Annotated in this window: 86 protein-coding genes and 1 tRNA gene (2 of these 87 running past the window's edge); 19 read left to right on the top strand and 68 right to left on the bottom strand. The window is 32.2% G+C overall.

The genetic code is table 11. The features are described 5' to 3' along the window. The 25 genes from FXV78_RS15160 to FXV78_RS15045 all read right to left on the bottom strand — a co-directional run. Positions 1–1219, bottom strand: the start of a protein-coding gene (locus FXV78_RS15160) for a glycoside hydrolase family 2 TIM barrel-domain containing protein (RefSeq protein ID WP_039959057.1). It extends 1892 nt beyond the left edge of the window; 1219 of the gene's 3111 nt are visible here — the first part of the coding sequence; it begins with the start codon at positions 1217–1219; its stop codon lies off the left edge, out of view. Between the two features lie 2 nt (positions 1220–1221). Next, positions 1222–1794, bottom strand: a complete 573-nt coding sequence (locus tag FXV78_RS15155; RefSeq protein WP_009244575.1) for a thymidine kinase — start codon at positions 1792–1794, stop codon at positions 1222–1224. 355 nt (positions 1795–2149) lie between these two features. Beyond that, a complete protein-coding gene (locus FXV78_RS15150) occupies positions 2150–2473 on the bottom strand; it encodes a hypothetical protein (protein WP_004839982.1) in 324 nt (107 codons plus the stop codon). Positions 2474–2562: 89 nt separating this feature from the next. After that, the gene (locus FXV78_RS15145; RefSeq protein ID WP_004839984.1) at positions 2563–2979 is read right to left on the bottom strand and encodes a hypothetical protein; all 417 of its coding nucleotides are present in this window, start codon (positions 2977–2979) and stop codon (positions 2563–2565) included. Next, positions 2976–3188 (bottom strand): hypothetical protein, encoded by a 213-nt coding sequence (locus FXV78_RS15140; protein WP_004839985.1) that lies wholly within the window; start codon positions 3186–3188, stop codon positions 2976–2978. The genes FXV78_RS15145 and FXV78_RS15140 overlap by 4 nt, the downstream gene beginning before the upstream one ends. Positions 3189–3787: 599 nt before the next feature. Beyond that, positions 3788–3970, bottom strand: a complete 183-nt coding sequence (locus tag FXV78_RS15135) for a helix-turn-helix domain-containing protein (RefSeq protein ID WP_004839986.1) — start codon at positions 3968–3970, stop codon at positions 3788–3790. A 219-nt stretch (positions 3971–4189) separates the two neighbouring features. Then, positions 4190–4708, bottom strand: coding sequence for a dCTP deaminase domain-containing protein (locus FXV78_RS15130; RefSeq protein WP_004839988.1), 519 nt, complete (start codon positions 4706–4708; stop codon positions 4190–4192). A 3-nt stretch (positions 4709–4711) separates the two neighbouring features. After that, positions 4712–5044: a hypothetical protein gene (locus tag FXV78_RS15125; protein ID WP_004839989.1), complete on the bottom strand. Its 333-nt coding sequence runs from the start codon at positions 5042–5044 to the stop codon at positions 4712–4714. A 6-nt stretch (positions 5045–5050) separates the two neighbouring features. Beyond that, on the bottom strand, positions 5051–5212 hold the full coding sequence (locus FXV78_RS15120; RefSeq protein ID WP_114149240.1) for a DUF3789 domain-containing protein: 162 nt from the start codon (positions 5210–5212) through the stop codon (positions 5051–5053). A gap of 1 nt (position 5213) precedes the next feature. Next, positions 5214–5489 (bottom strand): hypothetical protein, encoded by a 276-nt coding sequence (locus FXV78_RS15115; RefSeq protein WP_004839990.1) that lies wholly within the window; start codon positions 5487–5489, stop codon positions 5214–5216. Next, entirely contained in the window at positions 5474–6022 is a 549-nt protein-coding gene (gene nrdG, locus FXV78_RS15110; RefSeq protein WP_004839992.1) for an anaerobic ribonucleoside-triphosphate reductase activating protein, read from the bottom strand. The genes FXV78_RS15115 and nrdG overlap by 16 nt, the downstream gene beginning before the upstream one ends. Positions 6023–6036: 14 nt before the next feature. Continuing rightward, positions 6037–8196, bottom strand: a complete 2160-nt coding sequence (gene nrdD / locus FXV78_RS15105; protein WP_004839993.1) for an anaerobic ribonucleoside-triphosphate reductase — start codon at positions 8194–8196, stop codon at positions 6037–6039. 18 nt (positions 8197–8214) lie between these two features. Then, complete coding sequence (locus FXV78_RS15100; protein ID WP_105084823.1) at positions 8215–8490, bottom strand: hypothetical protein; 276 nt, start codon at positions 8488–8490, stop codon at positions 8215–8217. Between the two features lie 7 nt (positions 8491–8497). Continuing rightward, positions 8498–8689, bottom strand: a complete 192-nt coding sequence (locus FXV78_RS15095) for a hypothetical protein (RefSeq protein WP_105084782.1) — start codon at positions 8687–8689, stop codon at positions 8498–8500. A gap of 5 nt (positions 8690–8694) precedes the next feature. Then, positions 8695–9249 carry a guanylate kinase gene (locus FXV78_RS15090; protein ID WP_004839996.1) on the bottom strand — a complete coding sequence of 185 codons (555 nt, stop codon included), beginning with the start codon at positions 9247–9249 and terminating at the stop codon, positions 8695–8697. Beyond that, positions 9249–9449, bottom strand: coding sequence for a hypothetical protein (locus FXV78_RS15085; protein WP_004839997.1), 201 nt, complete (start codon positions 9447–9449; stop codon positions 9249–9251). The genes FXV78_RS15090 and FXV78_RS15085 overlap by 1 nt, the downstream gene beginning before the upstream one ends. Next, positions 9449–10096, bottom strand: coding sequence for a hypothetical protein (locus tag FXV78_RS15080; protein ID WP_004839999.1), 648 nt, complete (start codon positions 10094–10096; stop codon positions 9449–9451). The genes FXV78_RS15085 and FXV78_RS15080 overlap by 1 nt, the downstream gene beginning before the upstream one ends. A 3-nt stretch (positions 10097–10099) precedes the next feature. Then, positions 10100–10339 carry an HPr family phosphocarrier protein gene (locus FXV78_RS15075; protein WP_004840001.1) on the bottom strand — a complete coding sequence of 80 codons (240 nt, stop codon included), beginning with the start codon at positions 10337–10339 and terminating at the stop codon, positions 10100–10102. Positions 10340–10386: 47 nt separating this feature from the next. After that, the gene (ligA, locus tag FXV78_RS15070; RefSeq protein ID WP_050785318.1) at positions 10387–12339 is read right to left on the bottom strand and encodes an NAD-dependent DNA ligase LigA; all 1953 of its coding nucleotides are present in this window, start codon (positions 12337–12339) and stop codon (positions 10387–10389) included. A 4-nt stretch (positions 12340–12343) separates the two neighbouring features. Then, on the bottom strand, positions 12344–12622 hold the full coding sequence (locus tag FXV78_RS15065) for a hypothetical protein (protein WP_004840004.1): 279 nt from the start codon (positions 12620–12622) through the stop codon (positions 12344–12346). A 4-nt stretch (positions 12623–12626) separates the two neighbouring features. Next, positions 12627–13457, bottom strand: coding sequence for a bifunctional 5,10-methylenetetrahydrofolate dehydrogenase/5,10-methenyltetrahydrofolate cyclohydrolase (locus FXV78_RS15060; RefSeq protein ID WP_004840005.1), 831 nt, complete (start codon positions 13455–13457; stop codon positions 12627–12629). Between the two features lie 4 nt (positions 13458–13461). Further along, positions 13462–14304 carry an ATP-binding domain-containing protein gene (locus FXV78_RS15055; RefSeq protein WP_004840007.1) on the bottom strand — a complete coding sequence of 281 codons (843 nt, stop codon included), beginning with the start codon at positions 14302–14304 and terminating at the stop codon, positions 13462–13464. Positions 14305–14313: 9 nt separating this feature from the next. Beyond that, the gene (locus FXV78_RS18010) at positions 14314–14478 is read right to left on the bottom strand and encodes a hypothetical protein (protein WP_004840008.1); all 165 of its coding nucleotides are present in this window, start codon (positions 14476–14478) and stop codon (positions 14314–14316) included. Positions 14479–14495: 17 nt separating this feature from the next. After that, on the bottom strand, positions 14496–15959 hold the full coding sequence (locus FXV78_RS15050; protein ID WP_004840009.1) for a DUF262 domain-containing protein: 1464 nt from the start codon (positions 15957–15959) through the stop codon (positions 14496–14498). A gap of 20 nt (positions 15960–15979) precedes the next feature. Next, complete coding sequence (locus FXV78_RS15045) at positions 15980–16606, bottom strand: hypothetical protein (protein WP_004840011.1); 627 nt, start codon at positions 16604–16606, stop codon at positions 15980–15982. A 172-nt stretch (positions 16607–16778) separates the two neighbouring features. Here FXV78_RS15045 and FXV78_RS15040 point away from each other — a divergent pair, with 172 nt between their 5' ends. Then, the gene (locus tag FXV78_RS15040) at positions 16779–16985 is read left to right on the top strand and encodes a helix-turn-helix domain-containing protein (RefSeq protein WP_004840012.1); all 207 of its coding nucleotides are present in this window, start codon (positions 16779–16781) and stop codon (positions 16983–16985) included. A gap of 26 nt (positions 16986–17011) precedes the next feature. Here FXV78_RS15040 and FXV78_RS15035 read toward each other — a convergent pair whose 3' ends face one another. The 3 genes from FXV78_RS15035 to FXV78_RS15025 all read right to left on the bottom strand — a co-directional run bounded on the left by FXV78_RS15035 (position 17012) and on the right by FXV78_RS15025 (position 18727). Beyond that, positions 17012–17704, bottom strand: a complete 693-nt coding sequence (locus tag FXV78_RS15035) for a hypothetical protein (RefSeq protein WP_009245533.1) — start codon at positions 17702–17704, stop codon at positions 17012–17014. A 298-nt stretch (positions 17705–18002) separates the two neighbouring features. After that, positions 18003–18359 (bottom strand): hypothetical protein, encoded by a 357-nt coding sequence (locus FXV78_RS15030; protein ID WP_004840015.1) that lies wholly within the window; start codon positions 18357–18359, stop codon positions 18003–18005. Then, on the bottom strand, positions 18356–18727 hold the full coding sequence (locus FXV78_RS15025) for a type II toxin-antitoxin system PemK/MazF family toxin (RefSeq protein ID WP_004840016.1): 372 nt from the start codon (positions 18725–18727) through the stop codon (positions 18356–18358). Before FXV78_RS15025 ends, FXV78_RS15030 begins: the two co-directional genes overlap by 4 nt. Positions 18728–18900: 173 nt before the next feature. Between FXV78_RS15025 and FXV78_RS15020 the strand changes: the two genes are divergently transcribed. After that, complete coding sequence (locus tag FXV78_RS15020; RefSeq protein WP_004840017.1) at positions 18901–19167, top strand: helix-turn-helix domain-containing protein; 267 nt, start codon at positions 18901–18903, stop codon at positions 19165–19167. Positions 19168–19188: 21 nt separating this feature from the next. Here the strand turns inward: FXV78_RS15020 and FXV78_RS18005 are convergent, their stop codons facing one another. The 37 genes from FXV78_RS18005 to FXV78_RS14860 all read right to left on the bottom strand — a co-directional run bounded on the left by FXV78_RS18005 (position 19189) and on the right by FXV78_RS14860 (position 36060). Continuing rightward, on the bottom strand, positions 19189–19353 hold the full coding sequence (locus FXV78_RS18005; RefSeq protein ID WP_004840018.1) for a hypothetical protein: 165 nt from the start codon (positions 19351–19353) through the stop codon (positions 19189–19191). 239 nt (positions 19354–19592) lie between these two features. Then, positions 19593–19928, bottom strand: a complete 336-nt coding sequence (locus FXV78_RS15015; RefSeq protein WP_004840019.1) for a hypothetical protein — start codon at positions 19926–19928, stop codon at positions 19593–19595. Positions 19929–19948: 20 nt separating this feature from the next. Continuing rightward, a complete protein-coding gene (locus tag FXV78_RS15010) occupies positions 19949–20362 on the bottom strand; it encodes a hypothetical protein (protein ID WP_009245536.1) in 414 nt (137 codons plus the stop codon). A 35-nt stretch (positions 20363–20397) separates the two neighbouring features. Next, positions 20398–20646 (bottom strand): hypothetical protein, encoded by a 249-nt coding sequence (locus FXV78_RS15005; RefSeq protein WP_004840021.1) that lies wholly within the window; start codon positions 20644–20646, stop codon positions 20398–20400. A gap of 4 nt (positions 20647–20650) precedes the next feature. After that, entirely contained in the window at positions 20651–20899 is a 249-nt protein-coding gene (locus FXV78_RS15000; protein WP_004840022.1) for a hypothetical protein, read from the bottom strand. Positions 20900–20922: 23 nt separating this feature from the next. Next, on the bottom strand, positions 20923–21174 hold the full coding sequence (locus tag FXV78_RS14995; protein WP_009245537.1) for a hypothetical protein: 252 nt from the start codon (positions 21172–21174) through the stop codon (positions 20923–20925). Between the two features lie 218 nt (positions 21175–21392). Beyond that, positions 21393–21779 carry a hypothetical protein gene (locus tag FXV78_RS14990; RefSeq protein ID WP_004840025.1) on the bottom strand — a complete coding sequence of 129 codons (387 nt, stop codon included), beginning with the start codon at positions 21777–21779 and terminating at the stop codon, positions 21393–21395. A gap of 31 nt (positions 21780–21810) precedes the next feature. Then, positions 21811–22005 (bottom strand): hypothetical protein, encoded by a 195-nt coding sequence (locus tag FXV78_RS14985; RefSeq protein ID WP_004840026.1) that lies wholly within the window; start codon positions 22003–22005, stop codon positions 21811–21813. An 18-nt stretch (positions 22006–22023) separates the two neighbouring features. Further along, positions 22024–23109: a hypothetical protein gene (locus tag FXV78_RS14980; RefSeq protein ID WP_039959067.1), complete on the bottom strand. Its 1086-nt coding sequence runs from the start codon at positions 23107–23109 to the stop codon at positions 22024–22026. A 1-nt stretch (position 23110) separates the two neighbouring features. Further along, complete coding sequence (locus tag FXV78_RS14975; protein WP_004840028.1) at positions 23111–23308, bottom strand: hypothetical protein; 198 nt, start codon at positions 23306–23308, stop codon at positions 23111–23113. Positions 23309–23342: 34 nt separating this feature from the next. Next, on the bottom strand, positions 23343–24452 hold the full coding sequence (gene tnpB / locus FXV78_RS14970) for an IS200/IS605 family element RNA-guided endonuclease TnpB (protein ID WP_004840029.1): 1110 nt from the start codon (positions 24450–24452) through the stop codon (positions 23343–23345). 50 nt (positions 24453–24502) lie between these two features. Continuing rightward, the gene (locus FXV78_RS14965) at positions 24503–24739 is read right to left on the bottom strand and encodes a hypothetical protein (protein ID WP_004840030.1); all 237 of its coding nucleotides are present in this window, start codon (positions 24737–24739) and stop codon (positions 24503–24505) included. 67 nt (positions 24740–24806) lie between these two features. Beyond that, entirely contained in the window at positions 24807–25802 is a 996-nt protein-coding gene (locus FXV78_RS14960; RefSeq protein ID WP_004840031.1) for a tyrosine-type recombinase/integrase, read from the bottom strand. Positions 25803–25813: 11 nt separating this feature from the next. Beyond that, positions 25814–26059 carry a hypothetical protein gene (locus FXV78_RS14955; protein WP_004840032.1) on the bottom strand — a complete coding sequence of 82 codons (246 nt, stop codon included), beginning with the start codon at positions 26057–26059 and terminating at the stop codon, positions 25814–25816. An 18-nt stretch (positions 26060–26077) separates the two neighbouring features. Further along, positions 26078–26254: a hypothetical protein gene (locus tag FXV78_RS18000; protein ID WP_004840033.1), complete on the bottom strand. Its 177-nt coding sequence runs from the start codon at positions 26252–26254 to the stop codon at positions 26078–26080. Between the two features lie 125 nt (positions 26255–26379). Next, positions 26380–26517 (bottom strand): hypothetical protein, encoded by a 138-nt coding sequence (locus tag FXV78_RS17995; protein WP_004840034.1) that lies wholly within the window; start codon positions 26515–26517, stop codon positions 26380–26382. A gap of 141 nt (positions 26518–26658) precedes the next feature. Then, positions 26659–27042 carry a hypothetical protein gene (locus FXV78_RS14950; protein WP_233447383.1) on the bottom strand — a complete coding sequence of 128 codons (384 nt, stop codon included), beginning with the start codon at positions 27040–27042 and terminating at the stop codon, positions 26659–26661. Between the two features lie 33 nt (positions 27043–27075). Next, a complete protein-coding gene (locus tag FXV78_RS14945) occupies positions 27076–27270 on the bottom strand; it encodes a hypothetical protein (RefSeq protein ID WP_004840036.1) in 195 nt (64 codons plus the stop codon). Positions 27271–27286: 16 nt separating this feature from the next. Further along, positions 27287–27517: a hypothetical protein gene (locus FXV78_RS14940; protein WP_009245549.1), complete on the bottom strand. Its 231-nt coding sequence runs from the start codon at positions 27515–27517 to the stop codon at positions 27287–27289. 106 nt (positions 27518–27623) lie between these two features. Next, positions 27624–27914, bottom strand: coding sequence for a hypothetical protein (locus tag FXV78_RS14935; RefSeq protein WP_004840039.1), 291 nt, complete (start codon positions 27912–27914; stop codon positions 27624–27626). Positions 27915–27949: 35 nt separating this feature from the next. Further along, positions 27950–28231 (bottom strand): hypothetical protein, encoded by a 282-nt coding sequence (locus tag FXV78_RS14930; protein WP_105084781.1) that lies wholly within the window; start codon positions 28229–28231, stop codon positions 27950–27952. 12 nt (positions 28232–28243) lie between these two features. Next, positions 28244–28603 (bottom strand): hypothetical protein, encoded by a 360-nt coding sequence (locus FXV78_RS14925; RefSeq protein ID WP_004840041.1) that lies wholly within the window; start codon positions 28601–28603, stop codon positions 28244–28246. A gap of 1 nt (position 28604) precedes the next feature. Then, a complete protein-coding gene (locus tag FXV78_RS14920; protein WP_039959074.1) occupies positions 28605–28814 on the bottom strand; it encodes a hypothetical protein in 210 nt (69 codons plus the stop codon). Positions 28815–29129: 315 nt separating this feature from the next. Continuing rightward, positions 29130–29363, bottom strand: coding sequence for a hypothetical protein (locus FXV78_RS14910; RefSeq protein WP_004840044.1), 234 nt, complete (start codon positions 29361–29363; stop codon positions 29130–29132). A gap of 229 nt (positions 29364–29592) precedes the next feature. Beyond that, a complete protein-coding gene (locus FXV78_RS14905; RefSeq protein WP_039959077.1) occupies positions 29593–29820 on the bottom strand; it encodes a hypothetical protein in 228 nt (75 codons plus the stop codon). 34 nt (positions 29821–29854) lie between these two features. Beyond that, positions 29855–30082 (bottom strand): hypothetical protein, encoded by a 228-nt coding sequence (locus FXV78_RS14900; protein WP_105084780.1) that lies wholly within the window; start codon positions 30080–30082, stop codon positions 29855–29857. 11 nt (positions 30083–30093) lie between these two features. Beyond that, a complete protein-coding gene (locus FXV78_RS17990; RefSeq protein ID WP_004840047.1) occupies positions 30094–30267 on the bottom strand; it encodes a hypothetical protein in 174 nt (57 codons plus the stop codon). A gap of 20 nt (positions 30268–30287) precedes the next feature. Beyond that, positions 30288–30767 (bottom strand): hypothetical protein, encoded by a 480-nt coding sequence (locus FXV78_RS14895; protein WP_039959079.1) that lies wholly within the window; start codon positions 30765–30767, stop codon positions 30288–30290. A gap of 87 nt (positions 30768–30854) precedes the next feature. Beyond that, positions 30855–31508, bottom strand: coding sequence for a hypothetical protein (locus tag FXV78_RS14890; RefSeq protein WP_004840049.1), 654 nt, complete (start codon positions 31506–31508; stop codon positions 30855–30857). Positions 31509–31540: 32 nt separating this feature from the next. Beyond that, a complete protein-coding gene (locus FXV78_RS14885; protein WP_004840050.1) occupies positions 31541–31789 on the bottom strand; it encodes a hypothetical protein in 249 nt (82 codons plus the stop codon). Beyond that, entirely contained in the window at positions 31786–31926 is a 141-nt protein-coding gene (locus FXV78_RS17985) for a hypothetical protein (protein ID WP_004840051.1), read from the bottom strand. The genes FXV78_RS14885 and FXV78_RS17985 overlap by 4 nt, the downstream gene beginning before the upstream one ends. A 105-nt stretch (positions 31927–32031) precedes the next feature. After that, entirely contained in the window at positions 32032–32976 is a 945-nt protein-coding gene (locus FXV78_RS14880; RefSeq protein ID WP_004840052.1) for a DUF6551 family protein, read from the bottom strand. A gap of 68 nt (positions 32977–33044) precedes the next feature. Beyond that, entirely contained in the window at positions 33045–33269 is a 225-nt protein-coding gene (locus tag FXV78_RS14875) for a hypothetical protein (protein ID WP_009245563.1), read from the bottom strand. A 126-nt stretch (positions 33270–33395) separates the two neighbouring features. Then, entirely contained in the window at positions 33396–33773 is a 378-nt protein-coding gene (locus FXV78_RS14870; RefSeq protein ID WP_004840054.1) for a hypothetical protein, read from the bottom strand. A 12-nt stretch (positions 33774–33785) separates the two neighbouring features. Then, positions 33786–33959 carry a hypothetical protein gene (locus tag FXV78_RS17980; RefSeq protein ID WP_004840055.1) on the bottom strand — a complete coding sequence of 58 codons (174 nt, stop codon included), beginning with the start codon at positions 33957–33959 and terminating at the stop codon, positions 33786–33788. Positions 33960–33974: 15 nt separating this feature from the next. Continuing rightward, a complete protein-coding gene (locus tag FXV78_RS14865; protein WP_004840056.1) occupies positions 33975–34340 on the bottom strand; it encodes a hypothetical protein in 366 nt (121 codons plus the stop codon). A gap of 1507 nt (positions 34341–35847) precedes the next feature. After that, positions 35848–36060, bottom strand: coding sequence for a hypothetical protein (locus FXV78_RS14860; protein WP_004840059.1), 213 nt, complete (start codon positions 36058–36060; stop codon positions 35848–35850). 113 nt (positions 36061–36173) lie between these two features. On the opposite strand from FXV78_RS14860, the gene FXV78_RS14855 reads away from it, so the two are divergent. The 5 genes from FXV78_RS14855 (at position 36174) to FXV78_RS14835 (ending at position 38310) form a co-directional block, all read left to right on the top strand. Further along, complete coding sequence (locus FXV78_RS14855) at positions 36174–36728, top strand: hypothetical protein (RefSeq protein WP_009245574.1); 555 nt, start codon at positions 36174–36176, stop codon at positions 36726–36728. Positions 36729–37109: 381 nt separating this feature from the next. Beyond that, entirely contained in the window at positions 37110–37295 is a 186-nt protein-coding gene (locus tag FXV78_RS14850; protein WP_004840061.1) for a hypothetical protein, read from the top strand. Between the two features lie 141 nt (positions 37296–37436). Beyond that, positions 37437–37664, top strand: a complete 228-nt coding sequence (locus FXV78_RS18895) for a helix-turn-helix domain-containing protein (protein ID WP_004840062.1) — start codon at positions 37437–37439, stop codon at positions 37662–37664. 91 nt (positions 37665–37755) lie between these two features. Further along, complete coding sequence (locus tag FXV78_RS14840; RefSeq protein ID WP_004840063.1) at positions 37756–38067, top strand: DUF4258 domain-containing protein; 312 nt, start codon at positions 37756–37758, stop codon at positions 38065–38067. A 6-nt stretch (positions 38068–38073) separates the two neighbouring features. Next, positions 38074–38310, top strand: a complete 237-nt coding sequence (locus FXV78_RS14835) for a YgiT-type zinc finger protein (protein ID WP_004840064.1) — start codon at positions 38074–38076, stop codon at positions 38308–38310. 1347 nt (positions 38311–39657) lie between these two features. On the opposite strand, the gene FXV78_RS14830 is transcribed toward FXV78_RS14835, so the two are convergent. The 3 genes from FXV78_RS14830 to FXV78_RS14820 all read right to left on the bottom strand — a co-directional run bounded on the left by FXV78_RS14830 (position 39658) and on the right by FXV78_RS14820 (position 42435). Then, positions 39658–40086, bottom strand: a complete 429-nt coding sequence (locus tag FXV78_RS14830) for a hypothetical protein (protein ID WP_004840067.1) — start codon at positions 40084–40086, stop codon at positions 39658–39660. Between the two features lie 9 nt (positions 40087–40095). Continuing rightward, positions 40096–41610 carry a Y-family DNA polymerase gene (locus FXV78_RS14825; protein WP_004840068.1) on the bottom strand — a complete coding sequence of 505 codons (1515 nt, stop codon included), beginning with the start codon at positions 41608–41610 and terminating at the stop codon, positions 40096–40098. Between the two features lie 489 nt (positions 41611–42099). Then, complete coding sequence (locus tag FXV78_RS14820; protein WP_004840070.1) at positions 42100–42435, bottom strand: hypothetical protein; 336 nt, start codon at positions 42433–42435, stop codon at positions 42100–42102. A gap of 747 nt (positions 42436–43182) precedes the next feature. On the opposite strand from FXV78_RS14820, the gene FXV78_RS14815 reads away from it, so the two are divergent. The 12 genes from FXV78_RS14815 to FXV78_RS14755 all read left to right on the top strand — a co-directional run. Further along, on the top strand, positions 43183–44286 hold the full coding sequence (locus FXV78_RS14815; RefSeq protein ID WP_004840072.1) for a hypothetical protein: 1104 nt from the start codon (positions 43183–43185) through the stop codon (positions 44284–44286). A 4-nt stretch (positions 44287–44290) separates the two neighbouring features. Then, positions 44291–46168 (top strand): ATP-dependent helicase, encoded by a 1878-nt coding sequence (locus FXV78_RS14810; protein WP_004840073.1) that lies wholly within the window; start codon positions 44291–44293, stop codon positions 46166–46168. A gap of 427 nt (positions 46169–46595) precedes the next feature. Continuing rightward, positions 46596–46823 (top strand): hypothetical protein, encoded by a 228-nt coding sequence (locus FXV78_RS14805; protein WP_004840074.1) that lies wholly within the window; start codon positions 46596–46598, stop codon positions 46821–46823. 21 nt (positions 46824–46844) lie between these two features. Continuing rightward, positions 46845–49616, top strand: a complete 2772-nt coding sequence (locus tag FXV78_RS14800) for a hypothetical protein (protein ID WP_004840075.1) — start codon at positions 46845–46847, stop codon at positions 49614–49616. A gap of 943 nt (positions 49617–50559) precedes the next feature. After that, a tRNA-Gln gene (locus tag FXV78_RS14795) sits at positions 50560–50631 on the top strand. A gap of 631 nt (positions 50632–51262) precedes the next feature. Next, positions 51263–52510, top strand: a complete 1248-nt coding sequence (locus FXV78_RS14790) for a PhoH family protein (protein WP_004840076.1) — start codon at positions 51263–51265, stop codon at positions 52508–52510. 5 nt (positions 52511–52515) lie between these two features. Continuing rightward, positions 52516–52707 (top strand): hypothetical protein, encoded by a 192-nt coding sequence (locus FXV78_RS14785; protein WP_004840077.1) that lies wholly within the window; start codon positions 52516–52518, stop codon positions 52705–52707. 75 nt (positions 52708–52782) lie between these two features. Then, entirely contained in the window at positions 52783–53043 is a 261-nt protein-coding gene (locus FXV78_RS14780; protein WP_004840078.1) for a hypothetical protein, read from the top strand. Positions 53044–53088: 45 nt separating this feature from the next. Further along, on the top strand, positions 53089–53292 hold the full coding sequence (locus FXV78_RS14775; RefSeq protein ID WP_004840079.1) for a hypothetical protein: 204 nt from the start codon (positions 53089–53091) through the stop codon (positions 53290–53292). Positions 53293–53299: 7 nt separating this feature from the next. Continuing rightward, a complete protein-coding gene (locus FXV78_RS14770; protein ID WP_004840080.1) occupies positions 53300–54499 on the top strand; it encodes a hypothetical protein in 1200 nt (399 codons plus the stop codon). 495 nt (positions 54500–54994) lie between these two features. After that, positions 54995–55273: an HU family DNA-binding protein gene (locus tag FXV78_RS14760; protein WP_004840082.1), complete on the top strand. Its 279-nt coding sequence runs from the start codon at positions 54995–54997 to the stop codon at positions 55271–55273. Between the two features lie 18 nt (positions 55274–55291). Then, positions 55292–55499 carry the 5' portion of a hypothetical protein gene (locus tag FXV78_RS14755; protein WP_105084778.1) on the top strand. 428 nt of this gene lie beyond the right edge of the window, so only the first 208 of its 636 coding nucleotides appear in the window; the start codon lies at positions 55292–55294; its stop codon lies off the right edge, out of view.

The following is a 55499-nucleotide window of genomic DNA, read 5'->3' as shown; positions in this document are numbered from 1 at the left end:
AACTGGAATCTTCCAGATATTGTGACTGTGTTCCATGACTTTCATTGTCTGCTTCTGCGATCACGTAAAATCCATATTCATCACACAACTGATAAAAATAAGGTGCATTCGGATAATGGCTGGTTCGAATCGCATTGAAGTTATGCTCTTTCATCATCTGCAGATCTTTTTTCATCTGTTCCATTCCGATTACAAATCCGGTTACCGGATCGGAATCATGACGATTTACCCCTTTGAATTTGACCGGAACCTCATTTGCATAAACTACTGCATCTCTGATAGAGATTTCCCGTATTCCAATTCGGTCAACAATCACTTCTCCTGTGTTTTCCAGGACCATTGTATACAAGTATGGCTGCTCCGGATTCCATAATTTAGGGGCTTCTATTTTCAATACCACCTGATGCGTATATTCCCCATCCGATATTTCCTGCAGTCTCCCGGATACGCACAACACTCCTTCTTTGTCATAAATTGCAATCTTCACAGGCGCTGCTTCTTTTAAGTACTTTGCCCGCACAGTAATTTCTGCGTTTCCATCCACAATCCTGGTTGTTGTGAAATAGTCATATATGGCATTATCAGGCCGCTGCAGCAGATACACATCCCGAAAAATCCCACTCATCCGAAATTTATCCTGGTCTTCCAGGTAGGTGCCATCACACCATTTTAAGACCAGTACTGCCAGCGTATTGCTTCCGTTTTTCACCAGATCTGTAATGTCAAACTCTCTGGAAGCATGGGACACCTGACTGTATCCTACATATGTTCCATTCACCCAGACATAAAGACAGGAATCCACCCCTTCGAAATTTAAATATACATTTGGTGCATCTTCCTTCTTCTGATACTCAAATGTCCGCACATATGCCCCGCACGGATTTTCCTGTGGAACATACGGAGGATCCAACGGAATCGGATATCTCACGTTGGTATACTGATACGTATCATACCCATAATTCTGCCACATTCCGGGGACATTCACTTCTTCAAACCCGTCAAGTGAATATCCTTCCTCGTAAAACGCATCCTGCAGATCGTAAATACTGTCAAAATAACAAAATTTCCATTTTCCATTAAGCAAAGTCATCCGATCTGATTTTTCTCTGTTCTCCACCAACGGTCCCATGTTGCAAGAGGCCGGAATATAATAGGACCGATATGGCATTGTATTTTCATACATTATATTCAAATTTTCATAATGTCTCTGAATAATCATACTCATTTCTCCTCTACCGTCTGATATGGTTTAATCTCTCCACTCATAAAATGTCTCCTGCAGAGCGGTACATACATATCATTGGCTCCAAGCGCGATCTGCGCTCCGTCCCTTACCATTTTTCCATCAATAACTCTGGCATTGAAATGTGCTTTCTTTCCGCACCAGCAAATGATCGGAAGCTCCTCGATCGCATCAGCCAGCTCCATCAGCCGTTTTGATCCTTCAAATAAGACACCTCTGAAATCTGTCTTCAGCCCATAGCATAAGACCGGAATATCATACTGATCACAGATCTCGGCCAGCCATTCCACCTGTTCAGATGATAGGAAATTTGCTTCATCCACCAGGATTGCATCATACGTGTCCGGCTTCATCGTAAACTCTTCAATCAATTCGCACTTCGCCTGTAAGCCAATGCGTGACTTCACAATATATTCTCCGTCTCTTGTATCCAGTTTTGGCTTCAAAATAACCGGACGTCTCCCCCTCTCCAGAAAATTGTAGTGAACCATCAGCAAATTTGCCGTCTTGCTGCTGCCCATAGCTCCGTACCGAAAATATAGTTTCCCCATTTTAGTTTTCCCTTCACTTTTTTGATTTATAATAACATAAGCTTTAGTGCTTGCTCCTTCTCGACTGTGTCCAATTTCGGTTGGATCCCCCCTTTTTTTCTTTATTTTATCATGAAAAAGGGAATAAAAACACATGTTTTGTGCAAATTTTATTTTTCAAACACACTCTAGTCAAAAAAGTTGAGTACTAAACCTTTTTACCTTTATAATGATGAGCCTATTATCTCATATATGATGATTTTGAAAAGATACTTTCTATTTTGCGGTTACGATTGAACGGTGCCGCTTTTTTTCTGTAATACAATTTTTCCTGTTCCAATGTCCCCTTTATGGCAGTTTCATAAAGGACGACATCTTACCCCTTCAAGTCTATAGATCCCCCCTCTTTTGCGGCAAACCATCCCCGCACAGGTATTAGTAATTTTAATGCCTTTTTACCAAGAATATAATTGGATATTACATACTGTACCAGATAAAAAATGTACGCTGCCACAACGCTATAGGAAATATTTTTTAGAAATTCACTATGATGAATAAACCATTCAAATCCTGGCAATGCCGGTATATCACAGCAATAGCTCTCTGCAAAAATACTGAGCAATGTAAGAAATATAAATATACATCTATCTTTTGATACATTTCCTAAACCTTTTCTTAAATTATCATATATACTACACATCTTCACCTCTATAACATTTCATAAAACTCATATTATGCCGAATTTCGGCACAATAAAAATAGGAGATACCTTTTGATATCTCCCATACACTACAGTGTCTCTTTTATTTTCAAAATCTCTTCTTCTGTTTTCTCTGTAATCTCACAAATTTCAGAAATCGGATAATTTTTCTTCAGCATAGAAATGACTGTTTTTTCTACCCCTTTTTCCATGCCCTGCTCGATACCCTGTTCGATACCCTGTTCAACACCTTCTGCTTTCAAACGTTCCAATGCGGTACACATATTCGTCACCTCCATCGATTTTCCCATCTCAATCAGTTCTGTGGAACCTGCCATCTGACCAATCAAAGACAGAGCTTCTGAACTAATTCTCTTATCACTGTATTTTTCCCGGATCCCAGCAAAATTTCCTGCAAATACTTCTCGTGTGATCTCAAATGCGCTCTGCACATCTTCATTCCGAAAGGCATATCCTGCAGAATCTCTTACCTCCAGCAAATTCATTTTATAATCTGAAAAAACGGCTGCATCCTGTCTTCTTTTCGCATTTTCGATAAAAATTCATCAGGATCTGACGATTTCACATCTAATCTTTTATAATTGCGTGTATCTTTCAAGTAGCCCATGGCATCATATATCATGTGTCTCAGCGGCATTGCATAATGGATATGCTGCTGATTTTCAATCCCTAACACGACAAATTCTACCCCCATAAGCAGTCTTCTTGATCACGTCTCTTGTTCTTGATAATGTTTCCTTATAATCTTTCATCTCGATCACATCGGAAACATCTGTCCCCTTCTCTAAATCTCTGATTTTAGTATAACACCGAAAAGAACCATTTTGTAAAATTTGATTTTCATGCACATCTCATGCTCTGAATTTTCGTACAAAAATGGAGAGCTATCTTATTGATAAACTCTCCATCTGTCAGTTTAGAACTGTGTGCAAATAGGTGTGTTCAAGTAATGTGCAAATAGTCTGCAAATTACCACTTATCTATACACTCTTACACGTCCTTATACTCTTCAAAACCTGCGATTTTCCGCTGTTTCTTAGAATTTACCTTCTTTCGCTGCTTCCTCGATCGCTACTGCAACAGCAACAGTCATTCCAACCATCGGATTGTTACCAAATACAAAAACGCAGCTTTTATTGTACTTATTTGTATCTATTCGTACTCAAATTCCATGAAAATAGAGACTTAACACAGATTGTGCGTATTTATTTGTATCTATTTGTATCCATAAATATTTATCGTATTTATATTTTGGTACACAAAATGTACACAACCTGTATACCATTTATAACGCTAATCATTGCTCTGATATGATTCGTATTTTTCAAGGAACTTTTCGAGAGAAGATTTTCTAATTCTGAACGATTTAAATTTTAATACAGGAATCATTCCTTTGTCAATAAGTTCATATACATAATTTTTATTAACGTGAAGTATACTTGCAACTTGAGCAACTGTATATACCATTTCTTCCATTATATTACACCATCCTAAATTATTTATTAAATCATATTTCCAATAAAAATATCATAAAACTGTATTACCAAACAATAAATCATAATTACACTGATTATAAAATATGGAATATCATATCGATCTATTGTGTCGCCAGTCGCTTTAAAAAGAATAAAAGTAATACTAATTGATATGAATAATATGATTAGGTTTACAAGTATGTAACTTAACATATATCACCTACTTTCCGGTTGATCCAATACCGCCAGTGCGTTCAGTTGTGATTTCTTCTTCATCTGCAACACCGAATGGAACAAATACAGCCTGGACAATTTTGTCGCCTTCTTCCAATTCAAGCATGTCCTCTCCATTGTTCTTAATACAGATAAAAATATGTCCTTCGTTATCCGCATAGGTATAATCGGCATCTACAACTGGAACAGTATTGGCGATCGTCATTCCTTTCTTAATCCCAAGACTACTACGCGGGAAAATCAGCATTACGTAATCTCTATCCATTTCACACCTAAGACCAGTTGGAATTGTAATACTTTGATGCGGAGTCATTTTAATATTGAAAGGCGTACTAATATCATGACCGGCACTACATGCTGTGCTTCTCTTTGGAATATTAATATTCTTATATTTTTCTGATAAGTATTCCATTTTGTTTTCAATGTAGACATCTCCTAAAATACCTTTGCAATCTTCTACAAACTGTTCAAAACTCACTTTGCTAAACTTCGCTACTTTTCTCATAAATTAAATCACTCTCTTTCTAATAATTTTTGCTTTTACCATGTCATCCATAATGTCAGACAGTCTTGTATATACTGTTTTATAGATATCGTTCTTCTCTTCGTTTGTATATTCTCTGTCGTAAAATGCTGTATACAATGTATCGTTACACACATCCATGACATCATATCCAATATAGTTATCTAAAGATGAGACAAGAAATTCTGCAGCAATTACTGTCTTTGACTTGTTCTCATATAGAGGAAGAAACAGCTTATAATTTAAGCCGTACTTCCTGAATCCAAAATTGGTTAATTTACTATGCGTACATTGTCTATGTAATTTAAGCTGTTTCATAATTTATTACTCCTCTGACTTGTCTTTATTTTTGAAATCATCGTATTGTTTGTCAAATCTGCTATAAAATTCGTCTGACCGTTTTGACGTTACACACAACGACATTATTACAACAGAAAAAATTGACCCTAAAAAGAATCCTGCTACAATACCAATTAATGCATCCATATCAATACTCCTCGTAAAATGTCTCTTTACTTATTTTCATTTTATTATTCGCCTCTGCAGCAAGAACTTTATTTAATGCTTGTTTACGATCGTGAAACACGACTTCTCCTAAATCAGAATAATTAAATAGATAAGCATGTTTGTCTACTTTGTCGCATCCAACAAAATAATCTTTTCTTACTGTTCTGATTATAAGTTGGCATACATCAAATATGCCAACCGTAGGAATGATTCTTGCATAATACAGAATATCTTTTACTTTTACTGATTCTCCCATAGAATCACACTTCCTTGCTCTAATGTTTTCTTGACATCAATCACTCTCTGGTTTGTACTGCCTGCCCAGTGATATGTAACGTCTCTCTTGTCTTCTTCATAGCGCCCATCTACAAGTACATCACACTGTTTTACAATTTCTCGGCGCATTTTCAGGAACTTGTCTCTTTCTGGATTAAAATCATTAGTAACAACTGGATACATGATTTGTTCCCATGTGTATCCGGAATACAGCCAGATTGTTTTTTCTGGATATGAAAGACGAATTTCATTAACCAAATCCAGAACGGATTCAAGATTTTTTTGATGAAGTGGATCGCCACCAGTAAATGTAATGCCGGCAATATAGTCTTTTGATAACTCATCAAATATTTCCTTTTTTGCCGATTCATCAAATTGGATTCCGCTTTTGCAATCCCAGGTTTGGGGATTTTGACATCCCCTACACCTATGACTACAACCTGAAATCCACAATACAACCCGTAATCCTTCTCCATTTAACATATCGTCTTTTGTTATATTGTGATAATTCATAGATTTTCTCCCAACTACATAGATTTTCTATCTGCGATTTCAGCATTTTTCGCTTCATTATATCTGGTTTCTCCATGCACTCTTGTAAAGCCAAGATATCCATTCATTCTATCAATTTTTGTAATCATTGAACTTCCGCATTTTGGACAAACATCCATTTCCACTTGTTGATAACCGCAATCTTCACAATAGCACAATGCAAGATTTACGCCTTCATAAAATCCTTTATCCATCGCTCTTAATACTAATGTTTTAATAGCCTCTGTATTGTATCCTAAATTATATCTACAATACTGAATTTTCCCTCCATTAAAATAATTCCAAAATCTTTGTTCTTTATCTTGTTTTTCAATCGGAGATATATCCTCTGAAACATGGCAATGGAAACTATTGCTAACATATGGTTTATCTGATACATTTTCAACGATTCCATACATTTTTCTAAACTGTTCCACTTGTAATCCGCAAAGACTTTCTGCAGGAGTTCCGTAAATTGCATATAGAATACTGTCTTCTTTTTTGATTCTATCAACATATTCTTGAATATATTTCATGACTTCTAATGCAAAATTTCCATCTTCTCTAATAGATTTCCCGTTATATAGTCTTTGTAATTCATTTAATGCAGTTATACCATAACTCATTGTCATTGGTGGCAAGATTGATTTAATCTTTTGTTCTGGTTTTAAATTTCCACCGTATAAACCGCCCTCACAAAATGCCACTGGGTTTACACTTGCCTTAAGTTCTCCGATATAATCATATGTACGTTTATGTAAACCACGGATGAGATCCAAATACTGATTTAACACTTCATAAAAATCTTTTGACTCATGTCTTGCTTTCGCAAAAATCATTGGCAGATTTAAAGATACAACGCCAAGATTACATCTACCTTCGAAAATAGGCTTGTCGCCTTCATCGGCAGGATACATGCCGCCCTTTTCATACCATGGGGACAAGAATGCGCGACAACCCATTGGACTGACAACTCTTTTATATTTTTTATACATTTCTGGAACGTATCCTTCTCCAGTCAATGATAACCAATCTGGATACATTGTTTTACTACTACAATTAATTCCGGCATTGAATACATCTGCATTTTGATACTTTTCGCTTCCATCTCCATGAAGTTCTTTATCATATAAAAATACAATTTTAGGGAATAATACAGGACGTTTAAAACCGTTTTTACCTTGTCCTTCAGAATGAACATTCAATAATGTAATAGCAGCCATTTTACCAAATCTATCTGTTGCTAAACCTAAAGTCATCGTGACAAATGGATAATCCCCCCGGCTTGACCCGACACTATTAAGCTTCATTTCAATTCCTTGCCAACCTTGTTCGTAATCTCTTTTCACTTTATTAACAGCAAATTTCTCTGCGTCGTTATATAAATCCGTAAACCCTGATGCTTCGACCTCGTTTGCGATGTCAATAAATTCTTTGTAATATTTTTTATATGATTTTTCTGCATATGGAGACAAAATTTTATCAACCTCTGGGACTGTAAACCCCCCGTATTGTTGAGCTGCCGTACTCAAAACAATATCACCCATAACATCAAATGCTGTATCAAGATAATTAGGTTCGTTATACCAAATATTTCCCATTTCAAACCCATTTTTCATAATTTCTCCAACACGCATAAGATCACAGTTAAATGTATCCAATCTAGCACTTCTATCATGAATATAAATAAAACCATCCTTCATTGCTTGTTTTTCATCTAAGGTTAAAAAGAATTTTTTATATAATTCACTACTTAATTCGTTATAAATAAGACTCCTTTTTGTAGCAACCAATGCAGAATCCGTATTGGCATTACTTTTGTCTCCAATATATCTAATAGATTGACTTTTTTCGTATACCGTATCCATCATATGTACAAAATCAAGTTTATAATTACGATATTGCTGATATTGATATCCTACTTTTGGAAACAAATCAAGAAGTGTTTTTTCTACAATATTATGAATAAAACCTACAGGAACTTCATCATTCTCAAAGTCTTCTTCATCAACCTCGTTAAGAACTCTGTTGCAGATCATTCCATATTCATCTTGTGAAAATGTAAAATTTTCTCTCTGTGCAGATTTATCAATAGCATTAATAATTTTCTGTTCGTTATACTCTTCTAGTGTTCCATCCTTCTTAATTACTTTCATCAATCACATCATCCTTTCTTACTTCTGAGAACTATCTTTTGCTGTCTTCGTTGTAGTTCTAGTTCTTTTGGTTTTCTGTTCCGTTGCATTATTCGCTTCTTTCGGTTCGTTTTCTTCCAAATCTTCATCATCAAAATCAGACCATTCATGATTTTTGTTATTTCTAAACATTGTCACATCTGTACCTTTGAATGCACGAATACATTTTGCAACACCTTCAAACAGCGCCCAGATTGGGATCCACATTGTTGTACCGATTGCGAAAATCACTGTACCCAGTTGATTAAAATCCATGTTCATCTCACCTCCTAACAAAACCACTACCACCATCTCTCACGTTTAAACATAAATGAGAGGTATCATCAATATTTCCATGTGTTTTCGTGTGTCCAATACTATCAATTACATATTCTTCTTCTCCTAATCTAACTGTGATGAAATCGTCAGGATACATTCCCAACTCTCTCACCAACATCCCACTTGTTCTAATCAATTTATTTATTCTCCCTCTCTCGTTTTTAAATATTCAAATATTTCATCTACTAAATCATCGATATTTTTACCGTCGTTGTTATAAAAGATTCTATCTGCTAATTCTTCCGCACCTTTAAAATCTTTATTGTCATGTAAAATCCTACGATCAGCTTCTTCTTTTTTATCTCCACGTTTGGATAATCTGTTTCGAATTGTCTTATTATTTGCGTATATATAAATAGAAATGTGTTCATCTAACTCATCTTTGATATCTCTATAACCATCCGGAGTTAGAATCACGATTGATTTGTTATCAGATCTGGATATTTCATCGAGAGGAGAACCATAATACCACGTTCCGTCTACTGTGTCATATTTCTTCCACTCTGCAAAATATCTTGTATTAATAAGCTCTTTAAATTCATCATCGGTAATAAAGTTGTAATCAATTCCGTCAACTTCACCTTTTCTTGCTGGTCTTGTTGTAGTCGTTACAATCTTTTTATATCCTCTTTTCACAAGCTCATTCACAATTCTGCTTTTCCCGCTTGCTGTTTTCCCAAAAATAATAATCGCCATTATTCAGATTTCACCTCTGATTCTTCTGCAATAATTGGTGCTTTATTAATAAATAATACTCGTCCATTATCGTCTACACACATTGCTTTATATAATGTAACTTTGCATTGGTGCTGTTCTGCATCCACATATCTTTCACATGTATCTTTTACAGGACAATCATTTTCTTCATGTTTACAATAATAAATTGCATCTGACATTATTCGTCCATCCCTTTTCTAATATTAGTTTTATCGCAGATTTGGTTTTCAAATCCTTTAATATATTCCTTTAGTTCCTCTTCAAATGCTTTCGTTTTATTATATTTGCACGTAAACATTTCCGGACACAGACCATTTCTATACACACATTCTTTAACCATTCTGCTTGCTGCTTCTGGCTCAAATTTAACAATTTCGTCTCTAATCATTCCAAACGCCTTCCTTGTCTCATAGCTTGCACAATTGCACAATCTCCTTCGTGATACATTAATCAATGCCTGAAAATTAAAGTAATATGTAGCACTCTGCAATGTATTTCTGTTTGGCACTTCATCATAATCATTTCTGTCACTTCTGAGCGATGATACAAACGGAACGATTCCACTAGGATCAAATGGGATGGCACCATTGGAATGACGTACTAAATGTCCATGCACAAATTGAGGTGCATCGTAAATTTTTACGATAACAGAACCAAGTCTAATTGGAGAATGCTCAGCCATTAAAAGTTTCAACTTCCAATCATGATCAGGATAAGAACCTTTGTCTTTCCCAATCGTAGTCATTGTTGCATCTTTAATCTGCTGCCACATATCTTCAGCCCATTTGATTTCTACGCGCATTTTTGATAAATCAGGTTTATTCATAAATTATTCCTCCACAATCCATAGTTTCATATCTTCTTTAAATTTATTTTTTACATACTCATCTTCTGAATGGAACACAACTGTGCATTCTCTTTCGAGTCCAATTCCCATAATCCCAAGAATTGATTTAGCATCAATCTGATATCTCCCACAAATATAATCAATGTCTTCTTCATAATTGTCACAAACCGTTGCAAATAGCATTGCATTTTTTACAGTATTTAATTTAATTCTAATTTCCATAATCAAAACTCCTTCCTATTATAATGTTGTTTCGGTATGCAGAATAACTACATGCCCAACATCTCAATTAACTGTTCTTCGTTAATAATCTGAACACCAAGTTCTTTTGCTTTTTTATTTTTACTGCTATTGGATTCTATATCGTTATTGATTAAAGCAAATGTGGATTTTGTTACAGAACCTGTTACTTTCCCACCGAATTTTTCAATAGCTTCTTTTACTTCATCACGATTTTTGAATTTATATACTTTTCCGGTAACAACAAATGATTTGCCATTCAAAGAATTGTTTGTTTTAGAATTGTCTTCTGATTCAAACGTCATAAGAGAAGCAAGATAATCTGCAATATTACTCATATCTTCAAACCAAGAATGAATATTGTTATTTAATACATCTCCAAAACCGTCAAGCTGCGTAAAGTCATAATAACCAACGCTTGCATCTCTAAACTTGTCCCATGTACCAAAAGCTTTAACCAACTCTTTTGACTGTGATGTTCCAATCCCAGGAACACTTAATGATGCAATAAATTTATCCAATCTTACGGTTTTACTATTTTCAATTGATGTTCTTAACTTGTCTACTGATTTCTTTCCAAATCCAGACATTGTAGATAACCTATCATAATACTGGTCAAGATTGTAGATGTCTGTAATCTCTGTAATCCATCCAAGTTCAATGAGTTTCTTAATTGTTTCTTCTGACAAACCTGAGATATCCATACCTTTCTTGGAAACAAAATGAGAAACTCTTCCTAGTAGCTTGCCTTTACAATGAGGATTAACACACATTAAAACTTCTGAATCGTTTTCTTTTACAATCCGAGTCTCTCCGCCACATACAGGACATGTTGTAGGAATATCTGCATCCATAGCATTTGCATCGCAGGAAATAATCTGTGGAATAATTTCATTCTTCTTTACAACTGTTACTGTTGATCCGATAGAAATATTCAATTCTTTCATAATACTAATGTTGTGCAATGAAGCTCTACTCACTGATGTTCCTGCCAAATCAACTGAATCAAAAATTGCTACTGGTGTAAGAGTTCCTGTCTTGCCAATACTCCATTCAATTTCTCTCAATACAGTTTCTTCTGAATCCTCTGCGAATTTAAATGCAATAGAATGTTTAGGATGATGACCTGTCATTCCAAGTGACTCTCCGTATGTAATATCATTGTACGTTGCCACTAAGCCATCAATCGGGAAGCTCTTTTCCTTTGCACGTTTTCGTAATTGTTCTACCACAATATTAATAAATTCAGCATTGCAATTTCCACGAATAGGTAAAAATGGAACAGTGTCAAATCCTATATCTAAAGCATACTGCAATCTATTGATAAAACTACTTGACGCAATATCTGTTGGCACTTTCCACGCGATAAATTTAATATGGCGTTGTGCTGCAATTTTACTGTCTAATTGTCGTACAGATCCAGAAGCTAAATTTCTCGGATTCTTATATTTTTTATCGTCTGGCAATGACTTATTGATTTTGTCAAAGTCTTCATATGTAATAATCGCCTCTCCTTCGATTTCAAAATGACCTTTATAATCAATCGATAACGGAATATTTTCAAACACTTTTGCATTATGTGTAATCAATTCGCCGATCTCACCGTCACCACGAGTTTCTGCCTGAACCAACTCTCCATTTTCATATGTAAGAAGACATGTCAATCCATCCATTTTCAGACTTAAAATACAGTCTTTATCTCCAGCAAATTTTACTAAATCATCTACAGATTTTGTTTTATCCAGTGATAGCATTGGATGGGAATGTTTAACCTTTTCTAGTTCAGATTTCACCTCATACCCAACGGACTGTGTTGGCGAATTCGTATACACAACACCAGTTTCATTTTCAAGCTCCGATAATTCATCGAATAATCTATCGTATTCTGCATCAGAAACATCAGATCTTGCTTCATTATAGTAAGCATCTCTATATTCGTTTAGCTGCTCTACAAGCTCTTTAATTCTTTTGACCTTATCCATCAAATCACTCCTTTGCATTTTTTCTTCGTTCATAATCATCCAACATGAAGTTTAATTTTGGACAAAACCCTCTATCTTCTAATGTTTGAATCACATCATCAACTTCGTATTCTGAATTTGAAGAAATAGTTTCTTCATATACAACATCAGATTTTCGTTCTCCACAAACTGTACATTCGGATACAGAAACAGCCATAATATGTTTACACTCATAATCCATTACGATTGTGTAATATTTGCCGACTTCTTTATATTCGTGATTACATTTAAAAAATTTAAACATTAAATCATCCCTTCATTTTCTGAACTTTATATGCATCTACAACGTTTTGCATTAATGTCAATCTTGTGAGTAATCCTACCCCGCCGGGTACCGGCGTAACATATGTATCATTTAAACTACTCTCAAAACCAGCATTGTTTACATCACCACATAATTTTCCATTCTCATCTCGATTAATTCCAATATCTACAACAAGTTCACAGAAATCTTGGAAGTCTGAAAAATCAAAATAGTTTGGAACTCCAACTGCAGAAAAAGCATAATCTGCATTTCTAGTGTAGTACCATGTACTCGGAGTCGTACTATTACAGCATGTAACTGTTGCTCCTTTTTCGATCAGCATATTAGTCAATGGAAGCCCAACAATTTTACTTCTGCCTAATACACAGCAATCTTTGCCTTCAAACTCGAAGTTGTTATATTCCATCCAATCGATAATTCCTTTTGGCGTACATGGTTTGAAACAACTGTCTTTTCTAAATCCATCTACATCTTTTTCTGGAGGAATCAAGTGTTGTAATCGTTCTAAATTATATTTATCAGGAATTGGAAGTTGAATAATAATTCCATCTGCATCAGATTTTGCAATATCTGTGATAACACATTCAACCTCCTTTTGTTCTGTTGTATTAGAATAAATATTTACATGACGCATTTCTATTCCAATCTCATCACAATCTTTTTGTTTCCCTTTGATGTAAGAGTTTGATGCCTGATCATCATCAATCTGAATTACAGCGAGGACTGGTTTTTTATCAAGATGTTTGATCTCTTCTTTTAGTTCCTTCTTTTTAATTTCTACATAGTCTTTGCATGATACAATATCAGTTCTCATAACTTCAATCTCCTTTTACTCTCCTTTTTAATAATTTCTGCATAGATGTATTTCTCGCTAAATTAGCTTTTTTCTTAATAGCTCTGTTCACAGTTGTTACATCTCCAAAATGAAAACACCGTTCTTTCATTCGTGTGAGTCCTACATAAATCAAATTAGAATTTAACATATATGTATGCGCTGATGGAGTAAGCAAAATAACTACTTTTATACTACTTCCTTGAGATTTATGAATAGTAATACAGTATCCCAATCCACACATTTGCATTGCACTTCTATCGTACTCAACCAGAACATCGTCAAATTCAATAACAACCTTGTTTTGAGTTATCTCTCTAATTTTTCCGGTTTCACCATTTGCAATAAAAGTTTCTTTCGGAGCATCTTCTGAAACAAAATCATCTTCGTAATAAATCATTGCGTGATAATTATTTACATTTTGAATAATTATGTCATCTTTATAGTAGACTACATCACCTATTTTCATATAAGATTGGCTTCCATAATTTTTATTCGCTATTTTCTGTAGCTGATTATTAATTTCTACCTGACCAAAATCGCCTTTTTTATGAGAAGTCAACACTTGAATATCATCCACTGTGTAATTTGTAGACAATAGTTTCTTATATAAAGCTATTACATTTTTTACAAGTACGCTTGAGCCAACATTAATAAAAGCATAGTCTTTGTTTTCTCCAAAATATGTACACTGCTGTTTTACATCTTCAAGATATGTCTTACATTGTCTTACATCTGTTGCAATTTTCATCAAACCACCTTCGCCATATCTAAACACTTTAGTAATCTTATTGTCTTTATTTTTAAATTCGTCCCAGTTAAATCTCATCTTTTTACCTCATTCTTCCTCTCCCATATATTTTGCAGCGAACATCAATGCTCCGACACCGAGAATAAAACCATAGAAAAATGAATCTTCTCCAATTTCATATAATCTAGCACCGGCTAAACACGATGTAATTAATCCACCGATTGACATTATGTTCCAAAATGTTTTATCCATATATTATTCACCTCCATTTATCCAGCAAGTTCATATTTATGTCTCAAGAATTCACCAATATCATTTACCATGTATGTATAATTTTCTTTTTGATCTTTAATATATGTAGAATTTCTGTTAAAGAAACTTACCATCCACTCCGGAATTTCTAAATCTATGTTTGTTTCAAAGCTGTACGCAACAACAGCAAGTAAAGAATTCATGTTTTCAGGTTCAAGAAGTTTCGATGAGTTATCAACCTCTACTGTCCAGTCATCTAACTGAATTTTATATAATTCGATGTCTTCATCAATCACATCTTCTTTAACATTTTCTTTGATAAATTCAAGAGCGTTCTGGTCTGAAGAAGCATTATCTATTACATTATTCTCTCCCACTTCGACAAGACATTCTTCATCTTCTTTAATATGTAAATACTCTTTCATGAGAGCAGTTAAGATGTTAATTTTCTCTTTTAAAATAGCCTTACCTTTTGTATGACGATCCTCATTTAATTTGTCAAATGTTACTCCATTTACATCTTTTTTATATAAAGACTTTTCAAATTCTTCTACAAAATCCTTAAACTTAATATCATCTAATCCAAATTTAGCAAACTCTTTAAACACAGGGATCCAAACAATAACATTTTTTGGCACAAACACTTCTGTGAAATTATCTTTGCACACAGATTCAATCCTGCTAAAATATTCATTTACAGTATCAAAGTGTTCTTCCGTTGCGTTCTCATTTAGATATTTGCTCATGTTCTTTATTGCACTTTTCCAGTTATCAAAGAAAAACGTTGTCATGACAGATTCACATACAAGTCTTTCTCTAATACCTTTCGATTGCTGCTTACCGGAACAAGACATACAATTTTTAAAGAATTTATTTTTCTCAGATATTGTCCTTATTTTTCTTGCATGTAAATCAATATAAGTAAATGCTTTCTGAGATGTATTCATTCCCAAATGATTGTTGTATCTTCTCACCAATTTACTAATCTGTGACATCGTACAATGCTGATGTATTGTAATGTCAATCTGATAATCATCAAACATTTTTTTCAATTCTGGCGGTAACATTTCATATGTTTTTCTTCTCAAATCATATTCAACAGATTCCCAAATAACTTTTCCGTATTCATCTTTACAGATTTTATTATTTTCATCTTTCTTTTTTCTCTGATATTGGATAATCGGATCTTCTAAAGTAGCTGTAATTTTATAGTTTTCATGCTTAAATTTAACCAACGCAGAACTTCTTTGCATTCCATCAACAATGTATTGCTGCACAACGTCTTCGTCCAAATCTTCTTCTCCTAAGATAATTGGTGGAATATAATCATCAGTTAATACAGTTTTGATTAACTCATTCACCATTCCATTTTCCCAACAAAACAGTCTTTGAACGTCCTGATTATCACTAATATCTTCTTCCACAATCTTCTCTAAATAAGAATCTAGCGATAATGTCTTTTTTCTAATTTTCTTTGCCATGATTATATTCCTCCAATTTTTTATTCGCACAATAACACTTTTACATTTTCATAAAGACGCATAGTCCCAAGTATATTGTCTTTATATTCTCTTTCTGTTATGTTTAATTCTTCAATAATTTCATCTTGAGTGTATCCATCGCATATGAGATCGACCGCCTTTTGTTGCTTATAAGATAAATTGCTCTTATACATTTCAATTTTATCTGTTGTGGGGTGAAGTCTATTTATAATTTCCCCTTCTAAATTAAATCCAGAAGAAATGCCTTCTTCCAACGTGTAATCTTCATCTGGATCAACTTTCATATGTATGGATATATCTGGAATAACTATAGGATTTCCGTCCTTATCTCTCATAATTTTTCCTTTACTATCTATTACAAGATTACATCTTTTAAACCTTATACAATCTCTTTTCCACGTTTCTTTTCTTCTTACAAGGTTTCCATAGAAATATGTACTAAATTTACAATTTTTCGACTCATCATATGTATCCATACTCTTCAGAAGAATATCGACAGCTTTATCATAATAATCATCCCAATACATTTTCGGGATATTTGTTTTGGAAATGATTTTGTCGCATATTTTACGAATTTTTTTCATATCATTTCCGATATAGTCTTCGAGAATTTTATTCTTGTCCATCTTTATGACCTCTCATACAAAATATTTAGATATCTAATTTTTATATTCGCTTTTATGAATACAACATACACCACATCTGAATATTTGTCAATAAATATATTCACATATCTGAATATTCCTCCATTGACATATGAATATATAATGTTATAATCTAAATATTAGGAGGTGTAATATGTTTTCATACAAACCTTTGCTGAAGCTGCTTATTGATAACGACTTAAGCAAAACTCAATTTCGTTTAGAAACCGGAATAAGTATGGCTACATTAGCCAAGATTGGTAAAGATGAATATATTTCTATGTCCACTCTTGACACCATTTGCAAATATTTCGATTGTAAAATTGAGGATGTAGTCAAATTTATCAATGATGATAAGTAGTTTCATACAACCTGATTCTATTATTACTATGAATCAGGTTGTAATTCATCAAAGAAATCATCGTCTTCAATGATTCTTATCTCAAATCTTCTAGTACCAAGACGATTAAAAGTCTTTTCAATATTCTTAATCCCAATCGTACATTTTGTATTGTCCAGGACAGATTGAATAATTACCAACTCATCTTTAATCTGTCTTCGTTTTTCAAGAATTTCTTTTTCCAACTTATATAATTTGTATCCATCACAACCTGACTTCCATTTTTCTAATTCAATCTGATGCATACAGTTTGACAATTCACGATCAACATTTGCCAATTTTTTATGTAATACTGCTCTTCTTCTCGTAGCGTCTTCCACAAATTCGCTACACTGTCTTGATTTTTCGATCCACTGTACAACCTCGTCGCACGGTATGTACGAATCTTTTCTTATGTATTTCTTCTCTTCTGATTGCACATTATCTGTTTTTGTTTTGTTCTGAGGAACTTCCTGTTCAGATTGTGGAACAGGTTTTACTTTAAAACGAAAGTTCTTCAATACTTTTGGAAGATTCTTTAGAATATTATCCGCCTTGTCCTTTTCAAATACTTGAGCGTTGCGTTTAGAACAAGTTACAGGAGAACCATCAGAACTTAACCTAATGTACAATTTGTCGTTCGTCACGACATAATTCATTTCAACCACCCTTTCTTTTTTACTTTTCATTGCGTTATTCACTGTTTATTTCACTCCTATTTAAAAAATTGCATCAGAAATAAACGTTTAGAAACTTGTCCACACGAATAAAAAGTAAATTTCAATATTCAGTTTTCCAATATTTGGAATTTTTAGCTGATACGCTTGACTACTTTGAAAAAAATATGTATTATACTAGTAGGGATAGCGCAAGCTGTTCTTAGCACTCCCATTTTTGGGAAATGCGTTTTTTGGTTTTAGAAGAGCCGGAACCGGAGGTGTTGGCGCACCTGTGATGGATTTCCGTCTCTTCTTTTTTATTATGTTTACAAAAAGTATATTAACACGAACACTTGTTCTTGTCAATAGTTGACAGAACGTTTGTTCGATTTTTTGTTCTTTTCTGTTCTTCTGTATCCGGGAAAGGATCATGAACTAATATTGTACTCATAGTTCCGATAGGTTTTATGTTCATCAAATCTAATTGTTTTTCAGAAAACACTCTTAGCTGGTTTAAAAAGTCATCACAAATTTTTGCTATTGTTTCAGATCGCTCGATAATATCCTTGCATTCCTGAAAAGTTTTTCTTTCAAAACCTACCACCTCATTATTTTCAAGGTCTTGTTCTGCAACTAAAACTTTTTTCCCTTTACAGTGCTTAACAGCTTCTTCAATGTCCATCAATACATATCTCATGCCACATCATCTCCCCACATAAAATTTGCGTCACATGCAATCTTTATTGCACGTTTATCGTCCATAGATGTTATCTTTCCAAGGTATTTTTCTATTCTTAATTCTGAAATATTTCTTATGCATTCGCACAAAACAATAGAATCTTTTACCAACCCTGTACCTCTTCCCTTTTTGATAAGAGTATGCGTAGGTTGGTTTATCTTTTTTAATTTTGTACTAAATGGTATAACGATGGTTGTTGCAGCGAAATGATTTCCTATATCATTCTGTACAATAATTGCTGGTCTTTTCCCGCCTTGTTCACTTCCTATAGTGTTATCTCCAAAGTCAACCATTACAATATCAAATTTTTCAAATTTAATTTTCATAATTACGCATCCTCCTTTCTCCTAATCTATGTACTTCTCTCTTTCGATATCATAAGTATATACTCTTTACAGTATATTGTCAAGAGTATATTCAATAAAATATATTTATTTTTTAAAGAATATATGCTAAACTATATACTGTAAACAATATATAACGAACAGGTGGTGAATACATGCGCTTAGATATTAAAGATCTGGTAGATAAAAAATTTCAGAATAAAAATCAATTTGCAAAAGCGATCGGGGTCGGGTATCCTGCGGCATGTAAACTTTACGATGGAGATACAAGCAAAATAAATTTTGACACACTAGAAAGAATATGTATCGCACTAGAATGTACTCCAACTGATTTATTCAAATCTGAGGATCCAGCGTTAAATAGACTTCTTTTATATTATTGCAAGTTACATGAATCCAATGAAAAAGACGATACAGAATAAGTATCGTCTTACATATATTTATTACATCTTTATTATTTCTTTAGCTTTTCTAGCTGCTATATCCCAGTTTACTTCTATCCCGGAACCAATGCTATACCATGTATCTTGGCTTTCACTGTACTGCAACACATTCCAACACCATAAGTTTGACTTTTCTTTGTGCGGTTCTAAAACTACTTTTCTCATAACATTTACACCTCCCAGATGAAAGTTAAATTCTATTTATATTTATATGTTGATAATTTCGACATCCTCCTTTGGAACGGTATGCCAATCGTCATAGAAGTAAATATATAATAAATCTGGATTAGGATGTACTCTATACGCAACATATTTATTTACTTCTAAAATCCCAAATCTTTTAAGTAAACATTTCTTTACCATACAAAATCACCAACCTTTTTATATTTTTAAATAATTTTTATCTAACATTCTTCCATATATGGATTATCTTTTAACCTATAATCACATCCTTTTGCTAACAAAAATTGTTCCCATTTCAATTTATCTTCGCTTGTTAAAGAAAAATCCACTTCCAAACCACAATCATAAACTGTTGGCATCTTTAAAGTGATTATATCCTCTATCTCAAATTCTCCACCTTCGCCATCATCCCAACCACCAGTTGTCATTTCTACTGTGATTTTATTCCATTCTTTGTCTCTTTCAATGTTTACAATCTTAGTAGGATTGAACATTTCAGTAAGAATAAATTTAATTTCTTCATCTGTTAAACTAAGAAATTCTCTGTATTGTAACATATAATTACACCTCACGGATTTTAATCTTTTGAATAATATGGTTTATTTATAACATAAGAACCACATGGAACATATGTATTTTTGCAAACTTTACATACATTAACAGAGCATTTACCGTTTTCGTCCATATAAGCACACTCATGACTAACTACTTCTTGTACAGCTCTTATAATATCTTTATCTTCTTCTTTTTCTCCCAAAGAATACCAATCAATGCCGGAAATAGATTTTTTATCCAATTTCCATTCATTACCAATAAGTTCTACTGTCGCAGTATAAAAACCACAACCACAATCATTGTCTTCATACTGTTCATTATCATAAAATCCAAACAATATAATTCTCTTTATGCTTGTATTCGGATATTTTAATACATCGTTGATATAATACCATTTACCATTCACTTTAAATCCTGAACCATTAACCGATAACAATATATTACCTCCTCATTTGATATAAAACTTAGAATCTATCTAGAAAAATCTATTAAACTTCCACGATCTTTAATAGGTTCTCCATTAGCTGCTAAAACAGGCTCTATGCTATCTGCTAAATCAAGCCAACTGACGCTTACATGTTTCTGTTCTACATATCCATCTTCTTCCTCAAATTCAACATCACACTCATCATCAGATTCCCACGCATAACCAATAAATTTCCCATACTGTTTTAAATTTCTATGATAAACTCTATCTCCTGTTTTAAATTTCTTTTCCATAATATCACATCATATCATCTATTAAAACGCCTAATCTATCATATGCTTTAAAATATCTATGTGCAATTTCATTAAACATATCAGACTGACATATTGCAATAGCAGCCTTTTCTCCAACTTCTGTTTCATATTCTATTGCTAACTCAGAAAATAGTTCCTTTTTCTCTTCTCGTTTGCATTGCACTCTTTTATAACTTTCATAGCATTCCTTCAATTTATCGTTAGGAATGCCAATAAATAAATTTCTTCTCATAAAACGCTCCAATCTGACCAACTTTAGTCATTTAATTTGTCCCAATATTTATCAGAAGTTATGTCTTCATCAATCAATAACATATTTCCATTGTTATCAAAATGATTACACATTAATATATCATTTAATATATGAAGCACACTAATTTCCCAATTTTTCCCGTTATCAAATTTATCAAGTTCTAATTTATGTGCGTATTGTTCAAATACTTCTTTTATATCTTTATCGGACATTTGTGACAATTGATTTCCAATATGTTTATTTGTAGTATCCAATTATAACACCTCTCAATCCAAATAAAACCTATATTTCTTCAGCATATTCACATTGATTTAATATTTCTTTCTTATCAAAATCAATATCTTCTGCGGTGTCGCAACAGATTGTTTCAACTTGACTATCTATACCGTCCATATCTATTGCGCATTTTCGTAATATTCGAAAATACTATTACCATTTAACCATAATTATTATCAACATTTCTTATATAAGATCACCAGCATATTTGTCCTGAATTATATTTTCTAATTATTTCCTTAAATTTCTGTTGATGTTCTTCAAAATATTTTCTTTGTTCTTCTATTTTTAAATTACCATAACCCAATTTAGATTTGCAATGGTTATATCCATTCAATATTTCCTCCGCACTACGTTCTTCAAATTCAGACCATCGAACATCATTTGTATAACTGTCAGACTCTACATAATCATTATATAAATCAATTTCCAATTCAGAAACAGCTTCTACAATAGCCTCCTTATCTGACATAAATTTAAATTTTTCTGGATTATTCTTTATATAGTCTTTTATTCTTTGTTCGTCTTCATCAGAAATGGTACAAGTACACACATTCACACAATCAACTTCTATTTTAAACATATATTTCTCCTTGTATATCCTAGATTGTATATTACTCAAACATCTTTTTCGGAAGTATTTTATCACAGTTTATGCACCTTCGCCTTTTACTACAAAATTCTGTAACATCCTCAGTGGCTCCACATGGCTCATTATTGTAATTAAAAAACAAATCTCTAATTACTCTTTCTGTTACATAGTATCCCTTTTCTGAACCACAAAACGGGCATATTTTTTGTTCCTTCATAATTCCCCTCGCTTGAAATCAATCATTTATTCTCTTCAAAATTCCATACCGTTTCTTGAACATCCCAACATATTCTGGAAAATATTCAAACCAATCATAATTCACTTCTTTGATTTGATTCAATCCAATTTTTCTTACAGCTTCTAATGCAGCGTCTTTCTGGTTGATTCTTTTCCCAAAGCAAGTCTGGCAATTAGAACCTTCTATTGTTTCATACGAGTTAAATGTCTTATTGAAATCCATCAATGGATGAAGAGATACTGGTTTATTATTCACATTATTTACCAGAACTCCCCAGTTTCCCCAGTGACGATCAGTGTTTCCCACAAGGTAATCAATAATGTTCATCATGTAGTAATCATGCTTATCAAGTGCTAAAATATATTTTCGGATATTTCGGTCATGATTTTGCGAATACACTTCAAATGCTTCCATAGACACAATGGAAAAGTCCTTTGATGTGATATTTTCACTTATAGTTACCGGTTCTTCAGCAAATACACTTCTGTTGTATATGACCTGCTTTACATCAAAACACTGACAAATTTTACTTGATAGAAGTTCCTTCTCAACAACTTCTATTCCTCCGTCTTTCAACAGAGAAAATCCTTTTTCTGTCCGTTTCCAGGCTTTTGGGAAAACACCATTTGTAGACAAATCTTTTGCCAGATCTTCATTATTGACTGTATATTGTTTTCCACGTAGGGCAATATCAATAAATATGTTTTCCAAGTGGTTGTCATACAAATTCACTTCAGAAAATGTTATCTTTTCACCTTTATTTCTTACCCAGAAAACATCTGTCAATGATGTACACCTATATGATAACGCCACTTTTGCTCTATCCTTGTCCGTTACAGCCTGATTCATTCCTATACTGTTCAAAATTTCTTTAGCGTATTTTCTATCCAATGTGAGAACTCTTGTTGCACACCAATAATTGAAATTTGTAATATTATTAACAAGAGTATCAACATCTTCTTCTTCTTCAAGATATAGGTTATACGGCATAAAACTTTTGTAATACACCTTACATCTTCCAGAAGAATCAATTCTTGCAACTCTTCTATCTTTATGCATAATTTCAAAAATATCGCTGTTCATATTATACATTCCTTTTCAAAATTTCCGTTACCTGCTGCGTAGTAATTCCATATATTTTTGCAACTTTTTTCTTGTCTTTGTATTTTTCATATTCTTCTATAATGTCATTCTCTGTCCAGTTCTGGTGAACTACCCACGAGCTAAAGCTCGGTGGGCTTCCTGCTTCTACGACTTCGTAACCTACTATCTCCACAGGCATAAATTCCGGCAGTTCCTTCCGTACTAAAATATATCTAAGCTACACTTAGCAATCTCAAACCTTCATTAAGAATATTAATTGCAGCATTAATATCTCTGTCATGAATTGTCCCACATTCTGGACATGTCCATTCTCTAACAGATAAATCTTTTGTATTTATATTAATATATCCGCATACATTACAAGGCTGGCTTGACTTTGTAAATCTTCCAATTTTAATATACTGCCGATTATTCCAATCAGATTTATACTGTAATTGTCGTGTTAATTCGTACCACCCACAATCTTGAATTGCTTTCGAAAGATGATGATTCTTAACCATATTACTTACTGCCAAATCCTCAGTTACTATTACTTGGTTTTCGCTAATTAGTTTATGAGAGACTTTATGTAAGTTGTCAATTCTGGTATTATGAATTTTCTCGTGGATTCTTGCTACTTTAATTCTTTGCTTATTCCAATTCTTACTTCCTTTTATTTTATGGGATAATTTTCTCTGTTCTTTTGCTAATCTATTTTCATATTTTTTAGTAGTACGAATATTATCAAATTTTTCTCCATCAGAAGTGATAAGTAAATCTTTAATTCCTAAATCAATACCAATCATACATCCAGTAGATTCCAATGGAGTATGTCCTGTTTCCACAAGAATAGATACAAAATATTTTCCACTTGGAACTTGTGAAATCGTAGCAGATTTAATTCTTCCTTCAAAATTACGATGTATTTTTGCTTTTATCCATTTCAATTTTGGAAGTTTAATTTTGTTATTATCAAAAGAAACTTCTATATTCTTTCCTGTAATATTGGTTGTATATGATTTCTTATGATTTTTCTTGCTCTTAAACTTCGGATATCCAGCATGTTCCTTGTAAAATTTCTGATATGCAAAATCCATGTTATATATCGCATTTGTTAGTGCAAACTTATCTACTTCTTTTAGCCATTCATATTTTTTCTTAAGAATTTGATTAACATAATTATTACAAGATGTTTTATTCATGCTTTCTTTTTCAGTTTCATATTTATCTTTTCTATAAGAAAGAGTTTGGTTATATACAAAACGACAACAACCAAATGTTTTTTGTATTTGTTCTTCCTGTTCTTTATTAGGATACAATCTGTATTTATACGCTTTTAACATTTACCTATCACCACCTTTCATTTGTATTATTCTCTTTTTATAAAGGCTCTTTACCCATCAGCTAAAGCTAATGGGATTGCGAGCCTCATTAATTCAACCGGCTCATTCATAAAGTTTTCCATCATGGTTTCTCCAATTTTCCAATTTTCCAAAATACTCTCTACGGAATCATACGGACAAAACAACTTCCCGCTTCTCAACATAATTACATCAACCTTTTTCTTATCTCTGTAGATTTTCGTAAGTTCTGTGCTTATCTCATATGTTTGTCCTGTGCGAAACCCCATACTTCCGTCTCTACCAATATATTTCCTCTCAATATCGTACCTCCATTACATATTATTTTAACACATATTACAAATCAAGTACAGCATCTGCTATAGTAGATTCATCCATGTGTACATAATATCTTGCTGCTGTTTCCAAATTCTTGTGCCTTAATTGTCTTTGAACAAGAACAATATCTTTTGTTTCTTCATACAATTTACTTCCAACCCAATGTCTTAACATATGTGGGTAAATTTCGCCTTCCGAATATAAATTAAAAAATCCTGTAATTGCGCCTTTACTTAATCTGTTATTTTCATTTGATAAAAACAATGCGTTATCTTTAATTTCTCTCTCTGTTACGAAAAAAGTTCTAATTTTCAAATACTCCTCAATATTCATTCTAGCCTGTTCAGACATATAAACTTTGTCATATTCTTGTATATTTCCCTTTCCAAGAATCATCATATACGGTCTTTTTTCTTCGTGTAGATGTAAATCGGAAATATCCATATTTATTAGTTCTTCTGAACGAATACCACTTCCCTTTATAAGTTGAACGATGGCAATATTTCTAATAATATTAAATTCATTTTTATTTCCATCTGTGATATTTACTAAGAATTTTTCCACTTGCTCATCTGTAGGGATTTCTACTTCTTTATATCTTTTTTCAGATTTATATAGATTGCCAGGTATATGTGAAATCACATTATCATCGACATATTTATTTTGTCGTAAATAATTCCAAAAAGCACTGAATACATTCTTCTTTGTATTGATAGAATCCAGTGAATTTGTTCTTCCTAAAATTCCATTTTTTAATTCGTTAAGATATTTAATAAGATTATTACTAGTAATAATCTGTATATCTGTTTCATTGATTTCTGCTATGCTTTGTTTATTTATATATTTATTATTGATCATCCAATTAAGCATATCTCTAATATATATCCAATTAACTCTCTTTGTAGCTGCTGATTTATATCTATCAAAAAAATCTGATATAAAATCAGGAATATCTTTTAATTCTTTTGCAAGTTTTTGTTCTATTTTTCTTTGTTTTTCAATTTTATAACACATATAATATCCTCCTAAAATCCCAACGCTTCTGCAATATCTATTTTCTTTTGTAAATATTCTAATGCAGACAATCGTTCTGCAAATTCTTTTGATTCTTTTCCATGAAAATAACTAATCTCCCACAATTCTCCATCATCTGTTCTATAATATTTCTGTTCTTGTGGCTTATTATTCCGAGTAAGGTATTCATATACATTTCGACAATACAATTTTTCATATTCTCCTAATAGAATATCTTCTCTTTTAATCTCCTTCACATTTAATACCTTCTTTCTTTAAAATCGTGTTCCATGTAATAAACCTTCGGCTTTCATTTCTGTAGCGAATTCAAAATCAACGTTGCAAATGTTGTAACTGTTATACATGGAGTTCTCCATATTCTTTATTCCCCTTTTTACACTTTTACTTTGTTCTTTGAACAAATATTCCATGTTATCTCTTTTCTTTCCCATAATATTCCTCCTGTTTTGCAATAAAAAAAACAATCAGATATTCCTGATTGCTCTAATTGATATTCTTTTCTTATATATACTATAAAAGTCACCAGAATTAACTGATGACTTATAACTATACATAATTACTTTCTTTTATTGATCTTTCTCCACTCATACTCCCAGCGTTCATCTTCTGACATATTTTTTGTTTTTTGATTTTCTGCAAATGCAAACAACGCTCCTACAATCATAACAACTGTTCCAAAAATAATCCCACCCATAATATCATCCTCCAAATATTTTTTTACTTTAAACTATCGCTGAGATTTTCCAAAAACGCACATAGCATCAATAAAAATATTCCTCCAATTAACGTTCCCATTTTATCCCTCCTTCACTCTCCATTATATATACTCACACACTTATGTGCAACTCCACTTCTTGTTCTCCCTAATTCTTTTGCAATGTCTTTGTAATGCCAACATCAATTCTTCTGCGTTGTCAAAAGTAATAACAGTTCCGTTTCCAATACCTGTGTAAATTTCCTTTGATGCATCATAATCTTCTAAATGTTTTACATCATATCCTTCTAACCAAGGTCTTTCTTCTTCCTCTGTTAAGTCAATCATTTCTTTTGTAGGCACTTGCAACTCAATCATTACACAGTTTCCATTTTCATCATCATAGAATAATCTAGCTGCTTGTTCATAATTCACACCAGTTTCTTCATTTTTCATATCCTCAACAAACTGTTCAAAACTTTTTCCGTCATTAATTCCTTCAAAATTCCATTCAAATCTATACATAATATCTACCATCATTTCTTTAAAATACGAGTTTCAACTCCAACCTAAGAATGTTTCCCATCCATTATCTTCGATATCTTTTGCCGTCTTAAATTCTCCGCTTCGTAATCCAAATTTATCTCCGAATGACACCGCCGGCATGAATGCATTTTTATTTATAGCAATGGTTACTTGTGTTCCATGTGGTAAATTGTAAATATCATAAAGTTTAATTTGTTTTCCAATCATATTCACATATTCTCCTTTACACAATCAACTCAACCATATAGTTTTCAAACTCTTCTATCATTTCAAAAGCTGCTCTGAAACAAATCGCACCTAAAACGTCATCGCATTCCTTTGTATCTGCATCTATTCCAAAAATAAAACACCATGAAGTAAACAACGCTCTCAACTGTTCTCTTCTTTTTAAATCTCCCCATTCTGTGTCCATTGCAAAATCAATTATGTAATTTAAAAATTCTTCTTTACTCATAAGATCTGTTTCTCCACTCTTTAATTTTGTCACTATTTGTATTTCCAACAATCATAGAATAAATCATATTCCAATCTGAATTTCCAAAAGCCATCGGCATATCATTTCACACTATGTATGTATTGAATATTTCTGCTTGTTTTTGTGGTAATACTCCACCCTTTATTTTATCCATACAACTATTCCTATTTTTGACAATTCTACTTAGACAGAAATTATCAATATGACCATATTGGCATAAATCTCTTGCAATCATAAGTTCGCTATAAAGTTTGTGATACAAGTCATCTTTCCTTCCTTCCGTTTGGTAGAAAGTATTACAGATTTTTACTAATTCATCTGCTGATAAACTTATTGTTACTTCTCTATCCTTTTTAGAAATATTTTGTATATCCATTTTTTATTCTCCTTTCTTATCTTGAAATTCCGATTTTATTCTTCTATAATCAATTTCTTTCCGCATATCGGACAAAATTTTACTTTATACATATCAATTCCAAAATCATATCCACAACATGTAGCCACTCCATCAATCAAGTATGACTCATTTATTTCTTCTACTTCACACCATGAATCCGTACAATTATATGGTAACTCCCTACGTCCTTTCATAATATCATCTTTTACAATTTCTTCCGCTTCTTCTTTACTATTTGCTTCTACTTCATATGTTTTGCCATATGTTTCATAATAATCTACAATATATTTTGCCATAATCATTTTCTCCTACAATCCCATCAAATCTTTTACAACACTTACACCATAACTTTCCTCAAACCAATCACAGATTGACGTTCTATGCCATCCTGCTGCGAATCCATTCCACTCTTCCTCAATACATTCTGTATTAGGGTTCATCGGAACATTGCCAAAATCTAACCATAAATCCTTAATATATTGTGCGCGTCTATACTCATAACTATCATTCATACCACGATCAACAATACATGCTAAATCATCATCTGTGATCAAGAATTTCCGTTCTGTGCAATAGTCCATTATCGCATTGTATTCCTTGTCACAAAATTCTGTATCATCTTTAATTTGATCAATTTTCAGTTCTTTTAGATATTCTCTTAATGACATACTATTTTCCCTCTTTCCAATGTTCCATATCTTCATTTTTCAATGCGATCATTTCCAACATTTGCAGCGTACTGAAACATTCATTTTGTTTTAAAATTTCCAGTTCTTCTGTGATACACTTTACTTCTTCATCTTTGTATTCTAAAGAGTCCGCATAATCCATATCTAAAGACAGATTATATAATATTTTCGCAATTTTCTGTAAATCCATAATATACCATCCTTCCTCTTATGAAAGCATTCTTTCGTTCTGTTAAATAAATTCAATTTCCCATATAGCATTTTCACGAAAATACTGTTTGCAAAGTCCGTTTTCAAATTTCCAGTCGGATGCTTTCCCATATTGTTGATCAGCACATTATAATATGCCATTTTCAGAAAAATAAATAGTGCAGAAATAATACGGGGATCTTCCATCCCCGAACCCCTGGAATCCTTGTTATAACAGTAATAGAAAAAATTATTACCGTTATAACAAGGCTAAAAATGGGATATTTTAATTTTCCGAATTCTGCAAATTATGGCATCAAATAAAATGCGTTGTAACACCATATTTAATCCAACTTCCTTTCCCATTGTTGGCTAATGTAATTTTGCTATCTGGTTTTTCATCTTCGATACTGTAAAACCCGTTTGTCTGTACTACATTCGGCTTTCTAATCTGCCCCTCACATTCTGATCTGATATAGTGTTTTCTAATAATAAATTTACGTCCCTCTTTGATTACTCTTTTTAACTGTGCTAAATTTTTAATTTCCATGTTTATTTCCTCCCAATAACTAATCCCTGTTACAATAATCTAAAAAAGCGCCTATTGTTTCTTCTGCTTCGCACCTAGTCAAATATCTTCGCTTTTTACTTTTCTTTCTATGTAATGGTAATCCACACATCTTGCGTTCATTATTTCTTAATAACATTTTGTCCGTTTTTTGTTTCTTCCTGGTATTTATGTTCATACTCATTTCACCTCTTAAAATCGTGCTTTCACTCTACAAAATATTCCTTCGTACTCTATTGACTTCTTCATCGTCTTGAAAAAATGTCAATCCTGCATTTTCAATACTGATTGCATTTACTTGATTTATTCCATACTCTTTTAAATCTTGTTCACTAATTTTCATATAGAGAATTCCGTTGCTGCAAAAACAATCTTTATCTTTTAAATCTCTAAATGTTACTGATTTTTTATTAGATTCATATACAATCACTTTTTTCATATTTCTCATCCTTTTGAAAATATTTTTATCTGTTTTATATATCTTCCTCTTCTTTAAAACCATTGTCTTTTAAGTATTTTATGTAATCTACAATATCTGACTTTCTTTTAACTTCTATATCCTCCGCTTTATAATACCCATAAAAAGGATTGACAAACTGCTTATAAACTTTATTTTCCATATCAATAATAAGATTATAGTTATTTGCCGTTCCTCCTGTTTTCCTCCAATTATTATCAATCCAAAATAAATGAATTTCCATGCGATTCTCCTCTATAAACTGTTGTAAATCCATGTCAAACACTCTTCAAAAGAGTCGCTTGCATATACTTCTTTAGCTTCGCTATCTTCACTTCCACAAATATATACTTCGTATCCGTTTAATCCGTTTGTGATAAAATATTCATCATCAATAATCCATTCTCCCATTTCTAATTTAATTCTCATACAGTTTTCTCCGTTTGAAATTATCTTTTCATAGGTATCAATTCATCTTTATCAGCCACAAATTGATTAGCATTTTTTCTGTCGTTACAGTTTGGAAAATCATCAACAGACACTTTTACTCTATCCATTGTTTCTAGCCCAATAACAGTAACAATTTTCCCGCAATGAGGATGTTCTACTTCAACCTGCTTCGTTGCTCTATTCATAGGATGCCATATAAATTTCATTCCTTCTTTGTATTCCAAACCATCTTTCATGTACTCTTTGCCTTGCCACTTATCAAAAGGAGTCCAATCATTTACTACAAAACCACATCCATAAAAAGAACCTTCTGATACAAGATAATAATTTCCAGCTTTGCATACTCCAAAATCTTTCTTACAATAAATAACTTCACTTCCATCAATGAAAAAATATTTTTTTAAATCCTGATATCCATAATCTTTTCTTTTATTACTAAATCTATAGGAATTACATTCCCAATTTTTAAATCTTTCCATCATTATTTCCTCCCGATAAAATCATTATTTGTTTCCATAACATACGGAACAGCAAAAAGCTGTTCCTGACTGTTCCAAAGTTCTACGTTATTCAACTGATACACAGATTGAAGAGTCTAAAGAGCAAAACGGACGAACCCCACAAACGCCCCAAAAGCAACCGCCGCAGCCCACGTCACCACCACCGTGAACAACCTGAACACAGGAAGCCGAGCATCCTTCATTTGTACTGTCTGGTGTATCTAACCAAAACGGTTTTTCATTTTCTGTCCTAAACATACCATTCTTTCTGGCTTTTCTGTAATCATCAAAAGTTCCTAAATGTACTTTACAATTACATGTTCCGTAAGTGTCCAACCCATCCATAGAAAGTAAATCAACTGTATCTAATAATACATTTTCTTTTCCAAATCCTTTGTAGATATCAGACAGAATTTTCCCATTTTCATCATTCAGTACATTCTTGATTTCAGAAGTTCTAAAGTCATTTGACCCATTGTCAAATTTATAAGTTCCGTCAATAAGCTCTTTTTTCCAAACTTTGGTTCTATTGTTCTCAATATCCTGTTCCACCACATACCATTCATTTCCAATGTCGTCTACAATCACGTTTCCAACCTTGCATTCATATAACTGTTTCTCTTGCCTCATTCCTAAAGACTTCCTTAGTTCTTCTGTTAATTCGATCACCAGGTTATTTCCTTCTACTTTTACATTTGTCTTATTTACTTCGATATTCATAATATTTTCCTCTACTTTCTTTCTAATAATTCTTACTTACAAAATGGTTTCCAGTACACGGTCAGCGCCACACCTAATACAGTAATATATACTTTTGCATCCGTTTCTGTCATAAACAACGCGATAAGAAGCAAAATCAATCCAGAGAACTTTTGAAAGTTCAGTCTGCGCTTCCACCGTTTAAACTTCTGGCTCGTAGCAGCTATAACATATCCTTCTAACCATTCTTTATTATGTTTCTTCCATTCTTTTTCCGTCATAACTGTTTCAATCACATTCATTTCTTATTTCCTCCATTCCTCATATACTTGTTCACTACGTTGTTATACTCCCATTTTTCCACCACTGATACACTGCCTTTTGTTCTTACAGTGCAATACTTCTTTCCGCAAATTGTAAATTCGCTCAAAATCTCCATTGTATTATTCTCCTTTTGTTGTTGTGTTTATTTGTTGTATTTTTTATTTCCCTGAAATCATTCTGCAAGCTGTGACACTCACAGAACGTAATATGTAAGTTTTTCTTATGCAGTCTTTGCTACTGCTTTTCTTGATGTTCTTTTTCGTGTTGTCTTAGACTCAATTCCCGGAATATCAATATTCCTTTCGATCACACCGGAAAGGAAATCAAATAATGAATCTTGCCACTTCTCTGATAAATTATCATTAAAATATTTACTTCCTTTACAGTTATTCAACAGAACCCTTTCCATGTCTGTCTCTCTTCCTGCATAATAAGAATATAATTTTCTAAATACTCTTAATACTTTCGCGCTAAATGCCTTTCCTTCTCTATAACTTTTCCCACCGTTCCATTGTAGTTTTACGATAAGTTGTAAAATTCTGTCTAATAAATCCGGACAAACTCTCGACATCTTTGCACCGTCAGAGACAGAAGTTAAAATACCAATAGGATTTTTTACTGGGTTCCTGTCTCCCTTAACAGCAATGTGGTTTCTGTCACAGATAGATTTTAATGTAACATATTCTTCTTTTTTAGCTACAAGCGCCGCACTGTAGATATCGACAGGAGTCATGGTTTTTCGATCGTCTTGCTGTGACAAGAATAAGTCAACCGCTTCTGCTTCTGTAATTCCGATCAATACTTCAACCTGAATCAATTTCATGTTTCCAAAATAAGCGCCAATGATTCTGTGCATACCGTCAACAACATAAAATTTATCATTCTTGCACATAATCTTAGGCAAATCCCACTTATAAGAGCTAAATTCAGATCCGATTTTCTTTGCAATAGATACCCTTAATTCTCTTTGCCAATCTGGAACATGAATAAGCAATGGATTAATGCTGATAATTGCCTTTTCTCTTCCATCATGTTTCGATCTTGCTTCTTCCATCTTGTCAGATACGATCATTCTTTCTCCAACTTCAATGATATTGTTTAGCATTCTTGCTTCATTCATCATTGTTTCCACTTCCATAGGTTCAAGTTTTCCGTTTCTACTCATTTTTCTAATCTCCTTTAATATGTAAAGTTTTCTATAATAAAAAGCACCTGTATAATTACAAGTGCTTTCTATACGTATACATCTATGTTGCATTGTCGTTCTTCATTTTCGATATGAACATCTATCCATGTTCTACCGCGTCTGTATGAACTGCTTCCCAAAATATCCAGTGTTACGAGAGGATTCTCACGAATCTGCTCACACTCTTCATTCGTTAGTATATTCTTATCCAAGGCTTCCAATTCCTCAAACGTATAATCTGCTAAAGATTTTCCTACTGTTATCATAATCATGACCCCTTTCCTTTTGCTTCGTTCCACTTCTTTCAACCGAGATCAGCTCAATCTGGCGTTTCCTCTGTGTGATATTAATTAACTGTATCTGATGTTTGTTATAAAAATTTTCCATCATGTCTCTTCCTATTCCATTCTTTCCGCTTTCGTATTTGTTGTATATGGCTCTTTGCTGATTATCCAATCACCTACAGATAGATATACTTTTTCATCATCTTTCCAGGTTTCCCAACCTTTTATATCATTTACATTGATATATCCGCTATCCGGTGTAACGTCTGTTTCGATATAATAGCCAGTTCCGTCCGAAAAATTTAACTCAAACCCCTCTGTTCCAATAGTAACGCTTTCGATTTCTTCTGTGTCAATATATGTTTCCGGCATTTCTGCGACTGTTTCCTGAGCTTGTTTCGGTGTGTTTTCAACCGAGTTTCTTCCTATTATAAATGTGGTAAAAGAAATAATTGCAACAGCACCGATATATAATTTTTTCCGCTTCATCATTCAAACCTCTTTCTATAAATCCCTTACGTTTCCGACTACTTCCCAATCTGTTAAAGCATATGTTGTATTTAGCTTTTCCAGTGGTAAACGCTCAATGTTTCCATTTCCTGTATTGTATATGTATCTGTTTGTCTTTGTGTCTACGATTGATTCATTTACTACTCGTTTTAAAAACTGTTTTGTCATGGTTTGTTTCCTCCATTATCTACACAAGATCAATCCGCTTTTTAACATATCCGAAAACCATTCTTGGAAGTCGTGATACTCTGTTTTGTCGATAATGTCTCGATAAACTTCTTTTAGCTGATTTTCTGAAAATGTTTTTTCCATAGCGTCTGGAAGTGATTCTCGATTATCTTCTGAAAAGTAATATCTGTTTTCAGCTTCTTTATAATTTTCAACAAATTCTTTCAGTTCATCCAGTGTGTCAAAACGTTTATAAAAATCTGTTTCAATCCATTTACCATTTTTATTGATATATTTTATAGCTGTCCATTTATGTTTACAACAGTCGCAATATATAGCAGAAAATGCAATGTTTTCATTTAATGTTTTAAAAGTATACATTTTTACTACCTCTCTTTCTTAATATCCAAAAGCTAACCAGTAACCAACCATTCCGACTGTAAAGACAACCGGTATTAACAGAGTCGTGATCTCGTTAATTCTGTTTTTCAGATTTCTTTTCTTTCTTCTCATTTTGATTACCTCTCATTCTTATCTGATTGTTTATTCTCTGTTACAATAAAATTACTTGTCAGAGTCATGAACTCATGTCGGGCTGGCTGACCGTATACCGATAACAAGTAAATTGTATAATTTCAAACTAACTTTTCACTTATGTTCTCATTTTTATTCAAATACATTTCTTTTGTCTTACATCTACCTGTTGGTAATCTTTCTAGTTATGACCAGTCTTTGCATTATTAGAACTTTAATTCAAACTAGAGGTCAAAAGGTTTTTTGATTTCTACAATAATGTTTTTGTATAATCTGTTTTAAAAAGGAGATATACAAGCTCCTTAATGTCAGCACAACTATGAGGCATTGCTGATCTTGAGCCTTTCGGAAGTGTTAGCCGTTCCGATGCTTTTGCAATTCCTAGTTATTTTTGTGTGTACTCCTTGCCACCGTCACACGTCTTTCACATTGTTTTTTCTTCCTGGAAAATCTTAATGCGGAAGTATTGCACTTGATAGGACTTATTCTTGTCGTGCCTATACAAGGTTTTGTTTTTTGTTATTCCGTCCTATAATTGAAAAGAACTTGCCTACTTGACAAGTTCTGATTTACAAGTTACAATAATTTATAAGTTGTCGTGTATATATTCTTTCGCTTCTTGTTCCGTTGGACACTTTACAAGTTGCTTATTATCAGAATTGTACACGACTGTTTCATTGTCGTATGTTATATAGTACATACGTTTTCACCTCCTTTCTTTTGGAAGTGAAAAATTATTTTTTAATTTGTTTATTTCTAAAGTCATTATGACTTTCTGCGGATGTATCACTTTCTTTCCATTATGTGATGTTTAAGCCGTTCCGCAGTACGCTGTTCCTTTGCTGGATTCTCTCAGCGGGGAGTATATAAACTGCACAATCAAACAATAATAAATTTTATTCCTGTCTGTATCTACAATATATACCCTTATCAACTACCCCAGCCACCTCTTTCTGGCAGGCAACCTTGAAACTAATCATATCTAAAATACTTTTGTTTAACCTATATTCTTTACTCGTAGTTACTCCCTACCCTCTTAGCTCATGTCCTCGCTGTTCCGAAAATATCTATTGCAGAATATTTCAGAAAACAGTTACCCGAATTACTCTCAGGAGTCTTGCTTTCAATCTTATAAAATAATTTTTAAAAGGAATTTTTCACAAGAATTTGTGAAACACGACTTGAAAAGTGAATACTAAAATGTTAGAATATATATAATCACTTTGCAAGAAGTGTGTTTTGTTGAGCAGTTGTTTTGGTTGGTAGCCTTGTGACAACTGCTCTTTTGTTTTCCTTTTGTGATTATATAATATCATATGTTTTTATGTTTGTCAATCGTTTTTTGATTATTTTATTAATCTTTTTCGATTATTATTTTTGCTTTATATCCTAATGGGTTTATGATGTCGTTTGTTTCGTCTAAAGATAAATTTTTTTTATTTATTTTTCGATTCAAATTTTGATTTACAATACCCATTTTTTCAGCAAGCACTATTTTTTTTATGCCTGACTCTTTAATTAAATTATTGATTTTATTGGATAACTCAGCATTATTATTTATATCCACTATATCACCTCCTGTTAGGCTATATTATACAATATACTATGATAAAAAACAAATGTTCTGAATGGTATATTTTGTCAATTTATGTTACCATAAAAGAAAAAGGATTTTATATCATGGGCAATTATAGAATACAGACACAAGATTTTTATTTCGGCGCTTGTATGTTTTCTTTTTTTAAACATAATTCTGATACAACACCTTCTATAATAGAAAGTACCGATGAAATTCAGGTTATCAAAATGACAACTAATACAAGCGAAGACTTTTATATTATAATGAAATACACGAAAAACTGTCAAAATAGGAAAACCATTTATAAAAGTTGGACTTTCCCAATCACAGACAAAGACAGAGAAATGATAAAAAAATATCATGATATTTGTGAAAATATATATTTCTTTTTTGTCTGTGGTGAATCGTCAATTTCAGGCAAACCTAAAAAATTAGAAAACGGCGATTTTTATGTTGAAGAAATAAAATCCGGTGAAATTGCTATATATCGCTATTGCGACTACTTAAAAGTAAAAAATAAAACAAATATAACAATAAACATATATAAAAGCCGAGAACATTATTTTAGTTTACACACTGAAAAATCTCGTGACAACATTATAAAATCAAAACGTAATAACATCGAAAAGAAAATCTCAGACATTGTTATTATATGATCTAACATTTCACTATTCACTTTTCAAAGTGCAAATTCCTTTTGTAGTTGGGTATCGCTCAGCCAGAATTGACTTTGCTTTTCAGATATGCTACACTTTAGATGCTTAAATTATTATGTATCGTGCAGTAAATCTGTACACCCTATAACAAAAACTTAGTAACCCGTGTAGACTTATTGACTCTGCTTTACGGTGTGCATCATGGACTTATTGACTCTGCCGTGATTGCGTTGCTTTGTTTTGATGTACTTATGGTATCATAGGTTAAGCTATATTTCAAGTAGATTAATCTATATTTTTTATATTTAGTAATGTACCACAATTTGATATTGTTTTATAGGTTAATCTATTATATAAAATAAACAAGAAAGTTGGTGTTTTATGGCATATAATGCAGAAGCTCAAAAAAAATACAGAGAGAAAACAATAAATTTTTTAGTAAAATACTACCCTACGGATATCGAGTATGGACAAAAGTTAAAAGAGTATCTGGCACATACCGGACAGAGTGCAAACAGTTATTTAAAAGAGCTTATAAAGGCAGATCTGGACAGTAAAGGGATATAGGTATTTATAGGTATTATGGCTATACTTTACTTTTAAAACGCATATAATAGGAAGTAATACGTTTTATTGTTGCACCTTTAAATAACTGCCAATATATGATATAATACCTATATAGTAATAAAGTAAAGGATTGTATACATCATGTTTAAATACAAGATAGATATATTAAAATCATTGTCAGATCGTGGATATAATGCAACAAAAATACGTAAAGATAAGATATTAAGTCAAGCTACCATGCAAAACATACGGCAAGGTAAAGGTATTACTACAGATACAATCAATACGATCTGTCTTATTTTAAGATGTCAACCGTCGGATATAATCGAGATTATACCGACGGAAGAGGAAAAGATAAAATACTTCTGACACTAATTTTAGTGCTTGACTTTGCACTGTTTTTAGTGTTATTATAATTATAGTCAGTAATGACAACAATATTGAGAAAGGATGATTGTATTTGATTGATATCGAAGTTTTGAAAAGGTTAAATGTGCCTAATAAGATAGTTTTAACAAGACATGCGAAAGAAAGACTAATAGAAAGAAATATTACTATCACGGACATTATAAATGGTATTGAGACAGGAGAAGTCATAAAACAGTATGAAGATGACAAACCTTTGCCCAGTTGTTTGATACTAGGATTTTCGGTAAATAATAAATATATTCATATTGTGGTTAGTCACGATTGTGATTACATTTATTTGATAACAGCATACTATCCTAATACAGATCAGTGGGAAAGTGATTTTAAGACCAGAAAGGTGTGATATTATATGTTATGTATTGAATGCGGCGCAGTCGCTGAAAAGGGATATACAACAGACGTTACGGATTTAGGAAACTGTCTTGTTATTATCAGAAATGTACCATGTTATAAATGTACAGAATGCAATGAGATTATTTATACCGGTGACGTTGTACAGGAAATAGAAAAGATTGTTAATATGGCTAAACAATGTTTACAAGAGGTGTCAATTATCGATTATAACAATTATAAACAAGTAGCATAAGTATGATAGCGGTGCTGATATGGCGTCGCTATTTTTTGTATGTTATCGTGTCAGTGTGTATGTTAGTGTATATTAACTTGTGTTATGACTGTATAGTTATAGTATGTTATATGATACACATGTAATACTTGTGTAATAATAGTGAGTATAGTTGTGTGTTTGTGTGGACTGCATCACGTTGTTGTGTAGGATGTTTAGGTAAACTAAACTAGGAATTATTACTTTTATTAGTGTAGTATTGTTTTGTGTATTGTTTTGATGTATATTTATACACAAATTATTGCATAGTTATACACATGATGTGGATAAGTTTGATTTTAAAAAATGGTATAAAAGTGGTGATGTTGTACTCATTTGTAGGTTATTTTGGATTGCAAGTGGGAAATATGTGTTGGTTTTTGTTTAATTTTGTGTGTCTGGTGGGAAATTTTGTTTTAAGGTAAGTTTTAAGGCAAAAAGTTATCCACATATTATTTTGAGTTATCCACATTATGTTGATAACTTTTTTATTATTAAAAATTTTCACCAAAAATCCGAACTTGTCCAGAAATCCATGAATTTGAGTCTAAAATCCCACCTGATGCAATGTTTCATTGCTACGTAAAAGACACACACAAAAATCAACAGATTGTCCATAAAATCTCTATATACCGCCCCCTGTTTTCAGATCTTTACAATCAAAACTTTTGCACTTTTCATCAATGTGCCAAAAGTCCCTAAAGCAACATAATAGTGTAGTATTATGCCACTCCATAATAGGGGCGGTATTAAACATTTTTGACGTATGTTATGCATCAAATATAGCAGGTATGGGTTCTATCCACACCTCACTACCAAAATTTCGACCTCCGATTTCCACACCAAAATTTTCATCTTCCACTTCAAAAAAACTCAAAAATTACCAAAAAATACTTCGGGAACTCTCTCGACCAACAAAGCATAAACACTGCATTTCTACCATTCTAAACAGTCCAAAAATAACCAAAATCCACCACAATATCCATTCAAACCCCAAACAAACTCTTACCGTTACTGCATTTTCCCGAACTTAACTTATATTCCAAAAAATTACATATAAAACACACTATCAAAATCCAGAAAACCACGTCACCTTACCCCTAAGTGTACCCACATAAATACTGGCATCCCCCGGTATAAAAACATCACACAAAATTACCTCTCTACCGAAGTACCTTATTTTCAAAATTACTGACACAAAAAATAAGCAGCCAATTCCTAAGATAAGTCCTTAAGAACCAACTGCTATTATTTATAATCACCCTATAATCATCCAATACCGTGAACTACCCACGAGCTAAAGCTAATGGGATTGCGAGCCTAATTTTTTCAATAATATTTATTAAATATATCCCCATCTATATCACTAATATCATGAACCGGTACCTCAGTTCCATTTTCAAATATTACAACATTTCTGTATTCGTGTACCTTCTTCACTCTCCCACTCATTGTAATATACTTTCCACCATCTTTCTTTAAATCTTTTTCAAAATATGTGATTCTGATATCCGGATCAACATCACCGTCATCTAAGCATTTTCTTAAAATATTCAATCTCTCATTCAGCCTATCCAAAACATCCTCATCAAATTCAATCCTTTTATCTGTCAATCTTGCAGTCTCTTTAATTTCTGCATCATAACCTGTCAATGCAGCAAATGGAGAAAATTGAGCAGCTCTATCTCGCATACTCATTTGAGGATATTTTTTAGAGACAAAATGTGGCAGATCAATAATATCATCGTATTTACCCATAACACACCCCTATGCTTTATGTCCACCAATTTGATTATTCCTATCTATTGCAGTAGCTCCTTCTTGTAAACTCATACCTTTTAAAATTGCATTTTTCCCAAATTTTTTCTTGATATCCAAGATAGCTTTCTGAATATCTTTTTCTTTTTTAAGTTGTTCCTGGTCTACTGCATCTTCCTTTTCAGAAATCATATCAAATAAATTAAGCTGTTCATATCTATCCTGTTTCGCTTCCTTTTCGCTGATCACATGATTTGCAGACATATTGATTCTTCTGACAAGTAAATTTTCGTCTACAATTCTACTGAATAAATCAAGCACAGCTCTTACAATCACGCTAGTAGAAGACGTATAACTATCTAAATTTACTGTTCCATGAGCATGTTTTGGAATTTTTCTCCCATATTGATCAAAAGAGAACTCTCCCTTATACTTACTCATTCTGGAAGAATCTAATAGATTTTCTCTATCGTAGCCAATCGTTAATACAATCTGATCCGTTACAAGATTCTTACTAACCAAATCTAAGACCAGCATCTCAGTCATTTCACGCACAATAATTTTCGTTTTATCAAAATCAGTTCCACAGTGTAAAACCTGTCCGCTTCCAATACTATTGCTCTCCGGCTTATATGCTTTTATATCTGAAATTGTAACCGGTTCATAACCCCATGCATGGTCAATCAAAAGCTCTGTATTTTTACCAAACATTCTACGCAGCAAGTCTTCATTATAATAATCTGACTCTTTTCCAAGAGAACATCTTGCGATATCGCCCATTGTATATAGTCCTACAGATTCTAATTTTTTAATATACCCTCTACCTACTCGCCAAAAATCAGTCAATGGTTTATGTTCCCATAGCTTCTCTCGATATGACTTTTCATCCAATTCTGCAATTCTCACACCATTTTCATCTGCAGGTATATGTTTGGCAACAATATCCATTGCTATTTTACAAAGATACAAATTAGTTCCTATTCCTGCGGTTGCAGTAATTCCAGTTGTATTCAAGACATCCAATATCATCTTCTGTGCAAGTTCTTTTGCGGATAATCCATACGTATTCAAATAAGAAGTCACATCCATAAATACTTCATCAATAGAATATACATGGATATCTTCAGGAGCAACATATTTCAAATAGATATTATAAATCCTTGTGCTATATTTCATATAAAAAGCCATACGTGGTGGAGCCACAATATAATCAACTTTTAAATCCGGATTTGTATCAAGAATTTTTTTACTATATGACTGTCCGGGAAACTCATTCTTTTTCAATCGATATAATCTTGTTGCATTAATTTCTTGCACCCGCTGCACAACCTCAAATAATCTTGGTCTTCCAGATATACCATATGATTTCAAAGACGGCGTTACTGCAAGACAAATTGTTTTCTCTGTACGACTGTTGTCTGCAACAACTAAATTCGTATCCATTGGATCCAAGCCACGTTCTATACACTCTACTGATGCGTAAAAACTTTTTAGATCAATCGCAATATATGACTTATTATTCATGCAGCACACCTCCTACTATATGTATCATAACAAAAAATTTAAAATTTATCCATATAAAATCGAAAGTATGTTTGCTTTGTTATGTGTCTGTATCAAATAAAACAAAAAGAGCAGATTAGAATTCTAATGAACTCTTCTGCTCTTTCTGTTTTTAGCAACTATAAAATAAATTATAATTACTATTTATTACTACTCTAAAACACCTACAATTTACAATTATAATACTATACTTTCATATTTTTATCAAGATATTTTTACATATTTCGACAAAATCCCCTTTTTTTCTAAAAACACATCAAATTAATTAGAATGTACTACCGCTATATTTAAAACTCAATTCTACAATGCAACATTATCTTTAATGGTTTATACATTTTTGAATGAAAAATTTGCGGATCAGGAAGATCAAATTCTTGATCCACTCCTAAATCTGTTTCTCTAAGTACAGTCCCTACAACCTTCATTGACATTCCATTTTCTTCAGCTAATTTATTTTATATGATGAACATAGCCATCATAATATCCGATTCCTTCAAATTTAAATTGTACTTTTGTTTCTATCATTCTGTTTTCAGAAAATGACAAATCCTCTACAATAGGACGAGAAAATTTATTTAAATAACATTCCTCATAGAAAGAAATAATCCTTTTGCCATCTTCTGTAATATACTTACCCTCTTTTGCCTTTTCTTTTATATCGCTTTTAACTTCCATGAAATCATATTCAGCAAACTTCATACCATATTGATAATCATCTTGATACTTTTCTGTAGCAGCTTCCTCCGGTGTTTTTGATATTTCATTTAATTCATCCAAAAAACTCATAGTACTACTCTCATATTCCTTTTGATATTTACATAGTAGCACAATACTATGAATTTTTATAGAAATTTTTAAATCGTTAAGAGAATTAAAGTATGAAACAAAGAAACCGTTCAAATATTTTTAATAATAAAGGGAGAAATGATATGAGCAAATTGTAAATAATGATTTAAGAAAATAAGGATTTAATGAAGAAGCATAAAAGAAATTATAAAAAATTTTTCTATTTCAATTTAAATTGTATCTTTGCGCCAGCAAAGACTTTGCGAAGCAAAGTGAAACGGAGACACGAAGAAAGGGTCGCCTGCGGCTCTTTCTGAAGTGGATCCAACATTACCTAGATCTCTCTATATATAAGGAATTACGAATTTATATCAAAAAAATTATTTATAAAGAGAGAATTATTAACTGGGGGAAGGAAGACCAAATTCATAAGTCTTACTACGCACCTTGTTCGCCAAGGCTCACAATCTGCTAGTGCGACTAAATGAATTATGCTCTTTTTTGCACTTCCCCCAGACCCCCTTCGCGCACTATAAAATGGATAAAAAATTCAATTAAAATCTCTCTAAACCCTTATAAACACTGGGTTTTTGACGAAAAACATCCTTTAAAGTCTCCCTATATTATATATATATATTAGGGAGAAATGAAAGGATGCGAAATCTCTCTAAACCCTTATAAACACTGGGAAAATTGGCATTTTAGGTGTGCAAAAAACGATAAAAAACTAATTTAAGGAGAAAACACGTGAACAAATTAAATATCAAAAAAGGGAAAATTACAGAAAAAAAATTAGTAGAGCTATATGGGAGTGATGCGCAGAAAAAATCATATAAAGAAAATGGACGTTTTATAAGTAACTATAAAAAGACTTTACTTACAAAAATGTCTCGATATTGTAACATTGAAGATTTAGGTGGCAGAACATATAGAATCAAAAAAGTATATGACTATCCTCTTCCATCAAATTTCAATAAGATGACAAAATCATTATATCAATATATTGTTCCTCTTCTACTTACTAACTTAATTAATGGTCACGACGAAAATAACAAAATAGATATAACAGTTGGAAAATGGGCGAGAGAAATTAATATGGTAAATAAAAATTATAATCTTGTTAAATACAACAGAGAAGATACGAGTAAAGAAACGCAGTGTTCTTTAGATACTATAAATGAATTTTATGACAAAGCTGATGACATGATTGAATGGTACATAACAAATGCACTTGATTATTTAAAATCTGCAGGATTAGTTATCTGGAGAGAGGTTTATAGAGTAAACGAAGAAATATCAAGCGGCAAAAATATTATTGATGAAAACGGGAATATACACGTTGATATTTCTATTGATAGTCATCAAGCATCTGAAGATGAAATGAACTACTACTCTCATTGTGTTTCAATTGCTGATAAAGCAGCAAAAATAGAAAATGCTGGAGAACGATATTATAGTAAAAAATCAAAATTATTTGGAGAAGTATTAAAGAAAGAACTATATAAAAAGAAAATCAAATGTGTTTTCAAAACATATGAAGCATATTATGTAGATCTTGACAAATGCAATTTTATATTAAAACAGTTTGGTAAATTCAAAATGAATAATTTAATAAGTGAATTCAATAAAGAGTTTACAGATTTATTGGTTGGAAATGCGGAAAAAAGGTTTGATAAAAATCCGGATAAATATTTTTCTTATGCAGAAAAGGATGATTACAGCTTATGTTTTCAAAATTTATGCGAAATAACAATTGATAAAAATACAGAATATCTTGGAAACAGAATAAGAGAAAAAACAATTAATGATGATTATACTCTAAAAATCACATCATCAAGGAAAGGAAAATAGACATATGAATTTTAATAAACAACAAGAAGAAACTATTAATACAATAGAAGGAAACGTGGCGGTTATTGCCACAGCAGGTTCCGGTAAAACAACTGTTCTTACCCATAGAATTAAAAAAATGGTTGAAGAACATAATATATTACCATCTTCTATCCTGGCAATTACTTTTAGCAAAAAAGCAAAAGAAAATATAAACGAAAAACTAATGGAACTTAATATATCGAATGTATCTGTAGAGACTTTTCATTCATTTGCTTTGAAGATTATCTCCTCTGTGTATGGAATCAAAAAATTTAAAATATGGACAACACCATGGGAAAAAGAAAAAACAATAAAATGGATTTGTAGTGACTCTTTATTACTTTGCGATTCTGATAATGTCCCATACAACGAAATTACATCGTTTATTGCGTTGCAGAAAAATAACATGAAAACCCCAAATGATGATTTAATTTACACTCCGGATCCCCCATTTAAAGAAGAGGATATGAAACAAATATATAAAACTTATGAAGAGTATAAAGAAATCAATTCACTTATTGAGTTTGATGATTTTTTGAACATGGCAAATAAAATTTTTGATACTGATTATTATACTTTAGAAAAGTATCGAAATATTTTTCAGTATATATTAGTTGATGAATTTCAGGATATTTCAATTTCTCAAGCATTACTTTTAAGAAAATTAAACACAAAAAACACAATGATCGTCGGAGATCCTCTTCAGGCTATTTATTCATTTAGAGGTGGTGATAGCAGATTTATTCTAAATTTTGATACTGATTATAAAGATGTAAAAGTTATTAATCTAAATACAAATTATAGATGTAGCAAAGATATTGTATTTACAGCAAATAAACTTGCGTTAAGTATTCCTGATTCTCAACACAAAAATTATGTAGAGAGTATTTCAAATAAAGAAAATTTTCAAATTCCTGAGTTAAGACATTTCCCTGATGATTATGAAGAATGTTTATGGGTTGCATCAAAAATAGGAGAATTAAAATTTAAAGGATACGATTACAACGACATTGCCATCCTCGCCAGAACAAATGCTCAATTACAAAAACTAGAGTCAACGCTGCATGATGAAGATATAGCATTTGAAATTGTTGATGGTAAAACTTTTACAGAATTACCAGAGATCAAATTGATAATTTCTTACTTTAAACTTGCGTTAAACACAAATGATAATGAATCGTTTTCTTATCTATACAATAAACCAAATCGATGGTTAGATAAAAAATTTTTAAAAGAAGTAACAGATAACAGTTTTAAAAGAAATATATCATTATACAATTCAATGTTCACGATTGACAGGAGAAATTGGAGATTCAAAAAAGGTATCGATGAAATCATTGAAGTAATAAATTATTTACAAAACAATCAGAATTCCAACATTTCAGATTTGGTAAGATTTTTGAGAAACAGATTAGACATTGATAAATTTGTTACAAAAGGAAAGCAATCAGATGATGGAAGTTATATTGAACAAATCGACAACCTTAACAGTTTTGAAAATATTTGTTCCAAATACTCTTCCATTAAAGAATTTGTTTCATACATAGATGAGTTAAATACAGAAATGGAGAATAAAGATAATGATAAAGTCAAATTACTTACAATTCATAAGTCAAAAGGTATGGAATATCCTGTCGTGTTTATCATTGGATGCAATGAAGAAATCCTGCCACACTATAAGAATGAAAATGTTGATGATGAACGTAGGTTATTCTATGTCGCAATTACAAGAGCCGAAAAAGAATTATATCTATCATATGTTGATTTATATAATGGTCAAACAAAATTGATAAGCTCTTTTATTAAAGATGTTGAAAATACAATTAAAATTATAAAAAACGAAAAAATAAGTGGTGAATAATAAGTAATCCTACTTTATGTATTTTGTTTCTAAATGGTGAATTAAAATATGTCCCACATTCAATAAACATCATTTAGGAATTTGTAACTTGAAAATCAAATTTCATTTCATTTAAAGAAAGGAGTTATATGAATGAAAACATAATTATATTTTCTATCACATTAGAATTGCAGCGAAGATATCCCTAGAAAATATCTTCCATCGCACAAGTTTTTGTGGATGTTTCATCCACGGTTGGTTTGGATTATTGCGGTAAGTCAGAATCTAACGTTCCAGACTGCTGCTCTGATCCAAAAGAAATGATGCAATTAGTTAATAGTCAAATTTAAATAAAGAGAATAAATATATGAAACTTATAGTCATCACTCAATTAAAGGAGCGAGTCCAATGACAAACAAAAATTATGAAAACAGAGGAGATTTAATTTATGAAAACAAGTACATATGTAACACCAGGAAGCCATAATCTTCAGATTCCAAATCGGAGCGAATTTCACAAGTATCTAATTGAAAACATTACAGTTGGTGATTTTAGTACAGGTGGTTGTGCAGATGGTGGAACAAAAATTAAGAAAATTGCACACGCAATCAATTGGTCAAAGGCTATGCATAATAAATACTATATTAAGAAATTTTCAGAAGAAAATAAAAAATAAGTTTAACTACATAAGAATGAGGTGAGTAAAATTAGTAAATACGGAATTAAGATTAAAAATATAAAAGCAGGTATGATTTATGATGTAAATATTGGAGTGAGAGACTATTTCACTTACACTGAAGCGATGTTAAATAATAGCTTGTTTAGCTATCACCTTAAGAAAAATGGTATAAAAATTTATAAAAAACCAAAGTCTGATAAAGAATCTACGCGTGATATAATATGTTTAGACTTTGATTTTGGAAGTCGTTCTTACGAAGAAGAGAAAAAAAGACTCGAAAAATTAGAAAACAATGCAACGACAATAGATGATAAAAATAAAATAAAATATTTACTAAAAGAAATAGGGAAAAAAGAAAAACTATACAATGGTAAAAATAGAGATAAAATCAGAGAAGATTTTTATCAGAATGGAGTAGATATTTCATATAGACACACCGATAAAAAAACAAAAAAAGAAGTTGTTGAAACAATACATTATCTTATGCTATTTAGAACGAGTGCAAAAGCTAAAGTTGGACAAGTTATTTTTATAAATGAAAACTTATATGATGATGCATACGATTGGCTTACAATCGGATTAGGAAAAAAAATGTCTTATGATAACGCAAAAATAGTTGAGATGTCTGCTTATGCACCACTTACCACATCTACTATTGTTGGAACATTAAAAATTCCGGTAGAAGACATTTTAATATTAAAAGATCAGGATTCATTTTTTTCTACATTTACGAGTGTAGTAAAAGCTGAAGAGTATATTGATAGTTCTGGAAACAAAAAGAAAAAATGTATTGTTGAATCAGAAGAAAGAGAAGTTAAAAACACACTATGGGATGGTATGGGTATTATTGAATCATCAATTTTGCCGGGATGGATAAATGGGATGGCTTTATTACGAAATCATTTATTTAAGATGTGCGGTTTTAAAGGACATGTACAATTATTCTTTAAAGATTGGTGCAAAAAAAATAATCATGACTATAATACATATCAAGTTGAAGATATGTTTGGATGTAAACATTATTTAAAAGACATCAAGATTATCACAACAGATAATTCTATAAAGTGGAAAAAATTTATTGATATTATGGGCGGAACATTATCTTCTGCTTATGAATATTGGTGTGATAAAATTCGCGAAGATGGCAACATATGGGGAGTTGTAAAAACAGATCATCAAAGTAAATTTGAAAACTCGCAGCAGTTAAGTTATCAAATGATAAACACTCTTCCGTGCACTAAAGAAGACGTGTATGACATCGCATCAGATACAGTTAAATATATCGAAACATTGAAAACAGATAATGTTGAATTTGAAAAGTTTTTACGAAAATATGCAAATGAAATAAACCATTATCAAATGTTGGCTGATTTATACAGACATAATCCTGATTTCGCCAATTGTGGATGGTTCAGAAATGAAAAGAAAAAAATTATTTTTGAATATGTTAACAGAATGAGAAAAGGCAAAATATTAGTAAATGGAGATAATTTGACTGTCTGTGGAAATCCTTATGCTCTTCTACTCTATTCAGTAGGTGAAAATTGGGAAGAAGATCCTACATTTTCAAAAGAAGAAAATAGTATTCAATGTTATACAAGAAGATTTAGTAACGATGAATATCTATGCGGTTTTAGGAATCCACATAATTCACCGAATAATGTATGTCACTTTCATAATGTATATAGTCAGGAAATGTCTAGATATTTTGATTTTAGCAAAAATATTATGGCTGTAAATTGTATAGGAACTGATGTCCAAGATAGAATGAACGGGGAAGATTTCGATTCAGATTTTAATCTAGTCACTAATAATCCAGTGATGGTTAAATATGCCGAAATTTGTTATAGAGATTTTCCAACCATTGTTAATGATCTCAAAGAAAGCGGAATCACATACAAGAATACATTATTAGAATATGCACGTATGGATAATAAATTTTCTAAATCCAGAATTGGCATTGGCTATTCCAGTAATCTTGCACAATTAGCCTTGACTTATTATTGGACAGAGTTGCAAAAGGATAATCCTAATGAAGAACGATTGCATGAGTTATATGATAATTTTGTGATTTTATCTGTTCTTGCTCAAGTTATAATTGATGGATGTAAAAGGGAATACGAAATTGATGGAATGAAAGAAATCGACAGGATCAGCAAAATGCCATGTATGAAATTAACAAAGCAAGTAGTTGATGAAAACGGTAGAATTAAAAGTGTTAAATTTGATTTTCCGAAGTTTATGAAATATACAAGAGCTATAAAAACAACAAAAAACGGGAAAGAAATTCCACAAAAGGAAATACACGAAAAAAAAGTGAAATTGAAAAATAGAATCAACCCATCTCTTGTTTGCCCTATGAATTGGTTAGAGGAATGCTTAGACACTATCAAACCTGCGGCAAATTCACACTCAACCCCTATTAGTGATTTTTTTATAAAAATGCCTGGCAAACCTAATAACAGACAAATGACAAAAATTAGGAGTCTTATTGAAGAATATGACTTATTTGTTAAAAATTTACATATAACAAATGACGATGACGATATAATAATCGAAGAAATGATTTCTAAATCCGAAAAATTATTAGACAGCCTATGCAAAATTAAAGTTGGAAATATAGTAACTATAAATAGAATGATAGAGGTGGCTCTAGGTCTCGATAAAGGAATCGGAAATGGATCCAAAACGAAGAACATAAACTTAAAATATTCAAGAAAAATTTTAAATTATTTACACAAAATGGACAAAGATAAATTTTTATTGAATTTTAAACCAAAACAAATTTAGTGTTTATGCACAAAAATTGCCGAATTATTTTGTCAAAAGTTACTAAACCCCTTGTAAATAGTGGGTTTTCAAGAAATCAACTTCGTCCGTAATATGGAAGGATGAGAGTTTTGCTTATATTCAAAATTCTTGAGATGAAATCAAGACTCTTAAGACGACAAACGCTATTGCCAAAGCGTTTAATAAATATGGAGATATATCTATAATAAAGCCCCTATTGAAAGGGGCTTGGGCTTTGCCCAATATAAGCACTTGCTTATAAATACAAATAACTCAGTGCAGATTGGCTTGTCACCATGCTGAGAATATATGAATAGTGAGTTGCGGTATAATACGATAGTTTTATACTGCAGCTTCTGGAATGATGTGAATCATAAACAGAAAGACGGAAACCGTCAAAACTAAATATATGTACAATAATATATTGCCGTAAAACGCAATTGCCAGATCGCTGACATAATAGACGACTCCAGTGGAGTAATAATCGTGATGCCTGTATCGGTGGAATGTTACAGAGAGATAAGTAGCGAAAATCCAAATAAGTCAGTTGCGTCGTTGATCGGAAGAAATTCCAGTATAAGATCTGTCGAATGTACGAGTAGCCCAAAGTGACGTGAGATTAATACATAAAGAACAAAAAAATTAAATCTTATTATGAATTTTCTTAATACGCTGAATGACATGGGTGAAAGTTTCTCGTAATCAGTCGAGGCTACAATTGCTGTTTATCAGATGTAAAGGAAGTCTAAGGGTAGCTCCCTTATTCTCAGCCCTTTACAAGTAGTGGCGGAATATTATGACGATATATTTGAGTAGGAAGAAGTTCCATTTGTATTTATAATCAAGTGCTTATGCGCGCACTTGACGATTTCTAATCTCCTTTTCAGTTAGTAATAGCATTGCTGTTCTGGTAGTGCTGTTGCTAACATCTTAGGAGTATTTTAGCCCCATCGCCAAGCGGTAAGGCACAGGACTTTGACTCCTGCATTCAGTAGTTCGAATCTACTTGGGGCTGCTATCATCCGAAGTGTTGCGCTGACCGTCAATCAGTGGCGCATAAAAACCTATCCCAGTATAAATCCAGGTGACACTGGCTTATATGAAGATACGCTCTAGGTTTACTACGTTTTATATAACTATTCACATAACAATTATTTTGTCGTCCTTGTGGATGGGTGTTTTGGACGAGCAAACAATAAGCTGCATTAATCCTCTGTGGTAAGGGGTCGATCTTGAAAAATCGATAGTAGCCACTTATGCGGTGTCTAAGTTCAAATCTTAGGTGCAGCGTTATATGCAGGCGAGTGGAACGGATTACTACGTCAGACCCATAATCTGAAAATACTGGGTTCGACTCCCAGGCTCTGCAATACTCTCCCACTGTGGAGAAATATACAACGAAAGGAATGTTTTATCATAGTTCTTATTACAGACAAAGAATGTAAATTTTTGTTAATCAAAGGATGGAAATGGAGAGATCATATTCATCGCACTGTATCCGGAGCAAACAAAAAATATGCAACAGAAAATTATCGATTGATGCAAGATTTAGAAAATTTTAGATCACAGTCGATTAAAGAAACAATTCAGATTAAAAAACGTAAAAAATAACTAGAATTAAACTAGAGGAAAGGTGGTTCACCTTATTGGAATGCACATTATTCCTTGATACGAATGCATTACTTAGTCTCGGCGAAAATGCATTTAAAGAAAAATTTATTATTGCACAAAAGACACTTGAAGAGATCGAGAATATCAAAGTGTCTAATTCTAAAGATGGAGAAGTAAAATACAAAGCCAGACAAATTTCAAGACTATTGGATAAACATGATGGCGAATATGATGTGGTTTTATACTCTCCAAAAATTAAAGAAATAATTGATAGTTATTTCTTATCTGAAACGCCAGACAACATTATCTTGGCTTCTGCTTATTATTACAATTCAAATGTATCGGAAGTACTTGTATGTTCTGATGATTTAAATTGCAAATTCATATCTCGTAATATTTTTGGACTTCCTACAAAGGGAGTTTCGGATATTAACCTTGTCAAAAATCTTGACGAATATCTTGGATATAAAGAATTAACATTGTCTGATGAAGAAATGAGTTACTTCTATTGTCATACAAATGAAAACATTTATGATTGTATTTTGAACGAATATCTCATTATTAAAAAATCAGATGGAGAAGTTGTTGATTATAGAAAGTGGGACGGTTTTGAATATAAAGCTGTATGTGAAAAAACAGTTCGCTCTACTATTTTTGGAGATAAAATTAGACCGAAAGATTCATATCAAGCCTGTGCTATTGATTCAATTTTTTCAAATACAATGACAGCTATTACCGGACATGCAGGTAGCGGGAAATCATTGATATCACTAATATCTATGATGAGTCTTATTGAAAATGGAGAATATGATAGAGTGATCATTATGTTTAACCCTAATAAAGCAAAGGGTGCTGCAGATATGGGTTTCTATTGTGGTAATGCTACTGAAAAGGCACTTCAAAATTCTATAGGTTCCATGTTAACTACAAAATTTGGTGATAGATTTGCTGTTGAAATGTTGTTGCAGCAAGATAAAATTCGATTAGTATCTATGGCAGATGTACGAGGAATGGAAGTAAGGGATAATGAAATTTTATACATTAGTGAAGCGCAGAATACATCAATCGAATTATTAAAGTTGTGTTTATCAAGAGCAAGTAGCGGATGTAAAATTGTTATCGAAGGTGATTATGATAGCCAGGTTGATTCTTATTTATTTGAAGGAAATTCAAATGGTTTTAAACGCGCAATTGATGTGCTTCAAGGTGAATCAGAATTTGGATATGTACATCTTCCGAATGTTTGGAGAAGTAAAATTGCAATGTTAGTGGATAAATTATAGAGAGGATGTTTGTTATAAAAGCTAAACCTATTTTTAATAGTTTTAATATAAATAACAAAACATTAAACCTTGGAACGTTTGCTAAAATTGAAGATGCAATTGAAGCGAGAAAATCAGCAGAAGTAAAATATTTTGGTGAATTTAGATTTGATATGTCCAACAAAGATATTATAAATGAAGCTTGGAAGATCATTTAATTTATAAAAAATGCAGTTAATTGCAAATTCGAGTCTAAAAATTACAATTTAAATTTTATATTGCAGGTAACGCATATGAAAAAAAATAAAACATTATTATCATATATATTAGGTGCATGTACAATCGTAATATTTCTTCCAATTGTAGAAGAAATAGTTAATGTAATTCTGTCTTGGATTGAATATCTGAAAATTCTTCCGGGAAAACTTGTTATAAAAGGCAATGCAGAATTACAAGAGTTGCAGTCGGATTTTGAGGTTGAATCGACAGATACATGCGCTATCGGGTTTCATTATGAACCAGAAACTGAAGAATATTATGACGAGGAAGAGTAGTCTAATACTGCTCTTCTATTTTTAGTTTAAAGGAGATAATTAGAAATGATTAAAATTACAAAAACAAAAGAAAAATTAACGCCGGCAAAACAGAATATCCAATTAGATGGTATTTATGTAAAAGATCTAAAATTTGTAGATGAAACAGGTGATATTACACAGCAAGTTATTGAAGCTCTTCCGGAAGGAACGGAACAGGTTGGATTTAAAATCACTGTGGAATTACCACTGGACTCTGAAGAAGAATAGAGAGTAGGTGGACGATATAGTACATAACTATAAAAGATTTGATGGTGAAAGTGATGATGAACTCATCCTGAGAATCTGTAATGATAAAGAAAATATCGGTACATGGAATGATGTTGCTGCAGTTCTAAACTCTCTTCTTGACTGTAACTACACTGAATCGGCATATAGAAAGAAAGTACAGTATTTCCGAAAGGTTCTTGATGCTAATCAGTCTAAATTCACAGACGGTGCAGCACAATTAAAAGAACTAAAGGAAGAGCGTATTCTTTTAGAGAAAGAACGTGTCAAAACTCGTGATGAACGAAATGAGTATCGTAGATTGATTCGTGAAGAAGCACGTAAGGAATCTTATAAAGAACAGATTTTAAGATCCATTTCAGAATATCACGGACAACCATTAGATTATGATAAAAGAAAACAGTTTAATGGAATTTTAAAATCAGATAATGATTTAGTAATTTCTGTAACAGATATTCATGCAGGAATTGAAATTGATAACTGGTTTAATAAATACAATACAGAAGTTATGTATGATAGATTTAGACAGTACCTGGATAAAATTTTTGAAGTCTATTTACGGCACGGTTCTGAAAATATCTATGTAATTATAAGTGAGTTGGTCTCAGGATTGATTCACAACTCACTTCGGATTGAAAGTAATCAAAATCTAATTGAGCAATTCTTATCCGTATCGGATTGTATTTCACAATTTTTATCTGAACTTAGTTATAAATTTAATGAAGTTCATGTTTATGTTTGTCCTGGAAATCATTCTAGGTTACATGCAAAAAAGGAAGAATCTTTAAAAGGTGAAAATATGGACTGTCTTGCTATTCCATTTTTGCAAGCCAAATTGCAGAACTTTAAGAATATCGAATTTCACGAAAATAAAATTGATGAATCAATTGCAATGTTTTCTGTTAGAGGAACGAAAATTTTTGGAGTCCATGGAGACAAAGATGACCCTAAAACGGTTGTGCAGAAACTATCGCTTATGACACAAATACGTCCAAATATTTTATATATGGGTCATCGTCATGTAAATGCGATGTCTACTGTTTATAATGTGAAAATTTTACAATCAGGTTGTATTTCTGGAACAGATAACTATTGCTTGGATAACCGATTGCAAAATAAACCAGAACAATTAATTTCAGTTATTAATAATGATGGATTAGATTGTGTGTACGATGTTAGGTTTCACTAGAGGAGATTGTTATGAATATAAAGACGGATTACCAGTATTAAACTTTGAAGAACTGGTTTCTTATATCATGGAGGAAAGTCAATATCCCAAAACAGATATTGAGAGAATTCTGGATTTAGAAACAGAATATATGGAAAAAATTGGAATTATTTAGAAAGAAAGGATATCGGCTATCTGAAGTGTAGAAAGAACTTTTAACGAGAGAGTTCAATCCGCGGCTCAGGATAAGCAGATTTACAGATTACCTATGTGGCAATCTACGCCAGTGCTCACGTACATGTTCCCACTTATTAAAGCGGAATCTGTCGTATGCACTGGCGTGCACAGGAGTTTCTATAGAATAAAAACTTGCCATACGTATCACCTGCCTTCCAAAATAAACTACATCATCTTGGAAAACCGATATCCTAGAATGTGGAGAAATCCACGGAATGAATTATATCATAAATTATAAAAATTTACAAATTAGTTGATAGAAAAGGAGATATTTTAAAAATGACAAGATCAGATTTAATTAAAACAATTGCAGAAAAAGTAGACGGAGTAACACAGGAAAAAGCAAAAGAGATTGTTGCTGTAACTCTTGATTCAATTGCAGATGCACTTACTGCTGGAGATAAAGTACAGTTCGTCGGATTTGGAAGTTTTGAAGTAAGAGAAAGAGCTGGAAGAACTGGACGAAATCCACAGGACGGAAGCGAAATTTATATTGAGCCATCTAAAAATGTAAAATTTAAAGCAGGAAAAGAATTAAAAGATAAAGTAAATGCTTAAGATTGGCGGTGTATCTATTTGGAAAAAGAAATGATTAAGAAAACATATGATAATATCTATGAATTATGTGAAGATGTTGTAGATACATATGATGTACTAGAATCAAACTACGGCAATAATATTGTTTCTATTATTGCTAAATACGATGAGACAAGTCTCATTGTTTCGGAATTATGTACAATGGACTTCTCCCTTTTTTTATGCGAATTACATGATCCGGAGTTTG

Origin of the sequence: Mediterraneibacter gnavus ATCC 29149 (assembly GCF_008121495.1) — a bacterium.
Lineage (GTDB): Bacteria > Bacillota > Clostridia > Lachnospirales > Lachnospiraceae > Mediterraneibacter > Mediterraneibacter gnavus.
The sequence above is the reverse complement of the archived record's forward strand: the minus strand, read 5'-3'. Positions and strand labels throughout refer to the sequence as shown.

Coding starts and splice junctions, on each gene's coding strand:
- FXV78_RS14980 (WP_039959067.1), bottom strand. CDS start 23,109: ATGAACAGCGATATTTTTGAAATTATGCATAAAGATAGAAGAGTTGCA.
- FXV78_RS17985 (WP_004840051.1), bottom strand. CDS start 31,926: ATGGAGATTTTGAGCGAATTTACAATTTGCGGAAAGAAGTATTGCACT.
- FXV78_RS15015 (WP_004840019.1), bottom strand. CDS start 19,928: ATGTTACAATACAGAGAATTTCTTAGTTTAACAGATGAAGAAATTAAA.
- FXV78_RS14855 (WP_009245574.1), top strand. CDS start 36,174: ATGGGCAATTATAGAATACAGACACAAGATTTTTATTTCGGCGCTTGT.
- FXV78_RS15030 (WP_004840015.1), bottom strand. CDS start 18,359: ATGAGATATGTATTGATGGACATTGAAGAAGCTGTTAAGCACTGTAAA.
- FXV78_RS15005 (WP_004840021.1), bottom strand. CDS start 20,646: ATGGAAAAGAAATTTAAAACAGGAGATAGAGTTTATCATAGAAATTTA.
- FXV78_RS14990 (WP_004840025.1), bottom strand. CDS start 21,779: ATGTTTAAAATAGAAGTTGATTGTGTGAATGTGTGTACTTGTACCATT.
- FXV78_RS18010 (WP_004840008.1), bottom strand. CDS start 14,478: ATGGATAAAACATTTTGGAACATAATGTCAATCGGTGGATTAATTACA.
- FXV78_RS15055 (WP_004840007.1), bottom strand. CDS start 14,304: ATGAGATTTAACTGGGACGAATTTAAAAATAAAGACAATAAGATTACT.
- FXV78_RS15050 (WP_004840009.1), bottom strand. CDS start 15,959: ATGGCAAAGAAAATTAGAAAAAAGACATTATCGCTAGATTCTTATTTA.
- FXV78_RS14850 (WP_004840061.1), top strand. CDS start 37,110: ATGGCATATAATGCAGAAGCTCAAAAAAAATACAGAGAGAAAACAATA.
- FXV78_RS15100 (WP_105084823.1), bottom strand. CDS start 8,490: ATGGATTTTAATCAACTGGGTACAGTGATTTTCGCAATCGGTACAACA.
- FXV78_RS15075 (WP_004840001.1), bottom strand. CDS start 10,339: ATGGAAATTAGAATTAAATTAAATACTGTAAAAAATGCAATGCTATTT.
- FXV78_RS18005 (WP_004840018.1), bottom strand. CDS start 19,353: ATGAGAAAAGTAGTTTTAGAACCGCACAAAGAAAAGTCAAACTTATGG.
- FXV78_RS14875 (WP_009245563.1), bottom strand. CDS start 33,269: ATGATTATGATAACAGTAGGAAAATCTTTAGCAGATTATACGTTTGAG.
- FXV78_RS15140 (WP_004839985.1), bottom strand. CDS start 3,188: ATGGGGGTAGAATTTGTCGTGTTAGGGATTGAAAATCAGCAGCATATC.
- FXV78_RS15145 (WP_004839984.1), bottom strand. CDS start 2,979: ATGAATTTGCTGGAGGTAAGAGATTCTGCAGGATATGCCTTTCGGAAT.
- FXV78_RS15130 (WP_004839988.1), bottom strand. CDS start 4,708: ATGAGAAAAGTAGCGAAGTTTAGCAAAGTGAGTTTTGAACAGTTTGTA.
- FXV78_RS14975 (WP_004840028.1), bottom strand. CDS start 23,308: ATGCCTGTGGAGATAGTAGGTTACGAAGTCGTAGAAGCAGGAAGCCCA.
- FXV78_RS14835 (WP_004840064.1), top strand. CDS start 38,074: ATGTTATGTATTGAATGCGGCGCAGTCGCTGAAAAGGGATATACAACA.
- FXV78_RS14900 (WP_105084780.1), bottom strand. CDS start 30,082: ATGGAAATTCATTTATTTTGGATTGATAATAATTGGAGGAAAACAGGA.
- FXV78_RS14940 (WP_009245549.1), bottom strand. CDS start 27,517: ATGAGTAAAGAAGAATTTTTAAATTACATAATTGATTTTGCAATGGAC.
- FXV78_RS15040 (WP_004840012.1), top strand. CDS start 16,779: ATGTTTTCATACAAACCTTTGCTGAAGCTGCTTATTGATAACGACTTA.
- FXV78_RS14905 (WP_039959077.1), bottom strand. CDS start 29,820: ATGAAAAAAGTGATTGTATATGAATCTAATAAAAAATCAGTAACATTT.
- FXV78_RS14945 (WP_004840036.1), bottom strand. CDS start 27,270: ATGATTGGAAAACAAATTAAACTTTATGATATTTACAATTTACCACAT.
- FXV78_RS15060 (WP_004840005.1), bottom strand. CDS start 13,457: ATGAGAACTGATATTGTATCATGCAAAGACTATGTAGAAATTAAAAAG.
- FXV78_RS15125 (WP_004839989.1), bottom strand. CDS start 5,044: ATGAAACAGCTTAAATTACATAGACAATGTACGCATAGTAAATTAACC.
- FXV78_RS14780 (WP_004840078.1), top strand. CDS start 52,783: ATGAAAAAAAATAAAACATTATTATCATATATATTAGGTGCATGTACA.
- FXV78_RS14825 (WP_004840068.1), bottom strand. CDS start 41,610: ATGAATAATAAGTCATATATTGCGATTGATCTAAAAAGTTTTTACGCA.
- FXV78_RS18000 (WP_004840033.1), bottom strand. CDS start 26,254: ATGGGAAAGAAAAGAGATAACATGGAATATTTGTTCAAAGAACAAAGT.
- FXV78_RS14890 (WP_004840049.1), bottom strand. CDS start 31,508: ATGAATATCGAAGTAAATAAGACAAATGTAAAAGTAGAAGGAAATAAC.
- FXV78_RS15020 (WP_004840017.1), top strand. CDS start 18,901: ATGCGCTTAGATATTAAAGATCTGGTAGATAAAAAATTTCAGAATAAA.
- FXV78_RS15065 (WP_004840004.1), bottom strand. CDS start 12,622: ATGTTTAAATTTTTTAAATGTAATCACGAATATAAAGAAGTCGGCAAA.
- FXV78_RS14865 (WP_004840056.1), bottom strand. CDS start 34,340: ATGTATACTTTTAAAACATTAAATGAAAACATTGCATTTTCTGCTATA.
- FXV78_RS15115 (WP_004839990.1), bottom strand. CDS start 5,489: ATGGGAGAATCAGTAAAAGTAAAAGATATTCTGTATTATGCAAGAATC.
- FXV78_RS14950 (WP_233447383.1), bottom strand. CDS start 27,042: ATGTATAGATTTGAATGGAATTTTGAAGGAATTAATGACGGAAAAAGT.
- FXV78_RS15025 (WP_004840016.1), bottom strand. CDS start 18,727: ATGAAAATTAAATTTGAAAAATTTGATATTGTAATGGTTGACTTTGGA.
- ligA (WP_050785318.1), bottom strand. CDS start 12,339: ATGGATAAGGTCAAAAGAATTAAAGAGCTTGTAGAGCAGCTAAACGAA.
- FXV78_RS14985 (WP_004840026.1), bottom strand. CDS start 22,005: ATGAAGGAACAAAAAATATGCCCGTTTTGTGGTTCAGAAAAGGGATAC.
- FXV78_RS15135 (WP_004839986.1), bottom strand. CDS start 3,970: ATGGAAGAAATGGTATATACAGTTGCTCAAGTTGCAAGTATACTTCAC.
- FXV78_RS15045 (WP_004840011.1), bottom strand. CDS start 16,606: ATGGACAAGAATAAAATTCTCGAAGACTATATCGGAAATGATATGAAA.
- FXV78_RS14805 (WP_004840074.1), top strand. CDS start 46,596: ATGAAAACAAGTACATATGTAACACCAGGAAGCCATAATCTTCAGATT.
- FXV78_RS15085 (WP_004839997.1), bottom strand. CDS start 9,449: ATGTCAGATGCAATTTATTATTGTAAACATGAAGAAAATGATTGTCCT.
- FXV78_RS15090 (WP_004839996.1), bottom strand. CDS start 9,249: ATGGCGATTATTATTTTTGGGAAAACAGCAAGCGGGAAAAGCAGAATT.
- FXV78_RS15120 (WP_114149240.1), bottom strand. CDS start 5,212: ATGGATGCATTAATTGGTATTGTAGCAGGATTCTTTTTAGGGTCAATT.
- tnpB (WP_004840029.1), bottom strand. CDS start 24,452: ATGTTAAAAGCGTATAAATACAGATTGTATCCTAATAAAGAACAGGAA.
- FXV78_RS14925 (WP_004840041.1), bottom strand. CDS start 28,603: ATGTCATTAAGAGAATATCTAAAAGAACTGAAAATTGATCAAATTAAA.
- FXV78_RS15000 (WP_004840022.1), bottom strand. CDS start 20,899: ATGAGAAGAAATTTATTTATTGGCATTCCTAACGATAAATTGAAGGAA.
- FXV78_RS14935 (WP_004840039.1), bottom strand. CDS start 27,914: ATGGATATACAAAATATTTCTAAAAAGGATAGAGAAGTAACAATAAGT.
- FXV78_RS14760 (WP_004840082.1), top strand. CDS start 54,995: ATGACAAGATCAGATTTAATTAAAACAATTGCAGAAAAAGTAGACGGA.
- FXV78_RS14965 (WP_004840030.1), bottom strand. CDS start 24,739: ATGGGGTTTCGCACAGGACAAACATATGAGATAAGCACAGAACTTACG.
- FXV78_RS14880 (WP_004840052.1), bottom strand. CDS start 32,976: ATGAGTAGAAACGGAAAACTTGAACCTATGGAAGTGGAAACAATGATG.
- FXV78_RS14960 (WP_004840031.1), bottom strand. CDS start 25,802: ATGTGTTATAAAATTGAAAAACAAAGAAAAATAGAACAAAAACTTGCA.
- FXV78_RS14785 (WP_004840077.1), top strand. CDS start 52,516: ATGTTTGTTATAAAAGCTAAACCTATTTTTAATAGTTTTAATATAAAT.
- FXV78_RS17995 (WP_004840034.1), bottom strand. CDS start 26,517: ATGGGTGGGATTATTTTTGGAACAGTTGTTATGATTGTAGGAGCGTTG.
- FXV78_RS14895 (WP_039959079.1), bottom strand. CDS start 30,767: ATGGAAAGATTTAAAAATTGGGAATGTAATTCCTATAGATTTAGTAAT.
- FXV78_RS14885 (WP_004840050.1), bottom strand. CDS start 31,789: ATGAATGTGATTGAAACAGTTATGACGGAAAAAGAATGGAAGAAACAT.
- FXV78_RS14920 (WP_039959074.1), bottom strand. CDS start 28,814: ATGGATTTACAGAAAATTGCGAAAATATTATATAATCTGTCTTTAGAT.
- FXV78_RS14910 (WP_004840044.1), bottom strand. CDS start 29,363: ATGGAAATTAAAAATTTAGCACAGTTAAAAAGAGTAATCAAAGAGGGA.
- FXV78_RS17980 (WP_004840055.1), bottom strand. CDS start 33,959: ATGACAAAACAGTTTTTAAAACGAGTAGTAAATGAATCAATCGTAGAC.
- FXV78_RS14930 (WP_105084781.1), bottom strand. CDS start 28,231: ATGGCAAAATATATTGTAGATTATTATGAAACATATGGCAAAACATAT.
- FXV78_RS15080 (WP_004839999.1), bottom strand. CDS start 10,096: ATGAATAAACCTGATTTATCAAAAATGCGCGTAGAAATCAAATGGGCT.
- FXV78_RS14870 (WP_004840054.1), bottom strand. CDS start 33,773: ATGATGAAGCGGAAAAAATTATATATCGGTGCTGTTGCAATTATTTCT.
- FXV78_RS14820 (WP_004840070.1), bottom strand. CDS start 42,435: ATGAGTTTTTTGGATGAATTAAATGAAATATCAAAAACACCGGAGGAA.
- FXV78_RS17990 (WP_004840047.1), bottom strand. CDS start 30,267: ATGAGAATTAAATTAGAAATGGGAGAATGGATTATTGATGATGAATAT.
- nrdD (WP_004839993.1), bottom strand. CDS start 8,196: ATGAAAGTAATTAAGAAGGATGGAACACTAGAAGAGTATAACGAACAG.
- nrdG (WP_004839992.1), bottom strand. CDS start 6,022: ATGAATTATCACAATATAACAAAAGACGATATGTTAAATGGAGAAGGA.
- FXV78_RS15155 (WP_009244575.1), bottom strand. CDS start 1,794: ATGGGGAAACTATATTTTCGGTACGGAGCTATGGGCAGCAGCAAGACG.
- FXV78_RS14810 (WP_004840073.1), top strand. CDS start 44,291: ATGAATTTTAATAAACAACAAGAAGAAACTATTAATACAATAGAAGGA.
- FXV78_RS15150 (WP_004839982.1), bottom strand. CDS start 2,473: ATGTGTAGTATATATGATAATTTAAGAAAAGGTTTAGGAAATGTATCA.
- FXV78_RS14830 (WP_004840067.1), bottom strand. CDS start 40,086: ATGGGTAAATACGATGATATTATTGATCTGCCACATTTTGTCTCTAAA.
- FXV78_RS14775 (WP_004840079.1), top strand. CDS start 53,089: ATGATTAAAATTACAAAAACAAAAGAAAAATTAACGCCGGCAAAACAG.
- FXV78_RS18895 (WP_004840062.1), top strand. CDS start 37,437: ATGTTTAAATACAAGATAGATATATTAAAATCATTGTCAGATCGTGGA.